This window comes from Leptotrichia sp. OH3620_COT-345, assembly GCF_003932895.1.
Classification (GTDB): domain Bacteria; phylum Fusobacteriota; class Fusobacteriia; order Fusobacteriales; family Leptotrichiaceae; genus Pseudoleptotrichia.
Map to the genome: position 1 here is coordinate 1 of NZ_RQYW01000012.1, position 57,671 is coordinate 57,671.

The following is a 57,671-nucleotide window of genomic DNA, read 5'->3' on the forward strand; positions in this document are numbered from 1 at the left end:
TTGTCCTCGTCAAACACTCTCGCAATTGACAAAATCTATATTATCAAATTTATTAACCTTTGTCAACTACTTTTTTCCCTTTTTTTTTCTTTTTTTTCTTCTCAACTATATATTTATTTTTTTTCTCCATTTTTGACTACATCTTGGGATTGTCCTTATGTTTTTCTTTTGTTGATTTGGCATCTAAATTATATTTATTTTCTTTTATATCATATTCTTTATTTTTGAGTTTATAATATGCTGCAGCGCCTATCATTGCACCATTGTCAGTACAATATTCCATTTTAGGGAAATTTATTTTGATATTTTCAGGAAGTTCTTTAAATTTCTCTCTTAACCTTTTATTTGCTGAAACTCCTCCTGCCACTAAGACTGTATTTACTTTTTTTTCATTAACTGCTTTTAATACTTTATCATATAAAATTTGAACTATAATTTCCTGAAATGATTTTGCCACATTTTCTTTACTTATTTTATTTCCCTTCATACTTTCATTATTTATATAATTTGTTATATATGTTTTAATTCCGCTAAAACTGAAGTTATATCCTTCAATATTCGGCTTCTTTATTTTCAATATTTTTTCTCCTCCAACTGAAAGTCTTTCTATTTCAGGCCCTCCAGGATAAGGTAAATTAAGTATTCTGGCAATTTTATCATAAACTTCTCCGACAGCATCATCTAGAGTCTCCCCCATTAATTCTATTTTTATTTTTCCATTTTCATTATTTATATAATATAAATCTGTATGACCGCCTGAAACAATTAATGAAACAGCCGGTAAATTAACATCATTTTCAATAAAGTTAGAAAATATATGTCCCTCTATATGATTTATCGGTATTAACGGAATCTCATTCGCATAACTTAAAGATTTTGCAAACATTAATCCTACAAGAAGAGAACCTATTAAACCGGGAGTATTGGTTACAGCAATATAATCAATATCTTTTAGTCTACACTCGGCTTTTTCCATAGCTTCTTCAAATACAGGCAATATATTTTCAATATGATGTCTTGATGCTATTTCAGGCACAACTCCTCCATATTCTTTATGTATATCTATCTGAGAAGATATTATGTTGCTTAATACATTTTTACCGTTTTCAACTACTGCTACGGAAGTTTCATCACATGATGTTTCAAATGCAAGTATTTTCATTTTTTAAATTCACTGTTATATTATACAAAATATTTATAACCGTGTATCTCCTTTCCTTTTTTATAATATTCACCAATTATTTTTTCATAAACTTCTTCCACAGAAATATCTGACATACATTTTTCATACTTTTTCGGAAATTTATCATCTCCATAAAGAGAATGAGGAATACATTTCGAATTTTTTATTAAAAAAGTTATATCTTCAAAACTGAATAAATCCGGATCCGTGGGACCGAAAAATACAAAAGTTTTTGTCTTTAACGCTCTTGAAATATGAAAAGGTCCTGAATCATTGACAACCGATATTTCAGCATATTTTATTATTACTCCGCTTTCCTTAAAAGATATTTTTCCACACAAATTTATAATTCTGTCATTTTTTTCAATCAAATCATAATCTTCTTTCCCACCTGTAATAAAAATTTTTATATCAGTTTCTCTTACTATTTTTTTAGCAAGTTCATTATAAAAAGGCCATTTTTTTGTAAATTTTGATGCCCCCGGAGAAAGTACAATATATTTTTCCGACAACAAGTTATATTTCTGTATTAATTTTTTTTCCTGATTTTTATCAATATAAAATTCTAAATCATCACCTTTTCCCAGTTTTCGAGCATTATCATCAAAATATATTCCCAACTTTTTCAGTGAAGTAAAATAACTTTCCACAATAGTACAATCAGCTTTATAATTTATAAGCTTAGCTTTTACCAATAATGTTTTCCACCACTTTCTTTTTTTATATCTATAATATTTCGTTTTTTTATTTTCAAGATTTTTTCCAATAATTCTTGATAAAAATTTTGAATGAAGATCTATTATGTAGTTATAATTTTCAGACTTCAATTTATTAATAATTTTCTTTATATACTTTCTGTCTTTACTTTTTTCCCTGTCAAATAATACAACTTTTTTAACATTTGGATTTAAGGAAATCGCCTCCGAAAATGTTGTATATACTAAAAAGTCTATCGTTGCTTCAGGATACTTCTCCTTTATCTTTTTTATAACCGGTGTTGTAAGCACTATATCTCCAAATGAACTGAACCTTATTATTAATATTTTCATTTATTTCCTCATTTTCATATTTTTTATTATTTTAAATTGCCCCCATAACTTTATGAGGCATATACGGTTCTTCTAAATATTTTATATCTTCTTCACTTAATTTAACATTTAATGATGAAATAGCCGTTTCAAGATGAGAAATTTTTGTTGCCCCGATAATAGGTATTACCGTCTGTTTTTTATGCAATAGCCAAGCTAAAGCTATTTCAGCCCTTTCTCTATTATATTTTTCAGCTATTTCCTTTACTCTTTCTATAATTACTTTATCATATTCCATTGTGGAATCGTATTTTCCTTTTTCCGTCTGATCCGTTTCTTGCCTTTTTGTCTTTTCTGAAGAAATATCGCGTGTAAGTCTACCTGAAGCAAGAGGACTGTAAGGAGTAACCGCTATTTTTTCTTCTTTACACAAAGGCATCATTTCTCTTTCTTCTTCTCTATACAGTAAATTCATATGATTCTGCATTGATACGAATTTTGTCCAACCATTTTTCTCAGCTACATATAATGCTTTCTGAAATTGCCACGCATACATGGCAGATGCACCTATATATCTTACTTTCCCCGATTTCACTATATCGTGTAATGCAGACATAGTCTCTTCTATGGGAGTTTTATAATCCCATCTATGAATTATATATAAATCAATATAATCAGTTCCAAGTCTTTTAAGACTGTTTTCCACTTCAGTCATAATTGATTTTCTTGATAGGCCTTGAGCATTAGCTCCGTTATACATTTCGAAAAAAACTTTTGTTGCAATTACTATTTCATGACGTTTAGCATAATTTTTCAAAACTTTTCCCAAAATCTCCTCACTTTTTCCGAATGAGTAAATATTTGCAGTGTCAAAAAAATTAATTCCCATATCCAATGCTTTTTTTATAATGGGACGACTTTCCTCTTCTTTAAGCAGCCATTTATGAATCCAGTTTTCAGGGTCTCCGAATCCCATACATCCAAGACAAATTTTTGATACATCCAGTCCTGTGTTTCCTAATTTAATGTATTCCATTCCAATCCCTCTTTTCTTAAATAAAACTATAAATTTTTGAATCTAATTTTCTTTTTTATTTTGAGTTTAGTAGTTTAAAATATTATACCTTATTTTGGAAAAGAATAACAGTCAATTTTATTGATTATTACAAATTAATCATTAAATAGAAAAAAGAAAGTTCAACACTTTCTTCTTCATAAATTATGAATAACTTTAATATACTCACTATTGAATCAACTGCAAGTATATCTACTGTTATTTAGAAATATAATGGTGCCTAGAAAAGGATTCGAACCTTCGACCCTGCGGGTATGAACCGCATGCTCTAGCCGACTGAGCTATCTAGGCAAAATTGGTGGCGGGAGCTGGATTCGAACCAACGACCTTCGGGTTATGAGCCCGACGAGCTACCAGACTGCTCTATCCCGCGATATTGACTTTCAATAAGTTTAAATGGTGCCTCGGGCCGGACTTGAACCGGCACGGTAATAATTACCACAGGATTTTAAGTCCTGTGCGTCTACCGATTTCGCCACCAAGGCATTTTATCAACTTAATTTCTTAAAGACAAAACAAATTATATATTAATAAATAATATTTGTCAAGGCTTTTTTAAATTATTTTCTGATATTATTTTTCGATTTGATTTTGTATCTTGTTAAATCTTACTTTCAGCTTCTTCAAGAGAAGTATATCCTTTTTCTTTTATAATATTTTCTATATTCAATTCTGCAAGATTTATATTTTTTTGGATACATTCTTTTATATACATTAAATACATCGTTACTGTTTCAAAAGAATAAGAAAACAGCTCCCCTTTAAGATAAGTTTCTATCGAAGTATGCTCAGGAGTATCGTCTTTTGAGTTAAGAACCCTTCCTTTACTTGTAAGTTTCGGGTACTTTTCCATGAGTTCCTTTTCCCAATTCAGATATATCTTGACAATCTGATTTACCGTTTCTCTTTTTTCAGGCAAAATTTCTGGGAAAAACCCTTTTATTTTTTCGTATTCTTCAGGTGCGCTATATTTCATCATTCTTGCATATTTTTCAACTACAAGATTGGATTTATTTTTTTCTGCTTCTTTCAAATCTTCCAAATAACTCTTGAGTACATTTAAAGGAAATGTTTTCCATTGACTTTTTCTCATAATAAGAAATTCTTCTTTATTATCCTGACATTCTGCTCTACCTCCTGTATTTTGAGCAGATTGAAAAAACTGCCATTCCCTTTCAAGAATCTCTTTTATAATTTTTATTTTCCCCTCACTATTTTCAAAATCCATTTTTCCTCCTAATCAAGCCACGGTGACCATTTTCTCAATTTTTCATCTTTTATTTTTTCCTGAATTTCAGGTCCATAATCTAAAAGAAAATCACTGACATTCGCATTATTTATAATTCCCTGATTTTCCAATTCAAAAATTATATTTTCACATATATTTTCTATTATATTAATTTTTTTATCAGTTTCATTTAAAGAAAGCTCACAAAATTCTTTCAGTAAATAATAAATTTTTTCACCTAAAACAGATAATTCTTTCATCTTTCTGTGCATCCATTTATAAAACAGTTTATACTCTCTATTCAGAAGATAAATCATATGAACAGTTTCATCTATAAATTCAGCTTCTGCTACTCTTGCAGCCACATATTCTCCTCTTTTCATACATCGTCCAAAATTATACTGCCCTGATTGTGCTATTTTCATACATCTTGTAGCTATTTTATTAAGTCTTATATCTTCAGGAAAATATTTTTTCAATTCATTTCGTATTTTAGAAAATTCTCCCAAGTTATCAATAAAAATTTCACCGTTTATAGCTGAAGCAAGAGCCGTTTCAGGAATAATACGCCAATCATACAACCTTGTAGGAGCTGTTTCCATTCCTAAAAATTTATAATACCATTCTCCCATATCCAATATTCCCCGTCTTCCGTTACCCCACTCACTTATATTTAATTTCTGAAATCCCATAAACTCTTTAGGAAGTTTGTTTAATCTATCACTAATCATTTTTCCGTACTCTCTATAATCTTCAGATGTCAGCCATATACAACATGATGGTCCGAAATCATGATCTCTGGAAATTTCATCATCATATCCGAAGCATTCCGATCCTTCTCCTGCAAGGCCTGCTGCCACTCTGTCCAACAATTGAGGAAATTCTTTTTTCAGCTCGGGTAAATATACATTTTCAAAATACAGTTTCGATAACTCAAGACCCTTTATTTTATTATCCATGATTATTACTTTCCTATTCTTTCTTTTACAATTTCAATATTTGATACAAGATTTCTGTAATTATTACTATTTTCTCCGAAAGATTTTTTACATATTTCAGCACTTTGTTCAAAAAGTTCAAGGGCTTTTTCAAAATTTTTCTCATTATAATAATGTATTGCAAGATTATTCAAAGAAGCTGAATAAAGGCTGTGATTTTTCCCCACTTCTTTTTCAATTAATTCAAGGGAAGTTTTTAAACAGTTTTCAGACAAATCATTTTTTCCGACTTTCATATACGGAATTACAAGATTGCTCAAAGTTGTTGCATATTGTAACCTATATTTTTCAGAATTTTCAAGTATTCTAAGACTTTTTTCATGAAGTTCCACAGCTTCTACATATCTGGAGTGCTCTTGATAAAAAAGCCCCAAGTTATTACATACTCCGGCATATAAATAATCATTCTGAAGATTATTCTTTTCATATATTCTCATCGCATCCAAATAAAATTTTTCAGCTTCATCAAATTTCTTCATAAATCTGTATACTTCAGCTAAATTTAAGTTACATGTTGCATATCCTGTATTTTCAACACCATAACATTTTTCTATTATTTTTTTTGCTTTTAAGAGAGCATTTTCAGCTTCATCAAAAGCACTTACATATTTTAAAGTCCCCCCAAGTTCGTTTAAAATTTTTATATTTTCATCACTTTCATTTCCATATACTTCTTCAGTTAATCTTGCGAGCTTTTTCAGAACTTCGACTTCTTCCAAAGTTTTCCCCTCATACATGTAACGATTTCTCAATTCAGTCAGCTCAACTATTTCAATTTTTTTTTCTTCAATTAAAGCCATAATTATTTTCTCCTGATTCTATATTTATCCTAACTTTTCATTTAAACATTCTAAAGCAGTAAGCAGGCAATTTTCTGTATGCCTGCTTATCTTTTTCTTAATTTGAATATACCATCTTTAAAATTCTTTGTCAATTAAAATAACTTTCTGACATATTTTAGACATCTTTACTATAAAAGAAACCTTTACTTATTTTTTACCTTTTTATATTCCTTTCCATAATAAGCTTTAAGATAAATTTCCTTCAATTCTGAGATTAACGGGTATCTCGGATTTGCCGGTGTACACTGATCATCAAATGCATCAAGTGCCATTTTATCCACTGAATCTAAAAAGTCTTTTTCAGGTATTCCATATTCTTTTATACTCATAGGAACTCCTATTTTTTCTTTCAACTCATCTATATGTTTAATTAAATTTTCCGTTTTCTCTTCTTTTGTTTTCCCTCCTAAATTGAAAAAATCAGCCATTGCAGCATATCTCTGCATTGCATCAGGATATCTATATTGAGGAAACAATCCCATTTTTGTAGGGGCTTCTACAGAATTATATTTTATAACTTCATTTAAAAGCATAGCGTTAGCAATGCCGTGAGGAACGTGGAATCTTCCTCCCAGTTTATGAGCCAACGAATGGCATATTCCTAAAAACGCATTTGCAAAGGCCATTCCTGCAAGACATGAAGCGTTTGCCATTTTTTCCTTTGCCTTTATGGCATCTTTCCCTTTTTCTACCGATTCAGGAAGATACTTAAATACAAGTCTCGTAGCTTCCAATGAATAAGGTTTTGTATATTCTGTTGCCAACACTGATACATATGACTCTATCGCATGAGTCAGAACGTCTATCCCCGACGCTACAGTAAGTCCTTTAGGCATTGTCAACATTAGTTCAGGATCATTTATCGCTACATTAGGAGTCAATTCATAATCTGCAAGAGGATATTTTATCCCTGTAGTATCATCAGTAATTACTGAAAAAGGCGTTACTTCAGAACCTGTCCCTGCTGATGTTGCCACCGCTACGAATTTTGCTTTCAATCCCATTTTAGGAAATTCAAATATTCTCTTTCTTATATCCATAAATCTCATTGCCAGATCTCTAAATCTTATTTCAGGATATTCATACAATACCCACATTATTTTAGCCGCATCCATTGCTGAACCTCCTCCTAAGGCTATAATAACATCCGGTCTGTATTCAAGCATAGCTTTAGCTCCTTCCTGTGTGGAACTTAATGTAGGATCTTCATTTACTTCAGAAAAAATTCTGTAGTCTATTCCTATTTCATCAAGAACTCTTGTTACGTGTGTTGTAAAACCTAATTCTGCCAAAGTTTTATCAGTTACTATAAAAGCTTTTTTATGTTCTCCCTTCAATTCTTCAAGGGCAATAGGTAACGAACCGTATTTAAAATATACCTTTTCAGGAATTCTGAACCACAACATATTTTCTCTTCTTTCCGCTATTGTTTTCACATTCAACAAATGTTTTACTCCGACATTTTCAGACACTGAATTTCCTCCCCATGAACCACATCCTAATGTTAGCGAAGGCTCCAGTTTAAAGTTAAAGACATCTCCTATCGCTCCTAATGAAGCAGGCATATTTATTAACGTTCTCCCTGTTTTCATGCTTACACCGAATTTGTCTATTTTTTCTTTTTCAGCTAAATTAATATATAAAAGGGATGTATGTCCCAATCCTCCCAATTCTATAAGTTTTTTGGCTTTATCCAAGGCATCATCAAAATTTTCAGCCTTGTACATCGCTAATACGGGAGAAAGTTTTTCATGAGCAAAAGGTTCTTCTTCACCTGTCGACTTTACTTCACCTATAAGTACTCTTGCTTCTTCAGGTACTTTTATTCCTGCAAGTTTTGCTATTTTATATGCACTTTGTCCTACAATATCTGCATTCAAATTTCCTTCAATAAACATTATTTTTCTAACTTTTTCAATTTCATCTTTATTAAGAATATAGGCTCCCCTCAGCTCAAATTCCTTTTTTACTTTCTCGTAAATAGACTTATCGACAATTACCGACTGTTCCGAAGCACATATTACCCCATTGTCAAAAGTTTTTGAAAGTAACGTATAGTTTACCGTCATTTTAATATCTGCACTTTCATCTATTATTACCGGTGTATTTCCTGCTCCTACTCCTATCGCAGGTCTTCCTGAAGAATATGCCGCTTTTACCATTCCCGGCCCTCCTGTCGCTAAAATCAGGTCCGAATTTGACATAAGTTCTTTTGACAGCTCTACACTCGGTTCATCTATCCAGCCTATTATATCTTTTGGAGCTCCATATTTTATAGCTGTTTCCAATGCAATCTTCGCAGTTTCTATTGTACTTTTTTTTGCTCTCGGATGAGGTGACAATATTATTGCATTTCTTGTCTTTAATGCAAGAAGCATTTTAAAAGCGGCAGTTGATGTAGGGTTTGTTGTAGGTATTACTCCCGCTATTATTCCTATTGGAGTGGCTATTTTTTTTATCCCGTATGATTTATCCTCTTCCAGTACTCCACATGTTTTTTCATCCTTATATCTGTTATAGATATATTCGGAAGCAAAATGATTTTTTATAACTTTATCTTCTAATATCCCCATTCTTGTTTCTTCCACAGCTAATTTAGCAAGAGTTATTCTTTCATCATTTATTCTCTGTGCTACTTTTCTAAAAATTTTATCCACTTTTTCCTGTTCAAACGTAGCAAACTCTTCCTGTGCTTTTTTTACTCTTTCCATAAGTTCTTTTAAACTTTTTAAGTCTTTCACCATTACTTTTCTCCTCCTGTGTTATTTTTTCTCCGAATTTTCAACATATTTATTTGTGAATTTTTTAACATAAATATTATTTAAAAAAACGGAATTTTTTTCCACATTAATGATAATACATTTTTTCAAGCTTAATGTCAAGATATTTTTTTCATTTAGTAAAAATTTTAATTGAAAATCATTGAAACACAATAGAAGTTTTCCTTGTTTTTTTAAACATTTCAAATATTTTTCCAACCTTTTTTAGAAAAAAGGGGAAGTCAAAAACTTTCCAACTCAAACTATTTCTTACTTAAAAACATTTCATTTATTGAAAAATCACAAACTCACTTCGCTCAAGCATTGATTTTTTTTACATTCATTTTCTTATTTTTTCATTAAATAATTTAAATGTTGAATTTCAGTTTTGACTTTATTTCTTCATATGTATAAAAATAACAGAACAAACGGAATTTTACTGCAACTGCCGTCTATTCTGCCATTCTATAAATTTATTTTTTGTATTGTTATTTTTAGCTTACAATTGCTTTTCCATACTCTTTACATGCTTCTACTTTTTCGTCGTCATCAGGGGATAAATTCACCATACACCCTTCTCCCACAACAGATATATCTTCTTTATCCAGATCCTGAATCCACATACTTAGCCAGTCTCCTTCACCCCAATCATAAGAACCGAAAACTCCTATTTTTTTGCCTTTCAACTTATCTTTTACACTTTCTACAAAATCTGCTATTTCAGGCGCAACTTCTTCAGACCCTGTTGCAGGTGATCCAAACGCTAAAAAATCAGCTTCTACAGAGTTTTCATCAGCTGAATCCACAGAAATCATTTCAACTTCAACTCCTGCACTTTTAGCTCCTTCTTCTATATAAGTTGCCATCTGTTCGGTATTTCCAGTGCCACTGAAATAAATAATATTCAACTTAGCCATAATTTTCCTCCCAAAAATTTAATTTATTTTTATATTTTCATATGCATTTAATTATATAATCAAATTACTTCAAAGTCAATATTTTATTATTTCCTTTATTATAATTTTTATTATGAAACTGTTCAAAATTTACCAGTTATTTTGTAAGTCTGTAAGTATCTCTTGCTATTACAAGCTCTTCCGCAGTTTCTATCTTATACACTTTTATTTTTGAATCAGGCATTGATAATTCGACATTCCCTGAAGTTCTTATTCCATTTTTTTCAAAATCGAATTTTACTCCCAGATAGCTTAAACCTTCACATATAGTTGCTCTCGGATCGGAACCGTTTTCTCCTATACCTCCTGTGAAAGCAATCGCATCGACTCCATCCATTGCAGCTGCATAAGCACCTATATAAAATTTTACTCTGTAACAGAACATGTCATAAGCCAACTTTGCCCTTTCATTTCCTGCTTTCATCGCATTTTCCAGATCTCTGAAATCTGAACTTTCTCCAAATATGCCTAAAATTCCTGATTTTTTATTCATTCTTGTATCTATTTCTTTAATAGACAAGCCTCTTTTTTCCATTACATATAAACTTGCGGCAGGATCAATATCTCCTGTTCTTGTTCCCATCATAATCCCTGCAAGAGGTGTCATTCCCATTGATGTATCCACTACTTTTCCGTCTTTTACTGCAGATATGCTTGCTCCGTTTCCTAAGTGACAAACTATTATTTTAGAATTTTCTTTTCCGAGAAGTTTTGCAGTCACTTCACTTACATATTTATGTGAAGTTCCATGGAACCCGTATTTTCTTACTTTCAGCTCTGTATAATCTTCATAAGGTAAAGGATACATATATGCCTCTGGTTTCATTGTTTGATGAAATGCCGTATCAAATACTGCAACATTTTTCTTTTCAGGTAATAATTTTTTCATTACTTTTATTCCCATTATATTTGCAGGATTGTGTAAAGGAGCAAGAGCTGACACCTCTTCAAGATTTTTTATAACTTCTTCATCTATGATAACCGAATCGTCATAATATTCTCCTCCATGAACAACCCTATGTCCGATAGCATCTATTTCATCAACATTAGATATTACACCTATTTCTTTATCCTGAAGTGTTTTCAGAACCAGATCAATCGCAGCAGAATGATCTTTCATAGGTGCTTCCTGCTTGTCTATTTTTATATCCTTTCCCAAATTTTTATATGTAAAGATAGGATTTGCTATTCCCACTCTTTCACATATTCCCTTAGAAATTGTCTTTTCGTTTGTCATGTCAATAAGTTCAAACTTTAAAGATGAACTTCCACTGTTTATTACCAGTATTTTCATTTTTCCTCCTTAGTTATATTATATATTTTTTATTTTTTATTCAGATTCTACTGCAGTAATTGCAACTACTTCAACTATATCATCCACACTGCATCCTCTGGACAGATCATGTACCGGACTTGCAAGCCCTTGAATCAAAGGCCCTAATGCCTTTGCTCCTGCCAGTCTCTGTGTCAATTTATACCCTATATTTCCTGAATTCAGGTCAGGGAAAATAAGAACATTTGCATGTCCTGCCACTTTTGAATCGGGAGCTTTGGATTTTGCCACTTCAGGTACTATTGCAGCATCCAGCTGAAGCTCTCCATCAAATTCAAAATCTACATTTCTTTCTTTCAATATACTTATTGCCTCTCTTACTTTTGTAACTGATTCTCCATCAGCACTTCCTTTTGTAGAAAATGAAAGAAATGCCACTTTAGGCTCTTTTATTCCTGCAGTAAGCTTAGCTTTTTCGGCACTTGAAACTGCTATATCAGCTAATTGGAGAGCTGTAGGGTTCGGTATAACTCCTCCATCGGCATATATAAATACTCCGTTATCTCCAAATTCAGGAGTTTTAGTTATCATAACAAAGGAACTTGATACTGTTTTAAGTCCTTCCTTAGGCCCTATAACCAAGATTGCCGCTCTTAATACTTGAGCTGTAGGAGAACTTGAACCTGCAACCATTCCGTCAACTCTTCCTTGATGAACAAGCATCGCTGCAAAAAATCTCGGATCGGACAGTAATGTCGCTTTCGCAGTTTCAAAAGTCATTCCTTTTTTTTCTCTTCTTTTTCTCAGCATTTCAGCCATATCATCTATTGTTGCACAGTTTTGAGGATCGTATATGATTGCTCCTTCTAAAGAAACCCCCAATTTTCGAGCTTCTTCTTTCAATTTTTCTTCATTTCCCACTAATGCCACTTTTGCTATTTTTTCAGCTATCACTTTTTCAGCCGCTCTAAGTACTCTTTCATCTTCTGTTTCAGGTAAAATTATAGTTTTACCGAGTTTTTTTGCTCTTTCTTTTAAACTTGTTACTAAATCTGCCACTAAAATTCACTCCATTTCTAAAATATATCTTTATCAAATTATTTATTCAAACATTGCTTTGACAAATTCTCCCGTATCAAACTTTCTCAAATCATTTATCCCTTCACCTACTCCTATAAATTTGATAGGTTTTTTAAGCTCTTCAGAAATCGGAAATATTATTCCTCCTTTAGCCGTTCCATCAAATTTTGTAAGTATTATTCCTGTTAAATTGACTATTTCATTAAATATTTTCGCCTGTTCCAGACCATTTTGTCCTGTTGTGCTGTCTATTACCAGTAAAGTTTCAAATTCTTCAAGACCTGACTGCTGTTTTATTATTTTATTTATTTTTTCAAGCTCTTTCATTAAATCAATTTTGTTATGAAGCCTTCCTGCAGTATCAATTATTGCAACATCAAAACCTCTGTTTTTTGCTGTACTTACAGTATCAAAAATAACCGCGGCAGGATCACTTCCATGTGTCTGTTTTACAACTTCTATACCTGTTCTTTTGCCCCATTCTTCTATCTGTTCAACAGCTGCGGCTCTGAATGTATCTCCTGCACCTATTATTACTTTCTTCCCTTCATTTTTAAGCTTATTTGCTATTTTTCCTATGGAAGTGGTTTTTCCTACCCCATTTACTCCGACAACAAGTATAATATTCAGTTCTCCATCTTTCAGATTTAACTCGGCACTATTTTCAACAGTATTGTTATATATAAGTTTTTCTTTAAGTATTTCCTTAAGTTCATCATAAACATTTTCCGATGTTTTCAATTTCTTTTTTTCTACATTTTTTTCAAGCTCTTCTACCAACTTCATAGTCATGTTCATTCCTATGTCCGACTGTATTAAAAGCTCCTCAAGCTCTTCATACAGCTCATCATCGATTGTTTTACCTAAGAGCATCTGTTTCAGTTTCCCGAAAAAACTTTTTTTCGGTGCTGCAAGTCTTTCTTTTAAAGGTTTCATCGTTTCAATATCAGAATTTTGATTATATTTTTCTCCATTACTTTGATTATTATCTTTAATTTCCGATGTAATTTCTTCTTTCAGATTTTCATTTTCTTCTGTTATTCGATTATTTTCGATTTCTTTATCTTTTTTTCCGAATTTAAATAAATTTTTTAAAGCCATTACTTTTCCTTTCCTTATTTTTTATCTCTTTCAGCTTGGGATTTTTCCAAATAATAAGGTTTCAGCCCAAAAATATCAGTCCGTTTCAATTTTCCTTTTAAAAACATTTCAGCAAAAGTCAAAGAACTTATTCCAATATTTCTGTCATTCAAAAATTTCACTTTTCCTTCTGATATTTCAACAATTTTCTCCTTATAATTAAAGGCTCCTCCTCCTGTTAAAAATACAGTATCTTTATTTCCTATATTTTCTATTATATTTTGCAGCTTATCCGCTTTATAGTCTTTTATTTTTTTCAAATTTCCTTTTTCTTCAATTTCATAGACTGAATAATATATTTTTTCTTTTCCCGAATCAATCATTGAATATATTTTTATTCCTGAATCCTCTTTTTCCGAAATATTATCAATAACCGAACAAGCCTGATGCGCCAGAGCATCCAACTCATTAACTTCATAAATTTCAACATCTTTGCCGTAAAAAAGTCCTTTCACTACCGATATAGCTATTCTCACTCCTGTAAACGAGCCGGGACCTGAAGAAACTGTTACTTTGTCCACTTCTTTTATTTTTTTTCCTGTCCATTCAAACAGTCTGTCTATCTGCTCAAGAATTGTCGTAGAATGAGTTTTTGCAACTTCCACTCTTATTTCTCCTAAAATCCTGTTTTCACTACATAAAGAAACAGAAGCTGTTTTAGTTGCTGTTGTTATTGAAAAAATCAACATAATATTTTTCTCCATTTTTTAATTTATAAACTGATACTTTTCTAGTCATTTCATTATTATGCTCTATTTCAATGTACAAAGTATCTTCCGGCATTTCATCTAAAATATTGTCAGCCCATTCCACAATTACAACGGCATTTTCTTCCCCTATATAATCTTCAAAACCTATTTCATATATTTCTTCAGGATTCATAATTCTATACACATCAAAATGATATATTTTTATATTTTCTGAAATATATTCCATAACATATGTAAATGTGGGACTTTTTATATTCTCTTTTATTCCATAACAGCTGCATATTTTTTTCGTAAAAGTCGTTTTCCCTACTCCCAAATCTCCTATTAATCCTAAACAGCCCCCATTTTGTAATATTTCCGCCGTTTTTTTCGCCAGTTTATTTATTTCCTCAAATGTCAATATTTCCGACTTCATGATTTATTTTTAAACTCCCGATTCTAATTTTAAAATACTCTATTTTTTTGATGAATACACCTTAATTATTTTATTTATAATCCCTGTTGTAGAGTTATTATCTACAAAGGAAAGTATTCTTACTTCTCCACCGTTTTTTTCCACAATTTCCGTTTCAGGCAAATCTTTTTTTTCATAATCTCCGCCTTTTACGTGAATATCAGGCTTTAACAATTCCAACAGTTTTTCCGGAGTTTTTTCATCAAAAATAACGGTATAATCTACAAATTTCAGACCAAGCAGCATTTCAGCTCTGTTTTTTTCATTATTTATAGGACGTTTATCACCTTTATTCACTTTTACAGAAGCATCACTATTCACACCTATTATTAAAACATCTCCCAACTCTTTCGCTTCTTCAAGATATGTCAAATGTCCTATATGAAGTATATCAAAAACTCCATTCGTGAAAACTGTTTTTTTCCCTTCTCTTTTCAGATCCAGAATTTTTTCTTTCATTTCTTTTTGAGTCAGTAAATTCTCTTTAAACTTACCTTTATTTTTAACCATTTTCATCTCCGTATTCTACCATTAAAATTTTTCTCTTTTTAAATTATAACATATTTTTTTGATAATGGTGTAATTTTTTAAATGTTTTTTTTAAAATGATATATTAAAATCAAGTATAATATGATTTACATTATTAAAAAGAACCCCTCAGAATTTTGTTCAATCCTTCAGGGAACTTAATATTCCACTATTTTAATCTTCTTTTGTCCTTATAATTCTTGCCGAATTTAAAATTGCTATTAATGCAACTCCCACATCTGCAAATATAGCTTCCCATATTGTAGCAAATCCGGCTATCCCCATTAAAAGCGTTATCAGTTTTACTCCTAATGCAAATGTTATATTTTGCCATACTACTTTTCTTGTTTTTTTAGCTATTTTTATAGCTGTCACTATTTTTGACGGCTCATCATTCATTATGACAACATCTGCCGCTTCAATGGCAGCATCACTTCCAGCTCCTCCCATTGCTACTCCTATATCAGCTCTCGCAAGTACAGGAGCATCATTCATTCCATCTCCTGCAAATAAAACTCTTCCACCATCTTTTTTTCTTTCAAATATGTATTCCAGCTTCTCAACTTTTTCATTTGGAAGAAGCTCTGTATAAACTTCATCAATATTCAACTGTCTTGCTATCTCTTCTCCTATAGATCTGTTATCTCCCGTAAGCATTACAATTTGTTTTACACCGTTACTTCTCATTTCTTCTATGGCTCTTTCGGAATCTTCTTTAATCTCATCAGCTATAAGTATATTCCCCGCATATTTTCCGTCAATAGCAACGTACACAGCTGTACCTGCTTCAAGTCCTTTTTCTATCGAAATATTTTCAAGGTTCATTAGCTTTATATTACCCGCTATCACTTTTTTCCCGTTTATATCCGCTTTTATTCCATATCCCGATATTTCTCTATAATTTTTAATTATATTTCTATCTATGCATGTATTATTTTCTTCGTATTTTCTCACAATCGACTCTGCAATAGGATGTGTTGAAAAACTTTCGGCATGTGCCGTATATTTCAATAATTCTTCTTTTGTAAATAGTCCACTATTTTCAACATTTATTTCAGTAACTTTAAACACACCTTTTGTAAGTGTGCCTGTTTTATCCATTATCACAGTATCAACATTATTCAAAGCTTCAAGATAATTCCCTCCTTTTACAAGAATACCATGTTTGGAAGCTCCCCCTATCCCTCCGAAAAATCCTAAAGGTATGGATATCACCAAAGCACACGGACATGAGAGCACAAGAAATATCAATGCTCTGTAAAACCATTCATAAAAAGTTGTACTTTCCAATATAAGAGTGGGAACTACAGCGACTATCAAAGCAACTCCCACAACTATCGGAGTATAATATTTTGCAAATTTTGTAATAAAATTTTCCGTTTTGGATTTTTTGCTGCTTGCATTCTGAATTAAATCCAATATTTTTGAAGCTGTAGATTCTGAAAATACTTTCATAACTTTTACTGTGACGAGTCCCGTCTTGTTTATATATCCACTTAAAATTTCATCTCCTTCATATTTTTCAGACGGTAAAGACTCTCCTGTAAGTGCGGAAGTGTCAAACACTGAATTGCCCTCGATTATTACCCCATCCAAAGGAACTTTTTCTCCGGGTTTTACAATTATTAAATCATTTACTTCCACTTTTTGAGAAAGAACTTTTTCTATTTTCTCACCTTTTTTCAAATTTGCATAATCAGCTCTTATATCCATTAAAGATGCTATAGAATTTCTTGATTTTTTCACTGCCATACCTTGAAATAATTCTCCTACCTGATAAAAAAACATAACAGCTACTGCTTCATGATATTCTCCAATTATAAATGCACCTATCGTTGCAATTGACATTAGAAAATTTTCGTCGAATATCTGACCTTTTCTTATATTTTTAAAAGCTTTTACAAGAACTTCTCCTCCTATTATAAGATAACTTATTAAAAATAGATGTGTTCTTATTGAAAGACGTATATCCAGATTAAAATTTTCAGGAGAAAGTCTCAAAAAACTTGCTAAAATATAGACTAATGACCCTAATGCAAGCATTATAATTAATTTTTTAGTTTCGTCTAAATGACTATGATTGTGAATGTGAGAATGCTCACTACCAATATGTTTTTCAGGTAAAAATATTTTAACTCCTTCTTCTACGGAGTCAGCTATTTTCTGTACTGAATTTACTAAAAATGTGCAATTTTTCTCATCTGTTTCAAGTAATATCTTTTCTCCCATAAAATCTACATGGGCTTCCTTTATCTGTTTTATTTCGTTTATTTTTCTTTCGATTTTAGCTGCACAATTTGCACAGTTTAAACCTTCCACTTTTAAAATTATCTGATTTTTTCGGTTCATTTTCGTATTCCTTTCAAAAACTGATTATCCTTTTTCAAGAATATGAGTTAACCCCTGCTCCACTATTTTCTTTATATGCTCATCATCTAATGAATAATATACTACTTTCCCGCTTTTTCTATATTTTACAAGCCTTCCCTGCTTAAGTACCCTCAATTGATGTGATATGGCGGACTGAGTCATTTCAAATAAAGATGCTATATCACATACACACATTTCCGAATGAAAAAGTGCACTTAATATTTTTATTCTTGTGCTGTCTCCAAGTAATTTAAAAAAATCTCCGAGATCGTATAAAACTTCTTCTTCAGGTATTTTTGTCTTTACATTTTCTATAATTTCTTTGTGAATTATAGTATTTTCACATACAGGTAACTTTTTTTCCATCTTATTTTTTATACGATATATACTATATATATCGTACACTCCTTTCCCTAATTTTTTAAATATATATATAATTGAATTTATTATAAATAACTGCAATCTTTTTATTTGAAGCTTTTCCCTTTGTTCATCATTATATATCCTTACAACTTTTTTTCTTAAAATTCTACAAAACATATGAATATATATTCATATGTTTTAATATACTACTTTTTAAGTTACTTGTCAATATGTATCTTTATATTTTATTATTCTCTTATTTTAAAAATATTTAGTTTTGGAGTTCTAATATCATTAAAACTTATTATATTTCTTATTTTAAAGTACTTTATATTATTTTTCTAACTTTCAACTTCAAATTTTCTAACATAAAAATACTTAAATTAGTATCATAAAAGCATCCTTTCTATATTTTTAAAGCAAACGGGCATTTTTGATTCACATAAAATTTAAGTCAAACAATTCTTTAGTTTAAAAGTTATCTTGTAAGATACCAAAATCAAATCATAAATTTTAAACACATTTAGTAAAAATAGCAATTTCTATTTTTTGAAATAATCCTTGAAAACTCGACAATAAAACCTCATAAAAAATAATTTCAGCTATAAAAAAAGAGCCTCAATAATATATATTTTATTTGAGTACCCCATTTTTATAATTTTTACAGATACTTCTGATTTTCCTCCATTAAATCAGTAAACTCCCTAATTTTTTTACCTGTCTCCAAAAGATATTCTTTGTTATCCGCAGTTTTTTCAATCTTACTGAATATATCTCCCCATGACTTATAAACTTCAGGCATAACTTTTAATCCTTCGCTGGTTATTTTTGTAAATGACTGTTTTCCTGATTTTATTCTTTCCACATAACCTTTTGAAACCAGTTTATCAACAAATCTTGTAACTGTTGAAGGAGCAATAGTTAGAGCTTCGGATATTCTATTTACCGATAGTCCTTCTTCTTCTTCTTCAAGCAGAACCATCAAAAATCCGTGGGTAGGACAGATATCCATTTTGCTGAAAGATTCTTCTGCTATTTTATTCACTACTCTGAACAATCTTGATATGGTAAAATAAAGACAGTCGTTTATCTGCATTTCTCCTTTGCTGCAATTTTTCATATTTACTCACTTCCTTCTTTCTCAACATTTTAAAATCAAATTTACTGATATTTATACTTTTTTAGTATAATAAATTTTTAAATTTCTTTTCTCAAAATCTTGTATGTACAATACTATCATATCCCTTTATTTTTGTCAATTTTTCCTCTCTTTTCCAATTTATCAAAATAAAAGATAACTGACAACTTCAAAACCACGTATACAGGAATTGCAATAAATGCACCTCCAATACCAAACAATGCACCTCCGATTAATACAACCAAAAGAGTCGTTATCGGATGGATATCTACTGATTTACTTGTAAGCCAAGGTTTTACTATGTTAGCTTCTATAGTCTGCAATATTGTTATAAGAACGATAACCGTTACAACAAGCTTAAACGATTTCGTGGCCGCATAAAGTATTATAGGAATAAGTCCTATAAAAGGTCCTATAAAGGGTATTACATTTCCTGCTCCTATTATTATTGAAAATAATGAACTATATTCCATTTTCAGAAATAAAAATATAACATAAGAGCATATCCCCACAATTATACTGTCTAACACCGTTACTTTTATGTATTTTCCTATAGCTTCATCTATTTGCCTTATTAACGGAATCAGTTCTTCTTTATTAAGTTTTTTCAGACCTTTTTTTACACCTTCACCTATTTTATCATAACTGAATATAAGCATTATAGTGAAAATCGGAGTCATAAACAGCAAACTGAATGTTCCTGTTAAAAGAGAAACACTGGAATTAAGTACTTTTAAAAAATTAGTAAAAATGATTTCTTTTGAATTTATTATAGAGTCTCTTATATTTAGATTGTTATGTTCCAAAAAAGAAAAAAGATTTCTTTGAAACTTTTCCTGATTTTTCAGAAAAAATTCTATAAAACTCGACAGTTGACTCCCAATTAACGGTATGAATGCCAGTATTACATATATAAAAAAAACAAAAAACACGGATAATACAAGAAATATCGAAATTTTCCTATCCATTTTAAAATTCTCACTTAACATATCAATAAACGGCATAAGTGAATATACTATTACAAAAGATAAAATAAAAGGAAATATCGTTCCTGTTATTATCTGAATAGATTTTTCAAAGTAGACATATACTTTAAAAAACAAAAGCACGGATAACAATGTCAGTACCATTAAAGTCAGTATATTTTTCCATTTTATAAACTTTTCTTCATTATAAAAATTCATTTTTAACCTCATTTTATTATATTTAATTTTTTAGTACATTTCATTTTTTTTATTAAATACTATTTCAATTGGACAACCTTCAAATCCAAAATACTCTCTTAATTTATTCTCAATATATCTCTGGTATGAAAAATGTATTAATTCCGGATTATTTGAAAAAAATACAAACTTAGGAGGAGCCTGCCCTATCTGTGTTCCGTAATTTATTTTTACCGCTCTCCCTTTTCGCGTAGGAACAGGATTTTGAGCTATCATTTCTGATAAAATCTGATTCAACAGACCTGTAGTAATTTTCTTATGATACTCTTCATTTATAAATTTAGCCTGTTCCAATACATTTACAGTCCTTTTTCCTGTCAGTGCCGACACGGTAATTATCGGAGCATAACTCAAGAATGCTAAATCCGCTTTTACAAGTTCAGTAAATTCTTTTACACTGTTATTGTCTTTTTCTATTAAATCCCATTTATTTATAACTATTATAATCGGCTTCTTCTCTTCATATATGAGACCTGCCACTCTTTTATCCTGTTCTGTAAGCATTTCCGTAGCATCAAGCATAAGTACACATACGTCAGCTCTTTTTATGGATTTCATAGCTCTTAGCACACTGTAATATTCAATAGAGTCCTCTATTTTAGATTTTCTTCTGATTCCTGCAGTATCTATTAATGTATATTTTTCTCCATTATATTTTAAAGTAGAATCCAGAGCATCTCTCGTTGTTCCTGCTACATCACTTACAATGGATCTCTCTTCATTCAATAATTTATTTACAAGGGATGACTTACCTGCATTAGGTCTTCCTAATATGGCTATTTTCAGTCCTTCTTCAGTTTCTCTTTCTTTTCTGTCATCAAACTTTCCTATAACTGCATCCAGTAAATCTCCCAAATTCACTTTATGCTCCCCTGAAATTCCTATTACTTCTTCAAATCCTAAAGTATAAAATTCAAATATATTTTCCTGTTCCTTCATATAATTATCTATTTTATTCACTGCTACTACAACTTTTTTATCTTTTTTTCTGAGTATGTTTGCTATGTCCTCATCAAGACCCGTTATTCCTGTTTTCCCATCAACAAGAAAAATCACTACATCTGCTTCATCGATAGCAACTTGTGCCTGATCCTTTATTTTTTTCATCATAAAGTCTTCCGTTTTCGGTTCAAGTCCCCCTGTATCGACTAGTATAAAATTCTTTCCCGCCCATTCTGTTTCACGATAAAGTCTATCTCTTGTAACTCCCGGTTCATCTTTTACTATTGAAAGCCTGTCTCCTACCAGTTTATTAAATAGTGTAGATTTCCCCACATTAGGTCTTCCCACTATTGCTACCACCTGTTTCATTTTACCTCCTTAGTTACACCTTATAATAACCTGATTATTGACATTTATTATAGCACACTTTTGAGTTATTTTGTTTATAATTTTATTACAATCACTTTATTCATTTCGTTCAGTTTTCCTTCTACACTACTGTCTGCCTTTATTTTCAAGGTTACTCTATTTGAATAATTTTTTTCAACAATTTCTATTCCAAACTTATTTTCATTTGAATTTAAAAAACTTTCTATTTCAGAAGTATATTCATAATCATAATCTATTATAAATACTGATTTTTCCTTATATTCAATTATTCCCGCTTCGTTTATGACAAGTTTTGCAGTCTTGGCATAATTTCTTATAAGTCCTCCTGCACCAAGTTTTACTCCTCCAAAATATCTTGTTGCCACTATCGCCACATTATATATATCTAGAATATTAAGTATTTCTGCCATAGGCTTTCCTGCTGTATTTGAAGGCTCACCGTCATCATTATACTTAAAATATTCCTGCCCATTTTCCATAACTCTGTAAAGGGGGACATTATGAGTAGCATTAGAATGCATTTCTCTTATAGATTTTATAAATTTCTCAGCTTCATCTACAGTAGCTACAGGCTTTATATAACCTATAAATTTTGATTTTTTTTCTTCAAATTCAATAATTGTTTCTTTTAAGACTGTTTTCAAGATTTTACCTCTCTACTATTATCATATTTCCAATTTTTCCATTAATCCTTCTTTTTCAAACTTCCTGAATTTTTCAGTTTTTTCAAGTTTTTCATATATTTTCTCTAAATTTTCCTCATTATTTACAGTTCCGTTATTTTCCGCATCATTAAAATACTGAAAAAAAAGTCCGAAAAAGGGTGACATCAATATAAATTTCATTGTTGAGATATCCTTTTCCTTATTATATTCCGAAACTTCCTTTGATATTTTTTTTTCAGCAATATTTTCAATATAGTAATTTATACCTTTTTCCAATTCACCTTTAAGAATATAAGCCAATGTTCCGGAACTTATTATATCCAGCTGTCTTGAGTATACTTCTTCATCAGTAATCCCGTACTCGGACATCAGTGCTTTATTCTCCAATATTTTATTTACTTCTTCAGATTTCGTTATCATTGACAAAAAGATTTTATCCATCGTATTTTTATTTTCTTTTTCACTCTTACTTTTCTTTTTTATTTCCTCTTTCTGTTCAGTTAATTCAAAAAATTCTATCATTTTTAAATAAAGTATATTTTTACTTTCATCTTTTACTTTTTTTAAGTATCTGTCACTTTTTTCCTTTTCATTTAAATTCAAAAAGTATTCTCCAAGAAAAAAATTTTTCTTATCTTCAGGAAGTTTTATTTTCAAGTAATCTTTTTCATACTCTTTTATTTTTTCGACATCTTCCTTTTCCTTATTCCTTCCTGCAATATTCATAAGTTTTTGAAGGATAATATAATTTCTTCCATCTTTTACAAAAACATTTTCCAGCTCCTTTATTTTTTCCTTTTCCACCTTTCCTACATTTTCTGAATCCCATAAAATTATATCTCCTATTTCCTTATCCAGTTTTACGGTTTCATCTATTACACTCTGTGTAACTCTAAGTTTTGACAGATTTTCCTGTATATATTCCTTTCTTATAAATGCATTCAATCCCACACTCATTAACAAAAATAGAACTATTGATAATATTCTTTTTTTCATCTCCATTCCTCCTAATTTAGACATCTTATTTTTTATTTTGTATATGTAACAAATTTTACATTAATTTCAATAAATATTCAATAAAAATAACTTATTTTCAATTTTTGTCTAAAAAATATATTTAAAAATTTTATATTTCCAATATTCATATATTGAGGACTGTTATAAATCTCAAAATATTTTATAAACAATTTCCTTATTTCAATTAAATCTATTGAATTTTTCTAATTAAAAAACCGGCTGAAATCAGCCGAGCTTCTTCCTCTTATTTATCCCGTAAACGGCAAAGTCAAATATTATAATCATCAACAAAACTATAAAACTTCCGGAAATAAAAAACAATATAGAAGAACGGAAATCTCTTTCACTTATATAGTCTTTTTTTCTGCCGTTGCTATTATAATTTTATAGTATAATATCCTACAATCCGTTTCTTTAAATTTATCCGCCATATTTTTTTCTGTCAGGTTGAATTTCATATTTTCTTTTTTTACTGAATTAATATAAAAATAACTGTTACATTCCTTTTCTTCCTTGTGACTTTCAAGGTAACCTGTATAATAAGTTCCTTTTCTATCTAATTTTGTTATGCTCTCACAAATTTTTATTTCATTTTTATACAAATTTAACTTATCTATCGTTTCATCATAATCCGCTTTCTATTTTAAATATAATATTTTTCATTTAATACTACTGAAAAATTTTCAGGTAAAAACTTTGTCCTGAACAGATCCAATGACATAAAAAAACAAGTGCATGAAGAAAAACAAGCATTAAAAATAATACTTTCACTGTTTTTTTCCATATGGAATTTTTCTCTTTACAGAATATAAACGGTAATTTAAAAAAGTTTTTTATTTTTCTTTTTATAATTTCCGCTTTGTTTAATATAATCATCGTTAGGGCTGCAAAATTTATATCAACAACATTACAAAAACTTTCATCAAATATTTGAAATCATCTTTATAGATAACCTATTTCCCCGTTTTTCTGATAGACATATCCTGCGGGATTATTGTATACCATTTCTACATTTCTCAATTCTTCTCCGACATCTTTTTTCAGTTTTTCCTCAGCCTCACTTTTTGTCAGTTCAAAATCCCTACTTCTACTTATATAAAAATAATGTTTATCCCCATCGATACTTCCGTTTTCTTCCAAGCATCCTATGTAATTACAGCTAACTTCTGTTATTTTTTACAACTCTGCCTATACTTAAACAGAGTAATCTTTATTTTTATTATTTAATACCAGTTTTACCGTTTCTTCCAAGACGTATTCACCTTCAAGGTAGTAATTGCCTGATAAATAATACGAATTTATCGGTGTATTCCGACTTTTTGTTATTTTTATGGATAGTAAGAGTATACATAAATATAGGCTATCGTTAAAGATGTAATAAATATTATAATCTGTTTTTAATTATCTTTCACCTCTCTGATTTTTCCGGTTTTTTCTGTTTTTTAATTTGCCTATTTTTTATTCTTTTTTCTACATCTTTCACCAATCGATTTATATTCAGTATTGCTTCTTTTCCGTTATTATAAATTTTTCTGAATACCGAAGAAGATAATTTATAACCACTAGACATATTATATGAATTTTCGGTTTCCTTCCCATATGACAATCCCGTATCACTTAAATCATAAGGTTTTTAAAATTTATCAAATATTTTATAATTTTTTTAATTACTACTTCTATTTTTTCATCTTTCAATCTTTTCATTTTTACTTTTGAATCAATTTTCTTCAAAAGGCACTTTACTTTTTTATTTTCACCTTTTTATTATTAAAAGATTTCAAAAGCTCTTCCATAGCTTTACTCATAATTTCCCCCTTTTTTCCATATCCCGCAAAACTTTTTTTACCCTATCTTTTCCTTAATTAACTATTGCAATCAAAAATTAAAATTTTTCTAAACAATATAACTAATAATATTATAACAGTTACAATTTTTTAATTTAATATTTATAACTTTTACTATGATTTTTATTTTTCATTTTATATTAATTTATATTTTAATATTAACTATATCATAATAATATCATATTATAATTCAAATTCTCACATAATTTCTACAGGTATTCCCATATTTGTCAGTTTTATAAAAAAAGTAAACATCCATATAAAAAATTGTCTGAATACCCCTGAATAAACAATTAGAAAAACTACTACCATTCCATACTTTTCTATCTGATTATAAAATCTTCTCACTTTTTCTCCGGCCATCGAATATACTATTCTCCCTCCGTCAAGGGGAGTAACAGGAATTAAATTGAAAAATGCCAAAGCCAGATTTATCATATACATATATAGAAATATTGTTATTATAATATCATTTTCTCCGAAAAAAGGTATTCCGTACCTTAAAACGGTTAAAGAAACAGCTGCAATTATAAGATTTACTACAATTCCCGCTATTGCTACACAGAAAAGACCCAATCTTTCAGGTTTCAGTTTATAAAAATTTACAGGAACAGGTTTTGCCCAACCAATTACAAAAGGAAATCCGGTTAATATAAGTAAAATTGGCAGCAGCATGCCTGCCAAATCTAAATGTTTTAAAGGATTTAATGTGATTCTTCCTTCTTCTTTTGCAGTATCGTCTCCAAATTTATACGCTATATATCCATGAGCCACTTCATGTAAAGTCATGGAAATTACAAATATACACAAGGAAATTACTATGTCCCATGAAAATCTGAAATCCGAAATTCCTCTGAATAACATAATCGACAACAATACAAAAACTATCAAAAACTTTAATTCAGTATTTTCAGGATTCATTATTTTAAACTTTTCATAATATTTTTTTATAATTTTCATTTTCCTACCTCTTTAATTATATTTACGTTTTATTATACCATAATTTATATTTTTCTGCTTGACTGTTTTTAATTAATTGTGTTAAATTAAGTATATAAAAATAAGGAGGGCAAAGCTGAATAATTTTATTTCAGTTAAATATTATGAGTATAAATTGGAATTTCCCCGAGAGTAACTACTCTCAAAGATTCGGAATAAGTGAAGCGGGTATTGAAACTTTCAGAGGTTCCCTATTCGGCTCACTGGCAAAAGAAATATGTCAAAATTCTCTTGATGCAAGACTGAATTTTTCGGAACCTGTCATCGTTGAATTTTCAAAATTTGAGATTAAAATCCAAAACATTCCGGGTTACTTAATATTAAACGACGCTTTAAACAAATGCTTAAATTCAAGTTCAGATAAAAAAGCAAAAAAATTTTTTAAAAATGCCTGTAAAAAAATGGAAACCCAGAAGATAGGAATATTAAGGGCAAGTGATTTCAATACTACAGGTTTAAAAGGAGCAAAGGAATCGAATATATCCATTAATCCTTGGCAAAGTCTTATAAAATCTTCAGGTATTTCAGATAAAACTTCCACTTCAGGAGGAAGCTACGGCATAGGAAAATCAGCACCTTTTGCCTGTTCGGAAATAAGAACTATATTTTATACTACTTTTGATACTGAAAATATTTTAGCAACTCAAGGAGTTTCAAGACTGATTTCTTTTCCGGCAAGTGATGATAAACTTACTCAAGGAATAGGATATTACGGAGAAACTAAAAAAAATACCCCTATTTTTAAAGAACTTAATCTGGATAATTCTTTCAAAAGAAAAGGTCAGACAGGAACAGATCTCTATATAATAGGGTTTCTTGAAAGGGAAAAATGGAAGGAAGAACTCATTTCAGCCGTACTGGAAAACTTTTTGATAGCCATTTATAATAAAAATCTTATTGTAAAAGTGAATGATACCTTAATTTCAAAAGAAACACTCAAAGAAACAATAGAAAATCTTAAAATAGGTGAAAAAAAGAAAAATCTTACTATAAACGATTACTACAAAGTATTGACAGCTACATCGGAAATTAATAGCGGAAAAAATGCCTTCTTCTTAGGAGATACTTTTAAAAATCTTGACGATTTTGAACTAAAAATTTTATATGAAGACCTCAATAGAAAAGTTTTAATTTCAAGAAGCAACGGAATGAAAATTTTTGATTTGGACAGATTTCCTTCCTCATTACAATTTTCAGCAATTTTTACATTGACAGGGGAAAAACTCAATGGTTATTTTAGAGAAATGGAAAGCCCTCAACATGACAGCTGGCAACCTGACAGACATTCAGATGAAAATGCTAAAGTTATGTTAAAGGAATTAAAGCAGTTAATAAGGAGTAAAATTGTTGAATTAGGAAAAAATACAGTTGCAGATCAGATGGATGCTGACGGTATAGGAGATTTTCTGCCTGATGATCTCGTATTTCTTGAAAAGAAAAAAGAAGATGAGAAAATTGATAAAGTAAGCGATAAAACTAAAAAAATTGAATTACAGTCTGTGGATGCACCTCCTAAAAAAAGAAATGACAAAGTTCCTCCTAAAAGTCGAGAAGAATTTAACGATGCTTCATCAACGGGAAATTTCCCTGACGGAACGCCTGAAACAGGAGATATTCCTTTCGGAATCAATAAAACTGAAGAAAATAATCTTGAAAAGGAATTTTCTATAATTAAAGATGAAAACGGATTTTTAAAGGTCAAAAAGATTTCCATTGTTTCAGATGCAAATATACGTCTGATTTTAATGAATAAAAAACTTAGAAAATACAAACTTGTTATTCTTCCAAAAAAAAATATTCCTGATGCCTGTGTAAGAATCAGTCTTTCAGGAGAACAAACCAATTTAAAGGCAAAAATCAGAAATGCCTATGAAAATGATAATGTATTAAATCCTTTAAGAATTAATCAGGATAAAATTTACATGAACAATCTTGAAGAAAATCAAAAATTTTCATTATCATTTATTCTAAATTATTCTGATGATTGTTCAATGGAGGTAGAACTGTATGAATATAGAGTATAAATTGTATCCTTACCCTGTGCTGAATTATTTTTCCGACGACTATATAAATTCAATTTTTACTTCAAATTTAAGTGTAAGTAAACAGGGAAACAGTATTATTCTGGATTTAACGGCAAATACTGATGATGAAGGATTAATGGAACTTATAGGAAAAGGATTGGCTGACTATGTCTTCCATATTGAATGTTCTTCCACGTCTTACAGAAACATTGTAAAATCCCACTCAGGGAAAGAAACGATAACAATCCCTGAATCTAAACTGGATAACAAAGTAAATATATGTTTCTTTATTGTTGCAAAAAAAGATTTGGAAAATTACTCCAACAAAAATTTTAATCAGGATTATGAAGGAATCTCTTTCAACATAGATAAAGCCAATATTTTAGCTATTGCACGACAGTTCAACATAGATATTGAAAAGGAAAAGGATAATCTTGCTCAAGTTCCGTCAATCTTTCTCATAATAAAAAAAGAATCCGATAAAAAAGACGGTATTGAGATAGATATGCTTCAGGATAAGCTGCAAATTTTCCTCAGTAAAAGAGATTATGAACGATATGCCCTCCTTTCCAAAGGCAGTTATCAGCCCCTACTTCATTCTTCAATTATTTTTCCGGCATTAATTTATGTTTTCGAAAATCTAAGAAAATCGGATTTGGAAACTTTTGAAGATTTCAATTGGTTTAAAACCGTAAAAAAAGTTCTATACAACATAGATATTGATTTAAATCAGGAAACTTTGGAAAGAGAATATTCATATGATTTGGCTCAAAAAATAATAAACTACCCCGTAAGCAGAAGTCTTGAAGCTATGCTTACATTTGAAACCGAAGAGGAGGAAATTGAATGAAACTCGAATTTTTAAGAGAAATACCTCTTGAAACATTAAGAAAAAATGTAGAAAATAATTTTTCAAATTATTCCATGCCCACAAATGAATGGATTTTCAGCTTTTTTGAAAATCAAGCTTCCCCTTTCCTTGAATTTAAAAAAGAGGTTCCTGATTTTGAGTTGAATATGTCTTATGAAAAACCTGAAAAAAGTGACATTGAAAATATTAAAATTTTGTATAATGCCTTAAAGGATTTATCCGTAGTTGAAGCTACAAATGAAAATTTATGGTCAGGAATGGCACACAGCAAATTTTGGAACTACATGCAATATCGTTTATCTCTTGATAAAAATAAATCTTATGTAAATAATATAAAAAATTCATTTTTCTTTTCACATGGTAAAAAACGTTCCCTTATAGAACATGCTTTATCAAGATTATGGTGGGCAGGAAAAATGACTTATGATGAAAACAGGACAGATCCTTTTGAACTGCTTCAGGTATTTAATGTTGATTTCAGAACTAAACTGCTTTATCTGTTTTCAAGTAATTTCAGTAACAACCTTAAAATTACAAGGGCATTTTTATCTGCAATACTTGACTTTGAAAAAAACGGAGTTAAGATAAAAAGAGAAATTTTCAATGAAACTGTAATGTACCTCAATATTTTAGGAGGAACATATATTCTTGACTATTTTGAAGAAAATGAACTGAAAGATAAAATTACGAAAAAAATTGACAGTTTACTCCTTACTGTTGATTAATTTTAAAAAATATAGTCATAACATAAAATTTAACTTTTAATAAAATTCAATATATAATCAATGAAAAATTCGACAATATATTTTAACAAATTTAAAAAAGGAGAAATACCTGAAGAAAAAAGTGCCCTTGAAATTTTAGAACAAATTTTATCAGATAGAAATAAAAGAAATATAAAAAAGCTTTCATCTGAGAACGGAAATACTACTAAAATACCTATCAAAAAGTCAAAAGAGAAGAATAAAGAAAACACATTTACTTCATATATAACAATAAGAACTAAAGAGTCTAAAGCTCCCCGTCCGTTTATCCCCAGTCCAAGTGTCGGAGGAGCAATAGCTCTTTTTAATAAACAGCAGGAAAATATTTTAAAAATGATAGAAAATAATGCCCCTAAAAAAGATATTTTAAAAGAATTGGCTATGTTAAGTCATATAGGCGGTTTTTCATCTGAAAGTCCCTATGAAGGTCTGTATGTGGCTACTAATAAAGAATTAAGAAAAAAATTTATTGATGAAAGAAATAATCTGTATCTTGATAAATTTGATCCTGAAGGTTGGAAAAATATAGAAAATCATGAAGTATATAAAAAAGCTGTTAATGATATTGTTAAAAAAGCAGAAGAAAACTTCTGGAAATATGGAAGAGAAGAAAGAGTGAAAAAAGGAATAGAATTTGCAAAAGAATATAATGTCGATAAAATTAAAAAATTGGAATATGCTTTGGGAAGATCAGTTATAATAGGAAAAATAAAAACTTCCGTAACTGAAAATAAAAACGGAAAATATAATCTCCGCATTTATGTAAGATATAATCTGTCTGATAAATTTCAAAGAATAATAGGAGATAAAATTCCTATTGAATGGGGAAAACCTTATGATATGGTAGGTCCGTCACAGGAAAAAACTATATACGAAAAAACTTTTAATAATAAACGGGACGCCCTTTCTCATCTCAATAGAATGAGAAAAGAATTAGTAAGATAATTTCACCTTTGGAGGATAATATATGAAAATATTTATACAGTTTATTTTTATTCCTTTAGCACTAATTATAGGTATATCAACTATATTTTATATACCTTTTAAAGCTCGAAAAGAACCTATAGACTTAATATTACCAAAAGGATACGAATTATTGCTATATAAAAACGGTATTATAAAATTAAAAATTTATGATTCATATTTAAGCTCAGAAGAATTTTTAAATTCACAGAATTATAAAACCTTTCCTGCTGACAGAAATTCCGACATAAGATATAAAAGAAGCATATTTACAGTAAGTAAGCTGGCAAGATATATAAAAAAATATGAAGAAAACGGGGAAACTTTTTATTATGATTATGTAGGATATATTACTGATGAAAAAGTTGAAATAAAAAACAGAGGGGGAAACATCCGAATGGAAAAAAGTAATAAAAACTTGGGATATTTTTACTCTGATGACAAAAATGACATAATAAAATTTGGAGTATCGGAAAAGGAACTTAAGGAAAAATACGGAAAAGATGTTATTAAAAAAATGAAAAACTCTAAAAAGATAATGAAAAAATATGGAGATGACGGAGTAGGAAACAGGGACATTCAAAATGGTGTTTACATCAGAAGTATTTGGATTTGGATAATTATAAACTGTTTATATTATTTAACTTCATATTTTAAAAAGAAAAAACTATCAGAAAAATAAAATTTAAATATAATTATGTTATATTCCGCCTATTGCGGATTTTCCCAAGTTTTTTTATAAAATTAAACTATATATTACAGCAAAGTATATCAAAAAATTTCAAAATAACACTATTTATACTTATATGACTTTTATTTTGTTTCCCTCTCCTAATATTAATTCTAAAAATTACAATTATAATATTTTTTATTCACCTTCCCATCTTCCGGCTCTTTCAACTGCTTTTTTCCATTCCCTGAAATATTTATCCCGAAGTTCTTCCTTTAAATCAGGTGTAAATTTTCTGTCCATTTTCCAATTTTTCCTTATATCCTCTTTATCTTTCCAGAAACCTACTGCCATCCCTGCCAAATAAGCTACCCCCAATGCCGTTGTTTCAGAAATTTCAGGTCTTAAAACATTTACATTCAATATATCTGCCTGAAACTGCATTAAAAAATTATTTGCAACTGCTCCTCCGTCCACTTTTAAAGAAGACAGTAGTAATCCTGAATCTTCTTCCATAGCTTCAATAAGGCTTTTTGATTGGTAAGCAATAGACTCAAGTGCCGCTCTTATTATATGATTTCTGTTTGAACCTCTTGTAAGACCGACTATAGTTCCTCTTGCATACATATCCCAGTAAGGCGAACCCAGTCCTACAAATGCCGGCACAAAATATACTCCCCCGTTATCTTCTATTTTCGTTGCAAAATATTCAGTATCTGCAGCATCACTAAAAAACTTCATTTCATCTCTAAGCCACTGTATTGCCGCTCCTGCTATAAATATACTTCCTTCAAGGGCATATTCGATTTTTCCGTTTATTCCCACTGCAATAGTAGTAATAAGCCCATTACGAGATTTTATACACTTATTCCCTGTATTCATTAGCATAAAACAACCCGTACCATATGTGTTTTTAGTATCTCCTGTATCAAAACAGTTTTGCCCGAATAATGCCGCCTGCTGATCTCCTGCTATTCCACATATAGGTATAATTGTTCCATTTTCTTCTCCCATTGTAATTCCCATTTTTGTATACCCGTATATTTCACTTGAATTTCTTACTTCAGGAAGCATATTTTCAGGTATATTAAGTTCTTTCAGGATTTTTTTATCCCATTCCAATTTTTTAATATTATAGAGCATTGTACGTGATGCATTTGTATAATCAGTAATATAAACTTTTCCTGCAGTCAGTTTCCAAACAAGCCATGTATCTACGGTTCCGAAGAGAAGCTCTCCTCTTTCAGCTTTTTCCCTTACACCTTCTACATTATCCAGTATCCATTTTAACTTTGTTCCTGAAAAGTAGGCATCTATTCTAAGTCCCGTATTTTCCTTCACATACTCTTCCAGTCCCTTTTCCTTCAACTTTTCACATATGTCCGCAGTTCTTCTACATTGCCACACTATTGCATTATACACGGGTTCTCCCGTATTTTTGTCCCAAACTATCGTTGTCTCCCTCTGATTTGTTATTCCTATCCCTGCCACATCTTTCAGTGAAATCCCCGCTCTTGCTATTACTTCGGTCAGTACGGATCTTTGAGTAGCCCATATTTCCATAGGATTATGTTCTACCCACCCCGGTTCAGGATATATCTGGGTAACCTCCCTCTGTGCTAATGAAACTATATCTGTACTTTTATTAAAAATTATTGCTCTGGAACTTGTTGTCCCCTGATCCAGTGCTATTATATATTTTCTTGTCCCGTATATTTCCTTTATTTTTTCATTATTCATTTTCATTCCACCCTTTCTTAACTTTTCCTTTAACTAAATTATATCTTTTGAAATAAAAATGTCAACTGTAAATTTTAAAAATTCAGGTTGTTTAACTTTCATATGAAAATATAAACTCTGAAAATTGATATGATGATTTCCAATTTTTATTTGATTGAAATTAAAAATAAAATTTTACTTCAAAATTTATTATTTTTTTATTATATATAAAAATTAAATTCAAAAAAGTATAAAATAGAAATTTTATTAAAATTTAGAATAAAAGATGATTTTTTATTGACATATTCAAATAATTAAGGTATATATTATTGGGTATTAAATTTTATTTATAACTTACATAATCTAAATTAAAATGAATAATTTTTTAAAATATATTAAAATTTTAGGAGGAAAAAATGAAAAAGATACTTTTATCTGTTTTACTAATAATTTTTGCATTGTCATGCGGTTCAAGTGACAATGGAGATTCTGGAGGTAAAGACGGAAAAGGAAAATTACTGTTTTATGCAGGATTGCAGGAAGATCATGCAGCACTTATCGCTCAGGAATTTGAAAAAGAAACCGGGATTAAAACAGAGTTTGTAAGATTAAGCAGTGGAGAAACATTGGCAAGATTAAAAGCTGAAAAAGATAATATGACTGCTTCAGTATGGTATGGAGGTCCTGTAGACGGTATGGTTGCAGCCATTGATGAAGGACTTATTGAAAAATACATTTCATCTGAAGCTGCAAATATTAAACCTGAATATAAAAATGCTGAAGGTTACTGGACAGGGATATATGTAGGATATTTGGGATTTGTAGGAAATAAGAAAATGCTTGATGAAAAGAAAATCCCTATGCCCACATCATGGGAAGATTTACTTAAACCTGAATACAAAGGAGAAATAGTTGTAGCTCATCCGGGATCTTCAGGAACTGCTTACACAATGCTTGCGACTCTTGTGCAATTAATGGGAGAAGATAAAGCAATGGAATACTTGAAAAAATTTAATGGACAGGTAAGACAATATACAAAATCAGGAACTGCTCCGGGAAGAATGGTCGGAACAGGAGAAGCCACTGTAGGGATTACATTCTTACATGACGGTATCAAATATCAGAAAGAAGGATACAGCGACATTATTTTAGCTTCACCAAGTGAAGGTACAGGATTTGAAATAGGAGGAGTTGCTCTTCTTAAAAACGGACCTGATCAGGAAAACGCTAAAAAATTCATCGACTGGGTACTTTCTAAAAAAATACAAGAATTAGGGAAAACTGTGGGTTCATTCCAATTCCTTACAAACAAGGATGCTGTAAATCCTGAAGAAGCAAAAACGGTAGAAAATGCTAAACTTATAAAATACGATTTTGATTGGTCAGGAAAAAATAAGAAGAGATTAGTTGAAAGATTTACAAAAGAAACAAATACAGCTGTTCCTAAAGAATAACTGAATTTTTAAAACAATTTGATACTAAATTACAAAATACTGGAGCTGTTTCAAATAGAAAAATATTTCTTCCCTTTTATTTAAAGTTTACTTTATAAATCTAAGACGGAAAACGGGCTTTAAATATGGAAATGAAATAATCTTTCACTTTGGACTTCTCCAGTAAATTTTCTTAACGGAGGAAAAAATGAGTAATGATTTTAAACTGAAACTAAATCACGAATTAAAAAATATAAGAAAACTTATAAATGATCCTACATTATTACTGACAATTATTTTTTCTTTGGCTGTTGTTACATTTTTCGTATTAGTTCCTTTATGGAACATATTTCTGGAAAGTTTGAAAGTAGATAAAGGAAAATTCGGTTTTGGAAATTATGTAGAATCCCTCACTTCAACAGGAAACTTTCAAGTAATAGTAAACACAATTTTGCTGGGCTTTGTGACATCCGCTATTTCTTTAATAATAGGATTCTTCTTTGCCTACGTATCTGTATATATTAAAGTTAAAGGAAAAAAGATCTTTGATTTTATTGCAATGTTACCTATAATCTCACCTCCTTTCGTCATTGCACTGTCGGCAATAATGTTATTCGGAAGACAGGGAATTATTACAAATAAACTACTGGGTCTTAAAGGATTTGAAATATATGGATTTCACGGTCTTGTACTCGTACAGGTTTTGAGTTTTTTCCCTATTGCATATATGATGCTTGTAGGGCTGCTTCAAATGATCGATCCGTCAGTGGAAGAAGCTGCAAGATCACTGGGAGCCTCAAGATTCAAAGTGTTTTCCACCGTTACATTCCCTCTAATGGTACCCGGACTTGCAAATGCTTTTCTGCTCGTTTTTATACAATCCATTGCGGATTATGCAAATCCTTTTGTAATAGGAGGAAAATTTACTACAATTGCTGTAAAAATATTTCAGGAAGGAGTCGGAAATTATGAGTTGGGCATAGCAACTGCACTTTCCATAATACTCCTTTCTCTATCAATTACAATGTTTACAATACAAAGATATTACATTAACAAAAAATCTTATGTTACGGTAACAGGAAAAGTTTCAAGAGAAAGAGAGCTTATTAACAGTAAAAAAATAGTAACTCCCGTATTTATAGCACTGTTGATTTTGACATCATTCGTAATAGCCATGTATATATTAATACCTTTAAGTTCATTCGTAGAAATATTCGGTATAAAAAATAACTTTACTCTTAAACATTACAGAGAAATTTTCAGATTCAAAAACAGGATTGCTCCTATAATCGCTACAACAAATTTATCATTCTGGGCAACATTGATAGCAAGTATTTTTTCAATGATTATCGCATTCCTGATTGTCAGAAAAAACTTTATAGGAAAAACTTTTATAGAGTTTACGACTATTATGGCACTCGCCATACCGGGAACAATAATAGGTATAGGTTATGCTATAAGCTATAACAGAGTATACAAAATTCCTTTCACAAATATAACTGTAATTCCTACACTTACAGGAACTGCATTTATTATTGTAATGGCATTTATTATAAGAAGCCTGCCTGTAGGAGTACGTTCAGGAATGAGTGCATTAAATCAGATCGATCCGTCTATTGAAGAAGCTTCTACAATACTCGGAGCATCAAGTAGACAGACATTTTTTAAAGTTACTATCCCAATGATAAGGGAAGCTTTCCTCAGCGGTCTTATATACTCTTTTGCAAGAAGCATGACTCTTGTAAGTACTGTAGTATTCCTTATTTCGGCAAAATGGAAACTGTTGACTCCTGAAATAATGAATCATATTGATCAGGGAAGAATAGGAATCGCTTCAGCTTACTGTACAATTTTAATAATAATCGTATCAGCATTTATGATAACTGTAAAAATACTTATGTCGTTTACAAATGCAAAAAAATAACTGAAAATAACCAAAGGAGAGCGAAATGAACGAATCAAAAAACTTAATAATAAAAAATCTGTCAAAAACGTTTATAACAAAATCAAGAAGAGTGGATGCCGTAAAAAATGTAAATTTGTCAATTAATTCAGGAGAATTTGTCTGTCTTCTCGGACCGTCAGGATGTGGGAAAACAACGGTTCTCAGAATGATTGCAGGATTTGAAATACCTACTGAGGGAAGTATCGAAATAGGAGGAAAAGACATTGCTTATCTAACTCCTGATAAAAGAGGAATTTCAATGGTTTTTCAAAACTACGCTTTATTCCCTCATATGAATGTCTATGACAATATCGCTTACGGTCTTAAACTTCAGAAAAAAAGTAAAAGTGAAATAGATGAGCGTGTGCATAAAATACTGGATTTAATGAAAATGGAAGATTTTGCCGAACGTGTTCCGTCACAAATGTCGGGAGGTCAACAACAAAGAGTTTCTCTTGCAAGGGCATTAATAATGAATTCAGCTGTATTACTGTTTGATGAACCTTTGTCAAATCTTGATGCAAAATTAAGACTCCATATGAGAGATGAAATAAGAAAACTTCAACAGGAAGTTGGAATTACTTCAATTTACGTGACTCATGATCAGGCTGAAGCAATGGCTCTTTCAGATAAAATCATTTTAATGAAAGACGGTGAAATTGTTCAAATCGGAAGTCCTCAGGAAATATATCAAAAACCTAACTGTGAGTTTGCTGCTAAATTTATCGGAAGAGCAAACATACTGGATGCAAAAATTGTTCAAAAAGGAAATGATTTTACAAAAATAAAATTACTCGGTTCGGAATACAATGTTCCTGAAGTAACTGAACATAACACAGATGATGATGTAAAAGTTGTTGTAAGACCTGAATCTATTGATTTTTCCAAAAATATGAATACACTGAAAGTCACAAAAAGCGTATTCATGGGAGAAAATCACGAATATGAAGTTCAATATGAAAATGATATAATAGAGATTATACTCAGTAATCCTCATGGAAAAGAAGTAAAAAAAGTAGGAGAAATGCTGACTTTCGGAATTGATGAAGAAGCAATACATATATTATAAATAACTATGAGGGCAATAGTAATATTGCCCTCATAATCTTTTTTACTTTTTGATATCTCTTTCATAAAATCTTGTAATTATAATCACATCTCAGTAAAATTTTTTCTCAATCTTTTTTGTAAAAAATATCAAAGTAAAAAATTACTCGACACAAATTATTTTATACTCAACTTTCTTCTGTAAACCATTATTACTCCTTGAACTCCAAGTTTGACTATAAAACTTTTAATTTTCAAAAAATTCATTTTATTTGGAAAGTAACTTACTTCATTTAGATAACTTTATTTCTCTAATCAGTATAACTCATATTTTCAAAAAAATTCGAATGTAAGAAAATCCGAAATATAAGCTGAAAATAAGGGGCTCTAACATGGAAAAATTCTCCAATAAGTCCTTTATTATTTTATTATTGTTATGTTCACTTATAAATTCCATTCTTTAAAATGCCCAGTTTCCTTTTCTGAACACAGGTTCCCTCGTACCGTCTTCATTTATTCCGTCAATATCCATTTCAGAATCTCCTATCATAAAATCCACATGAGTTATCGACTGATTCAAATGAGCTTTTTCAAGCTCCTCCTCATTCATATTTTTTCCTCCCTCAACATTAGTAGGGTATGCCGCCCCCAATGCCAAATGATTTGATGCATTTTCATCAAATAATGTCTGATAATATAAAAGTCCTGAATTTGAAATAGGGGAATCATGAGGAACAAGGGCTACTTCTCCTATACTCTTTGCTCCCTCATCCGTTTCCAAGAGCTGTTTCAAAATATCGTACCCTACTTCAGCTTCAAAATCAATAACTTTTCCGTCTTTAAAAGTCAGTTTAAAATTATCAATAATATTTCCTTGATAAGATAACGGCTTTTTATTTGAAACATATCCATTTATTCTATATTTATCCGCTGCGGTAAATACTTCTTCAGTAGGCATATTCGGCATAAAATCTATCCCTTTAAGATTTTTACTTCCGGCTGCAATCCATATATGATTTTCAGGTAATCCTACTGTCAAATCAGTTCCTGATGTCTTATAATGTAAAGCCCTGAACTTTTTCTTATTAAGATAATCAGCTTTTTCAGATAAAGTTTTATGATGTTCTTCCCACGCTTTTAGAGGATCTTCTTTATCAATTCTCACTGTTTTTAATATAGCATCCAGCAGCTTTTCCTGTGCCTTTTCAACATCAATTTCTTCAGGAAATACAAGTCTTGCCCAATCGGGAGAAGGATAACTCGCTATTGTCCATGAATTTGCATCTGTCATTATACGAGAACGATAATATTTAAAGGCTTCTCCCATATTTTTAGCATAAACTCCCAGCTTTTTCGCTTCTATTCCTGAAAAAAGATTTGGAGAACTACTCAAAATATGTATAAATACTACATTATCATCCAAATAGTCGTTTCTTTCATCTATAGCCCATTGAGGTACATAAGAATACACTTCTGTGGACTGATATTCAGCATGCATACGTGAAAGCCTGTCATCGGAAAGCTTTATATGAACGTCACTCGCTCCTGATTTATATGCAAATTCAGTTACTTTATAAACTAAAGGAAGTGAATCTGTAGTACAATTTATCCACACTTTCTGATCTTGTTGAATATTTGCACCTACTTTTACTATCACCTCTGCATATTTTTCCAATTTTAAATCCAAATTTTCCATAAATAATTCGTATGATTAATTCTAAATAATAACCATACTTCTCCTCCTTATTACTAAATATTTACGTTTATTAAGGACAACGTATAATCCTCAGATGTTTTATAATGCCTTAATTATAATAGACAATTTTTTCTGAGAACAGTATAACATAAAATCGGAAATTTCCAAAACTTTGATTATTTCAGAACAAAATAAAAAATGTAAAATTAATAAGAAATTTTTTTAAATTTCAGATCAATTAATTAAATAAATTTCGTATTTAATTTTTTCCTAAAATGAAAAATATTCAAATCAACTATTATTTATCACTTTGGATTTTATCTTTAAAAAGTTCGGGATAATAAGAACTATAGTAATTATAATCATAATTAAATATATTCCCGAATGACCAGAAAAACTATTCACCATTCCAAGTAAAATTCCTATAAGAGTAAAATCCACATCTCCAAATGTAGTATTTACAAAGCCAAGTTTACCAAGTACAGGCAACAATGCCGCAGGTAAAAATGAAAGCAGAAGTCCGTTTACAAATGAACCTATTACAGCTCCTCTTTTACCTCCTGTGGAATTCCCATAAATACCTGCTGTAGCACCACAGAAAAAATGTGGAACCAATCCCGGAATAATTAAGATTCCTCCTGAAATTCCAAGTATTAGCATTCCTACTATTCCTCCTATAAAACTGAAAATAAAACCTATTATTACAGCTGTCTGTGCAAATGTGAAAAATACTGCACAGTCAACTGCCGGAATACTGTCAGGAATTATTTTTGTGGCAATTCCTTGAAATGCAGGTATAAGATCAGCCAGTATCATTCTAACTCCATTGTATACAATAGCTACTCCCACTGAAAATTTTAATCCCAACATTATCAAGTACAAATACGGTGAAATTCCATTTGACAAAGTTTCAACATATGTATTCCCTGCGACTATTCCTGCTATCAAATAAAACATTGTCATTGTAATAGCTGTGGCTATAGTTGTATTTCTCAAAAATCCCCATTTTTCAGGAATTTTCATATTTTCAGTAGTATTTTCAACATCACCTACTTTTTTTCCTATCCATGCGGAAATATAATAGCCTAAACTTCCAAAATGTCCCATAGCAATTTCTTCACCATCAGTGACTTTTAATGTATATTTCTGTCCTATTGCAGGAGATATGGCACTCCATGTTCCCAAGAAGAACCCTCCAATAAATATTAAAAGAATATTTGAAAATCCCATGGCACCTAATACTGCTGATAACAGACATGCCATATAGAAACTATGATGCCCTGTTAAAAATATATATTTATATTTTGTAAATTTGGCTACCATTAAATTTATAAACAATCCTACAACAAGGATAAGCATTGTTTCCTTTCCAAGCAAATTTTGAGCTGCAGCTACTACAGCTTCATTATTCGGAACAACCCCCTTAATATTAAAACCTTTTTCAATCATTTTTCCTAAAGGCTCTAAATTCATCACTATAAATTCAGCTCCTACCCCTAACATTATATATCCCAATATAGGTCCTAAAGTTCCAATCAAAATTTTATGTCTCGGTTTTCGGAGAGCAGTTAATCCGACAAAAGAAACTATCCCGAGTAATATAGCAGGCTGACTTAAAATATCTCTCAAAAATATTAATATCTCTTTCATATTTTTCTCCTTTATCCTTTATAATATTTTTTCATACTTTCTAATATATCTTCTTTTATTTTCTTTTTATTAGTATAACTTCTTGTGACAATTATTTTCTTATTTTTAGGAAATTGTTCCGCTATTTCCTTTACCGTAATTATTACATCTGCTTCCTTAGACAATGCTCCGTTAAGGTCTGATGATTCGACTGAGACATTATTTATTCCCTCCTCCCTGCACAATTCTTCTATTTTCATTGCAAGCATCAGACTGCTCCCTATACCGTTTCCACAAACAGTTAAAATTCTCAACATATTATTACCTCCCATTTTTTATGATTTCTTCTATTTCAGTAGTTGTTCCTGCATTTAAAATTTTTTCTATTTTGTCATCTCTGTCAAGAAATAGCGATAAGTCTTTCAATATTCCAATATGTTCTTCTTTATCCCGTGCAGCAAGAATGAAAATAAGATATATCTCCTGTTCTCCATATTTAACAGGATTATCCAACTTCAGCAGTGACATTGAAGTTTCTTCTACTCCATTTTCAGGTCTTGAATGAGGCATAGCAATTTTATCTGTTATCACAATATAAAATCCCATTTTTTTTATATCGTTTATCATTGCTCTTATATAGCTTTCTCTTATTTTATTTTTTTTCAATAATGGAAAAGCAGCTATTTTTATACTTTCTTCCCATGTTTCTATTTTTTCCATTATAGTTATATTATCCTTTAAAACCCTGTCTAACATCATATTTCCTCCAAATATCGATATACTTCCTTTGTATTTTTACATTTCATTAAGTTTTTCATTAAGTTTTTCCGTGTTATCAAATCAAATAAAAACTTTATTATTTCCTGTCGATTTTCTTTTTCTTTTATAGCAAAACCTATAAATATGTTTACTTTTTTTTCATTAGGAAGAAAAACCGGCTGTTTACATATAAGTAGCAAAATTCCGTTTTTTAACACATTTTTTGAAATGTTTCCATGAGGAATCGCAATACCCTCTTCAACCACAATATATGAACCAAATTTTTCTACAATATCGAGCATTTCACAAATATATTCTTTTGTTACATATCCTTGCATACACATATATTTTCCTACAGCTTCTATCCCTTCTCTCCAATTCATTTTCCTATCTGAAATTATTATGTCCGAATAATTTATAAAGTGACTGATTTTGTTACTTAAAGGATCTATATCATCAAATATACTTTCTCTAAATCTCCTGTTCAGTATTATCCGCAGATTTTCTTTATTATTATTATTATTTTCCTCTATAATTTTCAGCAATTCCGACATCAAAATCTTATTTTTTCTTTTGGAAATACCATATTTCATCATTTTATTGATATCCTTTTCTTCTAACAGAGGATTTATCTTTAAAATCGGGATTTTATAAATATTTTTCAATTTCGGAGTTGTTAAAATTAAATCTGCTTTAATATCCGAATTTAAAGTTTCTTCCAATTTATAATAAGGAATTACAGCTGAAATCTCCACATTAAAATCTTTTTTTAATTTCTGCTCCAATAACCTTGAAGTTCCTTCTCCCAGACCGCAGACTAATATTATTTTTTTCTTTGCATTTTCACTATTTCTTTCAACAGATGCTTTAAAATGATAACCAAGCAATGCTATTTCATCTTCAGGAAAAGAAATTCCGATTTCTTTTTCTATAACTTTCATTACTTTTTCACTAATTTTCAAAATAGGATCTCCATTTTCAATTAATTCTCTGAATACGGGATTGGATATGTGTATTCCTCTTTTTATCCTGTATATTGTCGGCTTTAAATGATAAATCAAACATTCATATAAAACTTCGTCTTCGTTTACGGACAAATTTGCATATTGGAAAAATTTTTTCATAATTTTTCTTATTAAAATTTCTTGATTCAACCAATTTTCAAGATTAAGACTACTAATTGTAACTCCCATTAAAAAATCAACAAATTTTATTATTGAATTTTTATATAAAACTGCAATTCCATTTTTTATTAAACTATTTTCTATTATTTTAAATTCTTCTGTTTTTTCAATAAACAGAAGGGACTGTTTTTCTTTTTCTATTTTTTCATCTTTTATTACAAGCAGATATGAGTACAAAATTTTATAAGCTTCATCTCCGATATTTAATTTCAATTTTTCATTTATATCATACAGAAAATCTGATATTTTTTTTTCTTCTGCTTTTTCATTATTAAAAATATACATTTTCTTTATAAATTCCGAATACATCTTTTTTTCTTCTTCGTATTGGAATAGAATTTTTTCAAGTTTTTTTATTTTCATCCATTCCATGTTTTCGTGATCCTTATATTCAAGATAATATCCAAAATTATTTTTATAAAGAATTTTTATTTTTTTTCTATTTAAAATATTTTTCAAAATTCTAAAATCTTTTTTCAACGTAGTTTTAGAAACTTCCAATTCCTGAGATATTTTTTTTAAATTTATATTTTCTTTAAAAAACAATATAAATTCTAAAATTCCTATTCTTTCCTCTCTGTCAAATTTTCTCATACTTTTAATTACGGAATGTACATTTTCAAAGTTCTGGTTATTATCAAAACATATTGTTTTTCCTTCCTTTTTTACTTTTTTTAATTTCATATTTTGAAGAAAAACATTTATATTCTGTAAGTTGTATGAAAAAACTCTTTTATTTATTTTATTTTTTTCAAGAATATCATTTTCACATATATTTCCATTTTTTATTAATTCTTCCAAAATTTTGATTTCCCTATTGTTCAGCATTTTTACCTCCCATTACATTTATACCCCTTTTCATACTATTTTCAAGATAAAGTTTTTTTACCGTTATTTTACAAAAAGTTTCCCCTCAAAACTGTAGAGTTTTTTATAAAAACAGTCGACTTTCTTTCCATGAATATCTGTCGCATCTTCCACTCCTGCTACCTATCACTTCAAAACATTAATGTCGAAGAATATTTGAAATATTAAACTAAAAGCCAACATTTAAATTATTTCAATAAAAAAACATGAATGAGCATCCAGAAAAATAACTATTTGAGCAAAATAAATTTATTATTTTTAATAAATGGAGTTTTTTTAAGTACGAAATAATCTTATATAAAAATAGAGGACTCTTTTACAGAAAATTTCTGTTAATTATGTCCTCTTCATTAATATAATTATTCTGTAACAAGCTTTGATTCTACCGGAACTTCTTTCGGAACTGTATCTGGAGATATTTCGGGTTTATTTTTTATAGCTTCTAACAAAATCTTGAAACTTTCCGCTCCAATACTTGAAGAATCCTGTGCAACTGTTGCACTTAACCCTTTTTGCTTTATTGATTCCAATGCTTCAGGTGCACCGTCAGTTCCTACTACTATTATCTGATTTTGTTTATTCGCATTTATGACAGCCTGTAAAGCACCAAGTGCCATTGTATCATTTGCTGCATATATTGCTTTCAGATTAGGATATTTCTGGATCAGATTTGCAGCAAGATCAAGAGCTTTCGATCTGTCCCAGTCTGCCGGCTGACTTGCGACAAGTTTTATTTTTGAATCAGCTTTAAATATTTCAGTAGCTCCCTGTTTTCTATATTCTCCTGAAGCATTTCCCGCTTTCCCTTCAATAATTGCCACTTCTCCTCCTTCAGGCAATTTACTTACAATATATTCAGCTCCTTTTGCTCCCACTTTCACATTATCTGTTGTAACAAATGCCAGTACACTTCCTCCTGATGCTTTTAATTGGTTCATATCTATTTTTTCATCGATATTTACTACATAAATACCTTTTTTATTTGCCTCGACAATTCCCTGTATTAAATTTACGGGCGATAACGGTGCCACTCCTATTGCTTTATATCCTTTTCTCATTAAATTTTCCAGAAGTTTCAATTGCTCCTGTACATCCTCTTCAGAGTTCACAGCAAAAATATCAACCTTTACTCCTTGAACCGCAGCTTCTTTTTCAATTCCTTCTTTCATGCTTACCCAGAAAGGATTGGATAAAGTTTTCAGAATAATTGCAACTTCAGCTTTTCCTGTTCCTGTATTAGACTTTCCGCTTTCAGACTCTTTAGCTTCTTTTTCTCCTCCACCGCATGACGCTAACAAAAGCACTCCTAGAAGCACTAAAATACTTTTAAAAAATTTACTCATACTAATTCCTCCTATAAAATTATATTTTTAATTTTCATGTATTATTCATAAATTTTGTTCCACATAATTCCTTATGTAGTATGCAGCGCCTAAAATACCGCTTTTCTGATCATGTTTTGATATAATTATATTCATATCTTCTGCCGGATAGGGCTTTCTCACTTTTCTATAAATTGCCTTTTTTAATTCTTCAATGGGAAAATCTTTCATAATAGGAACTCCCCCTGCAATAATAATATAATCAGGATCAAGAATATTAATTTCCGTAGCAATCGGTACTGCCAAAGAGTCAATAAAATTTTTTATAATTTCAGTATTTCCATAATTTGTAAAAATATTATCTATATTTAAACCCGAAAAATTTTCTTCTACAATTTTTTTTAAAACTTTTCCTGAAGCATGTGCTTCAATACATCCGATATTCCCGCAAGCACATTCTTTCTTTGAATTCAGGACAGGAATATGCCCGAGTTCTCCTGCAACGCCATGTTTCCCTTCAATAATCTGACCGTTTATATAAATGGCATTTCCAAATCCTGTACCTATATAAAGACCAATTGCTATTTTATCTTTTCCTATATTATTTTCTTTTATGTCTTTTAATATGAGAAAATTTACATCTTTATTTATATACACGGGAATATCCAGTTTTTTTTCAAGAGTATCCGTTATATTAATATTATCAAGATTTTTTATATTCGGCGTAGAATATACATATTTCTTATCTTTACTGACAATTGACGGAAAGCCTATTCCTATACCTTCTATTTCATTTTTATAAACATCTGTATAATATTTTATATTCTCAAGTAGATTAGTTATAAAATCACCTTTTTGCAACTCGGTAATTGATTTTATTTGAAAGTCTCTGATTTCACGATTTCGAGAAACAAGTCCTATTCTGAAATTTGTTCCTCCTATATCTATTCCCAAAATATACTCTTTATGTTCTCTCATTGTAAGCTCCTTTGTCTATTCAGAAGTTTCTCTGTTAAATATTTCAATCATTTTATCCCATGCATCTGTAAGACTGTTATCCAGATTAAATAATCCGGAACTTCCTACTATGAAAACTTCTCCTCCTGCTTTGACCAGTTTTCTGAATGTCTTTTCATTACATGAACCGTCAATTTCAATTATATATGAATAACCGTTTTCCTCTTTCAAAGTTTTCAATTCCTTAATTTTTTCCAGCATTTCAGGTATAAATGGCTGGCCGGCAAATCCAGGATCTACTGTCATAACTGTTATTTTGTCTACTAAATGTATGTAATATTTTATCCATTCCACGGGAGTGGCAGGATTTAGGACTACTCCTACCTTACAACCGACATTTTTTATTTTATTTATAATTCTGAATGCATCTTTATTGATAGTTTCCGCATGGGGAGATATATATGCCGCTCCTACTTTTCCAAGCACATCTATATAATCTCCGGGAAATTCCGTCATTAAATGAACATCAATAGGTAACTTTGATATTTTATTCAACTGTTCCACAAAAAAAGGTGACAATGTTATATTTTTTACAAAATGACCATCCATTATATCTACATGATAAAAATCTGCTCTTTCATTTAATATATCAACCTGCTCTTTAAATCTTGTCAAATCCATACACATAAGTGATGGTGAAAATCTTACTTTTTCCATATTACTCTCCTTTCTTTTTCCCTCCGAATATTTTATCTATTGTAACTGCAAGGATAATAAGTCCTCCCATTACAATCTGCTGATAATAAGTAGGTACAGTAAGCAGATTAAGACCGTTACTTATAACTCCGATAATAAGTCCTCCCATTACTACACCGAATATTTTACCCTTTCCTCCGAAAAAGCTCGTTCCTCCAATAATAGCGGCAGCTATTGCAAATGTTTCAAAACCTGCTCCTGCTCCCGGTTCTGCTGCTCCTACTCTTGCAGTTGAAACTACTCCGGCAATTCCTGCACATGCCCCTGAAATAATAAAAACAATAAGAGTATGCAATTTTACATCTATTCCTGAATACCATGCAGCCTGTTTATTTCCTCCGAGGGCATATATATTACGTCCCAGTTTGGTTTTTGAAGTTATAAAACCGAGAATAAATGCCACTGTTACTGCTATAATTGCAGGTATAGGTATTCCTATTATTCTTCCTGCTACCATTTTTGTGAATACAGGAGGAAATCCGAATATAGAATTTGCATTGGATATTATCAGCGTTATTCCCTTTAAAATCGCCTGAGTTCCCAAAGTAATTATAAAAGGATGAAGTTCAGTCACATTTACAAGAAATCCATTTAACATCCCTATTAATGCTCCTGCCAGAACTCCCCCTATAAGTATTGCAAAAACAGGATTCATACCTGCTATAAGAAACTTTCCTGTCAACATTCCTGTAAGGGCAATTACCGAACCTACGGACAAATCTATCCCTGCTATTAATATAGCAAAAAATTCTCCACATGCAATTAGAATATTTACCGAACTCTGTAATATAATTTGAGTTATATTGTCAAAAGAGAAAAACAGTGCAGGCTGGCCTATTCCAAATACAACCATTACTATAATTAAAATTCCGAAAGTTCCATATTTTTGCCATAATATATTAAAGCCCGATTTCATTATTTCACTCCTTCACTTGTTAATATTTGCATTATAGCTTCTTCTGAAGCTTTTTCTATAGGTAAAATTTCTACTATTCTTCCTTCCCTAAAAACTGCTATTTTATCGCAAACAGCAAATAATTCAGGCATTTCAGACGAGATCATCATTACGATTTTTCCTTCATCTGATAACTTCCTTATAATAGTGTAAATTTCACTTTTACTTCCTATATCTATGCCTTTAGTAGGTTCGTCGAATATCATTAAAGATGAATCTGCCATTATCCATTTACTTAAAATAACTTTCTGTTGATTTCCCCCTGACAACTCCGTTATATTTTGATTTATTGAGGTACATTTTATATTCATCTGATTTTTACCTTTCAGAGCATATTTTTTTTCTTTTTCATTATCAATAAGTCCCCAAATCCCCTTTAATCGTGATTTTTTTATAAAAGGAAGTATCGATATGTTCTGTTTAATATCAAAATTATGGAAAAACCCCATTTCCCTACGATTTTCAGTAACAAATCCCATTCCTTTTTTTATTGAATCATATTCATTTTTAGGTACCGAATTTTCTCCGAACATAGTTATACTTCCTTTTTTTATCGGTTTTACTCCAAAAATCGCTTCCATTAATTCACTTCTTCCCGAACCTACGAGACCTGCAAATCCTAAAATCTCTCCTTTATGAATTTTAAATGAAACGTCTTTTACTTTTCCATCAACACGGGTCAGATCATTTACTTCAAAAATTACTTCTTTTTTATCCTGTTCCGTGTTGTTTGAATCATATCTTGATTTTATTTCCCTTCCTACCATCATTGTTACAAGGTCGTTTATATCTACATTTTTTACATCTCTGTTTCCTACATCTTTACCGTCTTTTAAGACAGTAACCGTATCTCCTATTTCTTTCAATTCTTTAAGTTTATGGGAAATGTATACAATTCCTTTTCCCTCCAGTTTTAATTGTCTTATAATTTTAAAAAGATGATTTGTTTCAGTTTCAGTCAAAGATGTGGTAGGTTCGTCCATTATTATTATATCTGCATCGGAAGCAAGGGCTTTGGCTATTTCCACTTGCTGTTTTTCACTTATTGTCAGTTCTTCTACAAGAGTATAGGGATTTTTATCCAACCCTATTTTTGCCAGAATTTTTTTCGTCACATTTTCCATATATTTATAATCAACCGTTTCTATTCTGAGTACTTTTTTTACCGGTAATTTTCCTACAAATAAATTCTCCTGAATGGATAATTCATTTATTACACTTAATTCTTGATAAATTATACTGATTTTGTTTTCAAAAGAAAGTTTCGGAGTAAGAAATTCATAATCTTTTCCATTTATAACTATTTTTCCCGAAGTCGGCTGATAAACTCCGCTTAAAATCTTCATAAGAGTTGATTTCCCCGCCCCGTTTTCTCCTAATAGTATATGAACTTCTCCTCTATTTATTTTAAAAGAAATTTCATCTAAAGCCGTTACTATCCCGAATTTCTTCGTAATATTTTTCATTTCCACTAACGGACTTCCCTTCATACCATCCCTCCTTTTTAAATTTCCGTACTTTTTCGTCTAATAAGATTAACAGGTATTTTTATATTTTTTACATTACTTTTTCTTAACAGTATTTTATCCATAAGAAGTTCTACTGCCAGTTCTCCCATTTTCCATTTATTCTGATTTATAGTTGTAAGAGGTATTCCTGATATTTCACATGCTGATATGTTGTCAAAACCGACTAATTTCACTTCACTAGGTATTTTTATTCTTCTTTCATTCAATGCCATCATTGCTCCTAATGCCATAGTATCATTTGTTGCAAAAATTCCGTCAAAAATTTCTCCTGAATCAAGAAGTTCCAGAGTTTTTTCCTTAGCTTCTTTGTAGCTTATCACAGTCATGTCACAAAGCAGCTGCTCATCAAACTCTATTCCGTAATCTTTTAATGCTTTTAGAAATCCTAAATACCTTCTATGAGCTGAAGATATTTTTCTTATATCCTTCATTATAGCTATTTTCCTACAACCTGCCTGTATCAGTTCCTGTGCTGCCAGATATCCTCCATGGAAATTATCAGATTCGACATACATTTCTTTATTATCAATATATCTGTCTATATAAACTACAGGAATTTTTAGCGAACGGATTCCACTTATAAGTTGTACTCCTCCTCCGATGTATATTATCCCGTCTACAAACTGTCCTATGAGATTGTTCAACTGTCTTTTTTCCGTTTCAAGATTTTCGTCCGTATTACATACAAAAACTGAATAATCGTATTTTATTGCCTGTTTTTCCACTGCTTGTATAATTTTTGCAAAAAACTCATTACTTATGTCCGGTACAATAACTCCTATTGTCTGAGATTTTTTCGTTCTCAGACTTCTTGCATTTACATTCTGCTTATAAGAATTACTTTCTATCAGCTTTAAAATTCTCTTTTCGGTCTCTTCAGAGTATCCTCCTTTTTTGTTTATTACTCTGGAAATTGTCGCTATCGATACTCCTGATAATTTTGCAAGTTCTTTAATAGATATTTTTTTTTCTTTTTTCATACTATCCCCTATTTTTTAGTAAACGTTTACGTTATTCTTTTATAAATTATACCTCATCTTTTCAACTTGTCAATACAAAAAAATAATTAAAAATAAATTTATTTAATAATACAAATAAAATAAAAAACTGTAGTATAAGTTTGAAAAAATATTCATTTACATACTTTATCGTTTTCTTTAAAATTAATAAAACAAAATTTTATAATTTCAGAAAATATATGTCTATATACACTTAAATATTATTTTCAACTTATAAGACAGTTTTTCTTTACATTTATTTTTCTTTAATTGCAATTATATATTATCTAACATATCCACTCTTTTCTGATGTCGTCCCCCTTCAAATTCTACTGACAACCATTCTCTGACAATCATTTTTGCCAGTTCCGACCCCACTACTCTTGAACCAAAAGCTAATATATTAGTATCATTATGCTCTTTTGACAGTTTTGCCGAATAAGGCTCGCTACATACAACTGCCCTTATTCCTTTCACCTTATTTGCCGCTATTGAAATTCCGACACCCGTTCCACACATAATTATTCCGCAGTCAAAATTCCCCTTTACAACTTCTTCTGCAACTTTTACTCCATAAACAGGATAATCCGTCCTTTCGCTTGAATAGGCTCCAAAATCTTGTACGTCATATCCTAACTCTTTTAAATAATCAATTATGGTAAGCTTCAGTTCCAAGCCCACATGATCACTTCCAATGGCTATTCTCATATTTTTATTTCCTTTCATTATTTTTTCAATTAAGAAATCGTTTACGTATTATTATACAACATATAAAAATAAAATTTCAATCTTTTTTCCTTATTTCTTATATTTTGAATTTTTAAATTGCATTATTTATAATATAAAATTACTCTGATTTTATAGAATAAAATCTTTATAAAATATATTCTATACATTTGAAATCTCATTTTTTAAAAATTATTTGATTTTTTGATATAATATATTTATAAAAATATTATTCAAAATAAATTTAAAAACTTTTCATTATTTTAGATACTTTAACTTATAAAAATCCGCTTTAAATATTTTATTCCACCATATATCTTAAAAAGAAAAACTGATAAAAATTCGCTCTTAAACCACCTCTTTATAACCATACAGGATAGAAAAAAATGTTTGGGAAATCCTTATGAACAAGCTATAAAAATAGGATTAGAAAAAAAGCTAAAAATGGAAAATACTATAATTTTAAAAATAACAAGGAAAGAAAGTACTTAAGCAATATAAAGCCTTATTTTCAAAATAATATTTTTACTTATGATAAATTTGAAATTATAAAAGGAGTCCCGGATGATGACATTATGTCAGAACATTACACTCCCTTTATTATATACTAAATATAAAAACAGACAGTTATTTAATGACTATTTTTCCAAAGTTAAGACAGATATAAAGTTTAAAAATACAAACTCTACCGTTTTTGCTAAATATAATGATAGTGAAAAACCTAAATTCTTTGAAATAAGTCTTAGAAGAACATATAAAAATTTGGGAAAGACTGTCTTTTAAAATAAGCTCACTTTTAAATTTCATCTATTTTATAAGCAGTAAAATTAACTTTTCTGTTAAAGTAATCTTATAAACCAAAATTAATTCTCCAATTGTAAGCAGTGTATTTTTATTATTATCTTTACTAAATTCCATAATTTGATATATTTCTATATTTTATGAAAAATTCCTAATATAAAACAATAAAATTATGAAGGCAGTAATAAACCCTCATAATTTTATTATAATAGAAAAACTTCCATTTCAAAATAATTTTGCTATTTTTCATTCTTTTTCATTCTTTTTTATCTCTTTTTTCTTTCTATAATTTTTAGAAAACACATCACATTTTTCCTAAAATTTTTTATAGAGAAATTATAATATATGCAGTACACAAAATAAAAATGTATAGAGTTCGTATTTTGAATTTTTTCTATCTTTTAAAACATCTTTTTTCTTTAAAACAATTCTTTCCTTTAAAATGTCTCTATTATTTCAACTATACTTTTTCCTGATAAACCATACTTTTCTTTTACGACTTCCGTCTTTCCCGACTCGGTAAATTTATCCTGTACCCCTATTCTTCTTAATGGAATCCTCACTACACTTTCTCCGACTATTTCCGAAATCAATCCCCCTAATCCTCCATTAATCGTATGATTTTCAATTGTTAAAATACCTTTCATTCCTTCCGCTTCCTTCAGTACCACTTTCTTATCCACCGGTTTTATACTCCTTATATTTAAAAGTTTATTTTTATACCCTTTTTCTTTTAAAAGTTCAAATCCTTCTATTGCCTGTTTTGCCGCAGTTCCTTCAAAAATAAGTAAATAATCATTTCCTTCATTAAATAACATTTCTGAATTTCCCTCGTTAAAGTCTATTTCCTTTTCGTGTATTACAGGAACAACATCTCTGGCTACTCTTATATATATAGGTCCTTTTATTTCCACAGCCCTTTTTATTGCACCTTTTAAATCTTCCAAATCAAGAGGATTAAATACTTTCAGATTAGGCAAAACCCTTGTCAATGCAATATCTTCAAGAGCGTGATGAGAAGCTCCGTCAGATCCGTTATCCATTCCCGAATGTGTTCCTATTATTTTTATATTCAGATTTGCATAACAGGACTGACGTAACTGTGTCCATACAGTTCCTGTTCCGAAAATTGCGAAATTTACATAAAAAGGTACAAAACCTTCTGTCGCAAGTCCGGCAGTTACTCCCAATGAATTCTGTTCCGCTATACCCATTTCGAAGAATCTTTCCGGAAATTTTTTCTGAAATTTGTGTGTAGTTACCGATGAAGCCAAATCACTGTCTATTACAACTATTTTATTATTTTTTTCAGCCTCTTTTATGAGTATGTCTCCTATATAATCTCTCGGTGAAATATATTCATACTTTTTCATTATTTATATCCCCCTTTCAATATCCTGTATCGCAATACTGTATTCTTCATCGGATATAGCACTGCTATGCCATTTCGGATTATTTTCCATAAAGCTGACACCTTTTCCTTTTACAGTATGGGCAATAATAAAAACAGGAGTTTTCTTTGATTTTTCAGAATATTCCAATGCCTTTCCTATTTCTTCAAAATTATGCCCATCTATTTCAAGAACTTCCCATCCGAAAGCTTCAACTTTTGATTTTACAGGCTCCAAATTCATTATTTCATTCACATTGCTTTTTGAAGATAGTTTATTATAATCCAGAAAAACAGTCAGATTATCCAATTTATAATGCGAACCGCTCATTAGAGCCTCCCAAATTTGTCCCTCCTGCATTTCTCCATCCCCTATGACAACATAAACTCTACTGTCATCTTTCTTCAATTTTTTTCCCAAAGCCATGCCCACTCCTATTGATAATCCCTGACCTAAAAGACCTGTATTGGCATCAATTTCAGGAATCTTATTTCTATCGGGATGTCCCTGAAGTCTCGAATTTAAAGTTCTGAAAGTACCTGTTTCTTCCTGAAATATAAATCCCAAATCAAGAAAAACCGCATATAATGCAGGTGTTACGTGACCTTTGGATAAAATCAGTCTACTCCTGTTTTCCTTGTTGAAATCTATTTTATAATTATATAAATAATTCAATATATCTATACAGGATAAAGAACCTCCCGGATGTCCCGCTTTAGCTTTGTAAACCATTTCTATTATGATTTTTCTATACTTTTCGGATTTCTTTTTTAAAAATTCCAAATCATATTTCATAATTCTTTTTCATCTCCTTTATTATCTTCCCAACATTTTTCCTAAATAATAAATTACGAGCCCTAATACTACAAAATCCGTTTCAGGAAAAGTCGTTCCTTTCAGTCCTATAATTTCCATAATAGGATACAACATTGCAGGTCCGACAGCTATTAAAATCCCTGTTACAAATCCTCCTGCAACTGCACCTTTCCAACCGCCGGTAGCATTTCCAAATACTCCCGCTGTGGCTCCTATAAAAAAATATGGAATTGCCACAGGAATAATTACCGTCATTCCTGCCATTGCCAATAAAACCATACATAACAGTCCGCCTACATAAGCTGAAAGAAATCCTACTACTGTCGCAGTCGGTGCATAAGGGAAAACTACAGGACAATCCAATGCAGGCTTAGCATTAGGTATAAGTTTTTCTGAAATTCCTACAAATGCCGGAACTATTTCCCCTAAAAGCATTCTTACTCCTGTAATAATAATGTAAAGAGAAGCGGTAAAAGTTAAGGATTGGAACAGAGGATAAACAAACCAACTTACTCCTCCTGACAATGATTCAACAGCTTCCTTTCCTGCTGCAAATGAAGCTATATAGAAAAATACAATTATTGAAATGCTGACTGAAACGATATAATCTTTAAATATGGAAAGCCAGCCCGGTAATTTCAGTTTTTCAGTGCTTTCTTCAGCATTTCCGACTTTTTCACCTAACCATCCTGACAATGCATAAGCAATAGTTACATAATGTCCCATTGCTATATCGTCATTTCCCGTCACTTTACGCATATAAGGCTGTGCCAGTGCAGGATATAATGCTGCAGCTATACCGAGTATAACTCCCCCCAATATAACAGTAACAGTATCATTCAGATTCAATGCTTTCAACACAACCGTCAGCAGCGCTGCCAGATATAAGTTATGCTGCCCTGTAAGAAAAATATACTTGAATTTTGTAAATCTGGCTACTAATAGATTACATAAAAATCCTAAAACCATTATTAAAGAAACGACTGTTGCAAATTTTGTCTGTGCCAGTGCCGTTACAGCTTCAGCCAAAGGCAGAACCCCTTTCAACCCGAAACCCTTACTGAACAGCTTCTGAAAATTATCCAGTGCCGTCACTGCAATTCCTGCTCCTCCTGCAAATATTAGAAATCCTACTATCGCTTTTAATGTTCCCGTTATAATCTTTTCAGGAGATTTTTTCTGTAAAGTCAATCCTAACAGTGCCATTAGTCCCACTAATATAGGTGCCGATCCTAACAAGTCAAATACTATGATTTTCATTAGTTCCATAATATCCACTCCTTATTTTATATTTTTTACAAATTATCATTTTCATTAAAAAATTTTTCTATTTTTTCTTTCATCTCATTTTTATTCATAAGATCATTTATTCCTATTACATATTTCCCTTCATCTTCCAACTGTTTCACTAAGTCCGCCATTGTTATAATACAGTCCACATTATAATTACTCACTGCACTTAGCACATCGTGTTCCAACTCCAATGGAAAATTATTTTCCCCTATAACCTGCTCGAGTTTTATCCTAAGCATCATGCTGCTTCCCATTCCTGTCCTACAAACAACCAGTCCTCTTTTCATCAGAATCATCTCCTATATTTTCAAAATTAATTAAATATCTGTGTATAATATTTATATTTTTTCCGGTGTTACCTTTACACTTTTCAGCCAGTTCAAAAATTTTACCGTCTTCCACTACTTTTGTAATAAATCTTATAAGGCTAATGTGTTTTTCAGAGTCTAATGCCATTAAAAATATCATATATTTTACAGGATCATTTTCTTTATTACCGAAATTTAAAGGTTTCCTCAATCTTACAAAACTGAATCCATTTTTTCTAACTCCTTCATCAGGACGCACATGTGGAAGAGCTATTCCCTTTGTAATAATATAATACGGACCCTCTCTTTTGGATATTTTCAAGAGACTCTCTATATATTTTTTATCTATATAGCCTTCTTTTATTAATATTTCACCTCCTTTTTCAATTGCCTCCTCCCAATTTTCAGCCTCCAAATCAAGATTTATCAATTTTTTATTTATTTCTTCCATTATCTTTTTTCACCTCATTTCTTATATTGTCTATTAATCTGATTAATGATTTTTCATCCCTTATTTTTTCCGTTTTCTGCCTGAAATCATATTTATCTATCAAATTTATTATATCTTCTATTATTTTTATATTATCTTTCTTTTCCAGTGATGAAAGAAAAAACAAAATTTTAACTTTTTTATTTTCAGGAAAAATTATCGGATATTTCAATACTATAAGTGCCGTTCCCTTGCAATACACGTTTTTATTTATTTCTGCATGAGGTATTGCAACATTTTCAGTAACAACCATATAAGAACCGAAATTCTTTATTAATGATTTTATATCTTCCGAATAATTCATACTAACTTTTCCGTTATTTTTTAAAATTTCAACTCCCTTGTCTATTATTTCTTCCCAACTTTCAATTTTATTTTCTATATATCTTATATTGTGCAAATTCAGATAATCATACAGACTTTCTTTTCTTTTTCCTTCATTATCATTTTTACTGTTATCCGTTTTTACAAGTTGGTTTTTATCAAATAACAAATTTTCAAGAGATTCTGTCAAAGCTTTTTCATTTTTTATTTCTACAAATCCTCTAATACTTTTTAATATTTCAGACACTCCTATTTCCTTTATCTTTTTTTTATTAAAGTAACTGTCAAGTTTTTTTATATCTTCTTCAATCAAAAATGGAGAAACTTTTATAATTTCTATCTTCAGCTTTTCCTGTATACTTTTTTTCAAATTTATAGTCGTTATCATCGCATCATATTCTTTCAGATTTATTTCCGAAAGACCTAAGTATGAAATAAGCTTCAGTTCTTTCAAATCATATTTTTCTTTAAGTTTATACATTAAAATCGTTGTTGTTCCATATCCTCCTGTACACATTAACAAAACTTTTCTGTTCCCCCTATAGTGCTTTTCGGAGATCCGCTCTAGAGATGCTTGAAAATGAACGGCAAATAAGATTATTTCCTCCATTTTAAATTTGATGTCCAATAATTTTTCTATTTTCTTCACTTCTTCCTCTACTACTTTCAATAAATTTTTGTCCAGATGCTCAGATTCATTAAAATATATTTCGGATTCTTCGAGATATATTTTATTTTTAGCTCTGTATATAGCGGGCTTTATATGATTTAAAAGACTTTCCAATAATATTTCATCTTCTGAAAATTTTACTTTTATTTCTTTTTCCAGTTTACAAATCATACTTTTTATTATCAAATTTATTTCTATCCATTTTTCAAACATTTCAGTATTATATGAATAAGAAAAAAATCCCGTCAGATAATCTGCAAGTTGTAGTTTTTCATTTTCATTAAATACTATTTTACTGCTATTTTCTATTAAACTTATATTTTTAAGTATAATTTCATATTCTTTAGTAGACTTTATAAAATCTCTATTTAACATTTTCATATTAATACTTTTTCCGGAAATTATTCTAAAAATACTTATAAGTATGTACGAATAGAAAAAACTGTAAAATTCACTTTTAGGCAGTTTCCCTTCTGAGATTTTTTCTAAAAAAATTTTTACATATTTTTTATTTCCGGAAAAAATATTTTTCCCCATAAATTCCGTCACAATATTGTTA

General features: G+C 30.2%; 53 protein-coding genes and 3 tRNA genes (1 of these 56 running past the window's edge). 9 read left to right on the top strand and 47 right to left on the bottom strand.

Translation table 11 applies throughout. The features are described from left to right. Positions 1 to 136 precede the first annotated feature (136 nt). The 28 genes from tsaD to EII29_RS08055 all read right to left on the bottom strand — a co-directional run bounded on the left by tsaD (position 137) and on the right by EII29_RS08055 (position 26,166). Positions 137 to 1,162: a tRNA (adenosine(37)-N6)-threonylcarbamoyltransferase complex transferase subunit TsaD gene (gene tsaD, locus EII29_RS07925; protein ID WP_125236995.1), complete on the bottom strand. Its 1,026-nt coding sequence runs from the start codon at positions 1,160 to 1,162 to the stop codon at positions 137 to 139. 20 nt (positions 1,163 to 1,182) lie between these two features. After that, complete coding sequence (locus EII29_RS07930; protein ID WP_125236996.1) at positions 1,183 to 2,232, bottom strand: glycosyltransferase family 9 protein; 1,050 nt, start codon at positions 2,230 to 2,232, stop codon at positions 1,183 to 1,185. Positions 2,233 to 2,263: 31 nt separating this feature from the next. Then, positions 2,264 to 3,247: an aldo/keto reductase gene (locus EII29_RS07935; protein WP_125236997.1), complete on the bottom strand. Its 984-nt coding sequence runs from the start codon at positions 3,245 to 3,247 to the stop codon at positions 2,264 to 2,266. A 253-nt stretch (positions 3,248 to 3,500) separates the two neighbouring features. Next, positions 3,501 to 3,577: transfer RNA gene (locus EII29_RS07940), tRNA-Met, on the bottom strand. Between the two features lie 5 nt (positions 3,578 to 3,582). Next, positions 3,583 to 3,659 (bottom strand) — tRNA-Met (locus tag EII29_RS07945). Between the two features lie 24 nt (positions 3,660 to 3,683). Further along, positions 3,684 to 3,771 (bottom strand) — tRNA-Leu (locus EII29_RS07950). A 116-nt stretch (positions 3,772 to 3,887) separates the two neighbouring features. Next, positions 3,888 to 4,514 carry a DUF4125 family protein gene (locus EII29_RS07955; RefSeq protein ID WP_125236998.1) on the bottom strand — a complete coding sequence of 209 codons (627 nt, stop codon included), beginning with the start codon at positions 4,512 to 4,514 and terminating at the stop codon, positions 3,888 to 3,890. Positions 4,515 to 4,522: 8 nt separating this feature from the next. After that, positions 4,523 to 5,473, bottom strand: coding sequence for a DUF4037 domain-containing protein (locus tag EII29_RS07960; protein WP_125236999.1), 951 nt, complete (start codon positions 5,471 to 5,473; stop codon positions 4,523 to 4,525). A gap of 5 nt (positions 5,474 to 5,478) precedes the next feature. Next, positions 5,479 to 6,312: a tetratricopeptide repeat protein gene (locus EII29_RS07965; protein ID WP_125237000.1), complete on the bottom strand. Its 834-nt coding sequence runs from the start codon at positions 6,310 to 6,312 to the stop codon at positions 5,479 to 5,481. A gap of 185 nt (positions 6,313 to 6,497) precedes the next feature. Then, on the bottom strand, positions 6,498 to 9,098 hold the full coding sequence (gene adhE / locus EII29_RS07970; protein ID WP_125237001.1) for a bifunctional acetaldehyde-CoA/alcohol dehydrogenase: 2,601 nt from the start codon (positions 9,096 to 9,098) through the stop codon (positions 6,498 to 6,500). Between the two features lie 509 nt (positions 9,099 to 9,607). Beyond that, positions 9,608 to 10,030, bottom strand: a complete 423-nt coding sequence (locus EII29_RS07975) for a flavodoxin domain-containing protein (protein WP_125237002.1) — start codon at positions 10,028 to 10,030, stop codon at positions 9,608 to 9,610. A gap of 136 nt (positions 10,031 to 10,166) precedes the next feature. Next, positions 10,167 to 11,363, bottom strand: a complete 1,197-nt coding sequence (locus tag EII29_RS07980; RefSeq protein ID WP_125237003.1) for an acetate/propionate family kinase — start codon at positions 11,361 to 11,363, stop codon at positions 10,167 to 10,169. 36 nt (positions 11,364 to 11,399) lie between these two features. Next, positions 11,400 to 12,401, bottom strand: coding sequence for a phosphate acetyltransferase (pta, locus tag EII29_RS07985; protein WP_125237004.1), 1,002 nt, complete (start codon positions 12,399 to 12,401; stop codon positions 11,400 to 11,402). 42 nt (positions 12,402 to 12,443) lie between these two features. After that, positions 12,444 to 13,523, bottom strand: coding sequence for a signal recognition particle-docking protein FtsY (gene ftsY, locus EII29_RS07990; protein ID WP_125237005.1), 1,080 nt, complete (start codon positions 13,521 to 13,523; stop codon positions 12,444 to 12,446). Between the two features lie 14 nt (positions 13,524 to 13,537). Beyond that, positions 13,538 to 14,251, bottom strand: coding sequence for a tRNA (adenosine(37)-N6)-threonylcarbamoyltransferase complex dimerization subunit type 1 TsaB (gene tsaB / locus EII29_RS07995; RefSeq protein WP_125237006.1), 714 nt, complete (start codon positions 14,249 to 14,251; stop codon positions 13,538 to 13,540). Beyond that, the gene (gene tsaE / locus EII29_RS08000; protein ID WP_125237007.1) at positions 14,220 to 14,687 is read right to left on the bottom strand and encodes a tRNA (adenosine(37)-N6)-threonylcarbamoyltransferase complex ATPase subunit type 1 TsaE; all 468 of its coding nucleotides are present in this window, start codon (positions 14,685 to 14,687) and stop codon (positions 14,220 to 14,222) included. The genes tsaB and tsaE overlap by 32 nt, the downstream gene beginning before the upstream one ends. A 39-nt stretch (positions 14,688 to 14,726) precedes the next feature. Then, positions 14,727 to 15,236: a D-glycero-beta-D-manno-heptose 1-phosphate adenylyltransferase gene (gene rfaE2, locus EII29_RS08005; protein WP_125237008.1), complete on the bottom strand. Its 510-nt coding sequence runs from the start codon at positions 15,234 to 15,236 to the stop codon at positions 14,727 to 14,729. A gap of 192 nt (positions 15,237 to 15,428) precedes the next feature. Further along, positions 15,429 to 17,603, bottom strand: coding sequence for a heavy metal translocating P-type ATPase (locus EII29_RS08010; protein WP_125237009.1), 2,175 nt, complete (start codon positions 17,601 to 17,603; stop codon positions 15,429 to 15,431). A 24-nt stretch (positions 17,604 to 17,627) separates the two neighbouring features. Continuing rightward, the gene (locus EII29_RS08015; RefSeq protein WP_125237052.1) at positions 17,628 to 17,990 is read right to left on the bottom strand and encodes a metalloregulator ArsR/SmtB family transcription factor; all 363 of its coding nucleotides are present in this window, start codon (positions 17,988 to 17,990) and stop codon (positions 17,628 to 17,630) included. Between the two features lie 658 nt (positions 17,991 to 18,648). Continuing rightward, positions 18,649 to 19,107: a MarR family winged helix-turn-helix transcriptional regulator gene (locus tag EII29_RS08020; RefSeq protein ID WP_125237010.1), complete on the bottom strand. Its 459-nt coding sequence runs from the start codon at positions 19,105 to 19,107 to the stop codon at positions 18,649 to 18,651. A gap of 116 nt (positions 19,108 to 19,223) precedes the next feature. Further along, a complete protein-coding gene (locus tag EII29_RS08025; RefSeq protein ID WP_125237011.1) occupies positions 19,224 to 20,309 on the bottom strand; it encodes an AI-2E family transporter in 1,086 nt (361 codons plus the stop codon). A gap of 30 nt (positions 20,310 to 20,339) precedes the next feature. Continuing rightward, positions 20,340 to 21,659: a ribosome biogenesis GTPase Der gene (gene der / locus EII29_RS08030; RefSeq protein ID WP_125237012.1), complete on the bottom strand. Its 1,320-nt coding sequence runs from the start codon at positions 21,657 to 21,659 to the stop codon at positions 20,340 to 20,342. 74 nt (positions 21,660 to 21,733) lie between these two features. Further along, the gene (locus EII29_RS08035; protein WP_125237013.1) at positions 21,734 to 22,324 is read right to left on the bottom strand and encodes a YigZ family protein; all 591 of its coding nucleotides are present in this window, start codon (positions 22,322 to 22,324) and stop codon (positions 21,734 to 21,736) included. A 21-nt stretch (positions 22,325 to 22,345) separates the two neighbouring features. Continuing rightward, positions 22,346 to 23,341 carry a hypothetical protein gene (locus EII29_RS08040; protein ID WP_125237014.1) on the bottom strand — a complete coding sequence of 332 codons (996 nt, stop codon included), beginning with the start codon at positions 23,339 to 23,341 and terminating at the stop codon, positions 22,346 to 22,348. 368 nt (positions 23,342 to 23,709) lie between these two features. Further along, a complete protein-coding gene (locus EII29_RS11940) occupies positions 23,710 to 23,964 on the bottom strand; it encodes a hypothetical protein (protein ID WP_148096411.1) in 255 nt (84 codons plus the stop codon). Positions 23,965 to 24,304: 340 nt separating this feature from the next. Next, a complete protein-coding gene (locus EII29_RS08045) occupies positions 24,305 to 24,502 on the bottom strand; it encodes a hypothetical protein (RefSeq protein WP_125237015.1) in 198 nt (65 codons plus the stop codon). A gap of 268 nt (positions 24,503 to 24,770) precedes the next feature. Further along, positions 24,771 to 24,932, bottom strand: coding sequence for a hypothetical protein (locus EII29_RS12095; protein WP_158612494.1), 162 nt, complete (start codon positions 24,930 to 24,932; stop codon positions 24,771 to 24,773). A gap of 472 nt (positions 24,933 to 25,404) precedes the next feature. Then, positions 25,405 to 26,166, bottom strand: a complete 762-nt coding sequence (locus tag EII29_RS08055) for a site-2 protease family protein (protein WP_125237017.1) — start codon at positions 26,164 to 26,166, stop codon at positions 25,405 to 25,407. A 143-nt stretch (positions 26,167 to 26,309) separates the two neighbouring features. Here EII29_RS08055 and EII29_RS08060 point away from each other — a divergent pair, with 143 nt between their 5' ends. The 5 genes from EII29_RS08060 to EII29_RS08080 are packed head-to-tail and all read left to right on the top strand — an operon-like array spanning position 26,310 to position 31,509. After that, on the top strand, positions 26,310 to 28,229 hold the full coding sequence (locus tag EII29_RS08060; protein WP_125237018.1) for a hypothetical protein: 1,920 nt from the start codon (positions 26,310 to 26,312) through the stop codon (positions 28,227 to 28,229). Further along, on the top strand, positions 28,213 to 29,079 hold the full coding sequence (locus EII29_RS08065) for a hypothetical protein (protein ID WP_125237019.1): 867 nt from the start codon (positions 28,213 to 28,215) through the stop codon (positions 29,077 to 29,079). The genes EII29_RS08060 and EII29_RS08065 overlap by 17 nt, the downstream gene beginning before the upstream one ends. After that, entirely contained in the window at positions 29,076 to 29,825 is a 750-nt protein-coding gene (locus tag EII29_RS08070; protein ID WP_125237020.1) for a DUF6339 family protein, read from the top strand. The genes EII29_RS08065 and EII29_RS08070 overlap by 4 nt, the downstream gene beginning before the upstream one ends. Positions 29,826 to 29,885: 60 nt before the next feature. Next, positions 29,886 to 30,809 (top strand): hypothetical protein, encoded by a 924-nt coding sequence (locus EII29_RS08075; protein ID WP_125237021.1) that lies wholly within the window; start codon positions 29,886 to 29,888, stop codon positions 30,807 to 30,809. 22 nt (positions 30,810 to 30,831) lie between these two features. Continuing rightward, positions 30,832 to 31,509, top strand: coding sequence for a hypothetical protein (locus tag EII29_RS08080; protein WP_125237022.1), 678 nt, complete (start codon positions 30,832 to 30,834; stop codon positions 31,507 to 31,509). A 186-nt stretch (positions 31,510 to 31,695) separates the two neighbouring features. Here the strand turns inward: EII29_RS08080 and glpK are convergent, their stop codons facing one another. After that, positions 31,696 to 33,237, bottom strand: coding sequence for a glycerol kinase GlpK (gene glpK / locus EII29_RS08085; protein ID WP_125237023.1), 1,542 nt, complete (start codon positions 33,235 to 33,237; stop codon positions 31,696 to 31,698). Between the two features lie 395 nt (positions 33,238 to 33,632). Between glpK and EII29_RS08090 the strand changes: the two genes are divergently transcribed. From EII29_RS08090 to EII29_RS08100, 3 genes are all read left to right on the top strand, one after another. Continuing rightward, positions 33,633 to 34,670: an ABC transporter substrate-binding protein gene (locus EII29_RS08090; protein WP_125237024.1), complete on the top strand. Its 1,038-nt coding sequence runs from the start codon at positions 33,633 to 33,635 to the stop codon at positions 34,668 to 34,670. Positions 34,671 to 34,857: 187 nt separating this feature from the next. Beyond that, a complete protein-coding gene (locus tag EII29_RS08095; RefSeq protein WP_125237025.1) occupies positions 34,858 to 36,573 on the top strand; it encodes an iron ABC transporter permease in 1,716 nt (571 codons plus the stop codon). 25 nt (positions 36,574 to 36,598) lie between these two features. Next, positions 36,599 to 37,663, top strand: a complete 1,065-nt coding sequence (locus EII29_RS08100) for an ABC transporter ATP-binding protein (RefSeq protein WP_125237026.1) — start codon at positions 36,599 to 36,601, stop codon at positions 37,661 to 37,663. A 438-nt stretch (positions 37,664 to 38,101) separates the two neighbouring features. Here EII29_RS08100 and EII29_RS08105 read toward each other — a convergent pair whose 3' ends face one another. The 12 genes from EII29_RS08105 to rpiB form a co-directional block, all read right to left on the bottom strand. Further along, the gene (locus tag EII29_RS08105; protein ID WP_125237027.1) at positions 38,102 to 39,337 is read right to left on the bottom strand and encodes an aminopeptidase; all 1,236 of its coding nucleotides are present in this window, start codon (positions 39,335 to 39,337) and stop codon (positions 38,102 to 38,104) included. A gap of 291 nt (positions 39,338 to 39,628) precedes the next feature. Then, positions 39,629 to 40,987 (bottom strand): PTS ascorbate transporter subunit IIC, encoded by a 1,359-nt coding sequence (locus EII29_RS08110; RefSeq protein ID WP_125237028.1) that lies wholly within the window; start codon positions 40,985 to 40,987, stop codon positions 39,629 to 39,631. 11 nt (positions 40,988 to 40,998) lie between these two features. After that, the gene (locus EII29_RS08115) at positions 40,999 to 41,283 is read right to left on the bottom strand and encodes a PTS sugar transporter subunit IIB (protein ID WP_125237029.1); all 285 of its coding nucleotides are present in this window, start codon (positions 41,281 to 41,283) and stop codon (positions 40,999 to 41,001) included. A 4-nt stretch (positions 41,284 to 41,287) separates the two neighbouring features. Beyond that, complete coding sequence (locus tag EII29_RS08120) at positions 41,288 to 41,725, bottom strand: PTS sugar transporter subunit IIA (RefSeq protein ID WP_233573292.1); 438 nt, start codon at positions 41,723 to 41,725, stop codon at positions 41,288 to 41,290. Then, on the bottom strand, positions 41,722 to 43,737 hold the full coding sequence (locus tag EII29_RS08125; protein WP_125237030.1) for a BglG family transcription antiterminator: 2,016 nt from the start codon (positions 43,735 to 43,737) through the stop codon (positions 41,722 to 41,724). Before EII29_RS08125 ends, EII29_RS08120 begins: the two co-directional genes overlap by 4 nt. 398 nt (positions 43,738 to 44,135) lie before the next feature. Then, positions 44,136 to 45,119 (bottom strand): D-allose transporter substrate-binding protein, encoded by a 984-nt coding sequence (gene alsB, locus EII29_RS08130; RefSeq protein ID WP_125237031.1) that lies wholly within the window; start codon positions 45,117 to 45,119, stop codon positions 44,136 to 44,138. 45 nt (positions 45,120 to 45,164) lie between these two features. Beyond that, positions 45,165 to 46,076 (bottom strand): allose kinase, encoded by a 912-nt coding sequence (gene alsK, locus EII29_RS08135; protein ID WP_125237032.1) that lies wholly within the window; start codon positions 46,074 to 46,076, stop codon positions 45,165 to 45,167. 15 nt (positions 46,077 to 46,091) lie between these two features. After that, positions 46,092 to 46,772, bottom strand: coding sequence for a D-allulose 6-phosphate 3-epimerase (alsE, locus tag EII29_RS08140; protein WP_125237033.1), 681 nt, complete (start codon positions 46,770 to 46,772; stop codon positions 46,092 to 46,094). Between the two features lies 1 nt (position 46,773). Beyond that, positions 46,774 to 47,727, bottom strand: coding sequence for a D-allose ABC transporter permease (gene alsC, locus EII29_RS08145; protein WP_125237034.1), 954 nt, complete (start codon positions 47,725 to 47,727; stop codon positions 46,774 to 46,776). Next, complete coding sequence (locus EII29_RS08150; RefSeq protein WP_125237035.1) at positions 47,727 to 49,256, bottom strand: ATP-binding cassette domain-containing protein; 1,530 nt, start codon at positions 49,254 to 49,256, stop codon at positions 47,727 to 47,729. The genes alsC and EII29_RS08150 overlap by 1 nt, the downstream gene beginning before the upstream one ends. Positions 49,257 to 49,270: 14 nt before the next feature. Then, the gene (locus tag EII29_RS08155) at positions 49,271 to 50,275 is read right to left on the bottom strand and encodes a LacI family DNA-binding transcriptional regulator (protein ID WP_125237036.1); all 1,005 of its coding nucleotides are present in this window, start codon (positions 50,273 to 50,275) and stop codon (positions 49,271 to 49,273) included. Positions 50,276 to 50,569: 294 nt separating this feature from the next. Next, positions 50,570 to 51,001 (bottom strand): ribose 5-phosphate isomerase B, encoded by a 432-nt coding sequence (gene rpiB / locus EII29_RS08160; RefSeq protein WP_125237037.1) that lies wholly within the window; start codon positions 50,999 to 51,001, stop codon positions 50,570 to 50,572. A gap of 582 nt (positions 51,002 to 51,583) precedes the next feature. Here rpiB and EII29_RS08165 point away from each other — a divergent pair. Beyond that, entirely contained in the window at positions 51,584 to 51,802 is a 219-nt protein-coding gene (locus EII29_RS08165; RefSeq protein ID WP_125237038.1) for a hypothetical protein, read from the top strand. 455 nt (positions 51,803 to 52,257) lie between these two features. Here EII29_RS08165 and EII29_RS08170 read toward each other — a convergent pair whose 3' ends face one another. The 6 genes in view from EII29_RS08170 to EII29_RS08195 are tightly spaced (at most 26 nt apart) and all read right to left on the bottom strand, a layout consistent with a single transcriptional unit that may run on beyond the window. Beyond that, a complete protein-coding gene (locus EII29_RS08170) occupies positions 52,258 to 53,193 on the bottom strand; it encodes a transketolase family protein (protein ID WP_125237039.1) in 936 nt (311 codons plus the stop codon). Positions 53,194 to 53,196: 3 nt separating this feature from the next. Then, positions 53,197 to 54,006, bottom strand: coding sequence for a transketolase (locus EII29_RS08175; RefSeq protein WP_125237040.1), 810 nt, complete (start codon positions 54,004 to 54,006; stop codon positions 53,197 to 53,199). A 21-nt stretch (positions 54,007 to 54,027) separates the two neighbouring features. Next, positions 54,028 to 55,296, bottom strand: coding sequence for a PTS ascorbate transporter subunit IIC (locus EII29_RS08180; RefSeq protein WP_125237041.1), 1,269 nt, complete (start codon positions 55,294 to 55,296; stop codon positions 54,028 to 54,030). Between the two features lie 26 nt (positions 55,297 to 55,322). Continuing rightward, positions 55,323 to 55,607 (bottom strand): PTS sugar transporter subunit IIB, encoded by a 285-nt coding sequence (locus tag EII29_RS08185; protein WP_125237042.1) that lies wholly within the window; start codon positions 55,605 to 55,607, stop codon positions 55,323 to 55,325. Beyond that, positions 55,582 to 56,079: a PTS sugar transporter subunit IIA gene (locus EII29_RS08190; protein WP_233573293.1), complete on the bottom strand. Its 498-nt coding sequence runs from the start codon at positions 56,077 to 56,079 to the stop codon at positions 55,582 to 55,584. Before EII29_RS08190 ends, EII29_RS08185 begins: the two co-directional genes overlap by 26 nt. Further along, positions 56,063 to 57,671 carry the 3' portion of a BglG family transcription antiterminator gene (locus tag EII29_RS08195; RefSeq protein ID WP_125237044.1) on the bottom strand. It continues 488 nt past the right edge of the window, so 1,609 of the gene's 2,097 nt are visible here — the last part of the coding sequence; the start codon falls outside the window, past its right edge; it ends in the stop codon at positions 56,063 to 56,065. Before EII29_RS08195 ends, EII29_RS08190 begins: the two co-directional genes overlap by 17 nt.

Coding starts and splice junctions, on each gene's coding strand:
- tsaD (WP_125236995.1), bottom strand. CDS start 1,162: ATGAAAATACTTGCATTTGAAACATCATGTGATGAAACTTCCGTAGCA.
- EII29_RS07930 (WP_125236996.1), bottom strand. CDS start 2,232: ATGAAAATATTAATAATAAGGTTCAGTTCATTTGGAGATATAGTGCTT.
- EII29_RS07935 (WP_125236997.1), bottom strand. CDS start 3,247: ATGGAATACATTAAATTAGGAAACACAGGACTGGATGTATCAAAAATT.
- EII29_RS07955 (WP_125236998.1), bottom strand. CDS start 4,514: ATGGATTTTGAAAATAGTGAGGGGAAAATAAAAATTATAAAAGAGATT.
- EII29_RS07960 (WP_125236999.1), bottom strand. CDS start 5,473: ATGGATAATAAAATAAAGGGTCTTGAGTTATCGAAACTGTATTTTGAA.
- EII29_RS07965 (WP_125237000.1), bottom strand. CDS start 6,312: ATGGCTTTAATTGAAGAAAAAAAAATTGAAATAGTTGAGCTGACTGAA.
- adhE (WP_125237001.1), bottom strand. CDS start 9,098: ATGGTGAAAGACTTAAAAAGTTTAAAAGAACTTATGGAAAGAGTAAAA.
- EII29_RS07975 (WP_125237002.1), bottom strand. CDS start 10,030: ATGGCTAAGTTGAATATTATTTATTTCAGTGGCACTGGAAATACCGAA.
- EII29_RS07980 (WP_125237003.1), bottom strand. CDS start 11,363: ATGAAAATACTGGTAATAAACAGTGGAAGTTCATCTTTAAAGTTTGAA.
- ftsY (WP_125237005.1), bottom strand. CDS start 13,523: ATGGCTTTAAAAAATTTATTTAAATTCGGAAAAAAAGATAAAGAAATC.
- tsaB (WP_125237006.1), bottom strand. CDS start 14,251: ATGTTGATTTTTTCAATAACAACAGCAACTAAAACAGCTTCTGTTTCT.
- tsaE (WP_125237007.1), bottom strand. CDS start 14,687: ATGAAGTCGGAAATATTGACATTTGAGGAAATAAATAAACTGGCGAAA.
- rfaE2 (WP_125237008.1), bottom strand. CDS start 15,236: ATGGTTAAAAATAAAGGTAAGTTTAAAGAGAATTTACTGACTCAAAAA.
- EII29_RS08010 (WP_125237009.1), bottom strand. CDS start 17,603: ATGAACCGAAAAAATCAGATAATTTTAAAAGTGGAAGGTTTAAACTGT.
- EII29_RS08015 (WP_125237052.1), bottom strand. CDS start 17,990: ATGGAAAAAAAGTTACCTGTATGTGAAAATACTATAATTCACAAAGAA.
- EII29_RS08020 (WP_125237010.1), bottom strand. CDS start 19,107: ATGAAAAATTGCAGCAAAGGAGAAATGCAGATAAACGACTGTCTTTAT.
- EII29_RS08025 (WP_125237011.1), bottom strand. CDS start 20,309: ATGAATTTTTATAATGAAGAAAAGTTTATAAAATGGAAAAATATACTG.
- der (WP_125237012.1), bottom strand. CDS start 21,659: ATGAAACAGGTGGTAGCAATAGTGGGAAGACCTAATGTGGGGAAATCT.
- EII29_RS08040 (WP_125237014.1), bottom strand. CDS start 23,341: ATGAAAAAAAGAATATTATCAATAGTTCTATTTTTGTTAATGAGTGTG.
- EII29_RS12095 (WP_158612494.1), bottom strand. CDS start 24,932: ATGTCTAGTGGTTATAAATTATCTTCTTCGGTATTCAGAAAAATTTAT.
- EII29_RS08055 (WP_125237017.1), bottom strand. CDS start 26,166: ATGAAAATTATAAAAAAATATTATGAAAAGTTTAAAATAATGAATCCT.
- EII29_RS08060 (WP_125237018.1), top strand. CDS start 26,310: ATGAGTATAAATTGGAATTTCCCCGAGAGTAACTACTCTCAAAGATTC.
- EII29_RS08065 (WP_125237019.1), top strand. CDS start 28,213: ATGAATATAGAGTATAAATTGTATCCTTACCCTGTGCTGAATTATTTT.
- EII29_RS08070 (WP_125237020.1), top strand. CDS start 29,076: ATGAAACTCGAATTTTTAAGAGAAATACCTCTTGAAACATTAAGAAAA.
- EII29_RS08075 (WP_125237021.1), top strand. CDS start 29,886: ATGAAAAATTCGACAATATATTTTAACAAATTTAAAAAAGGAGAAATA.
- EII29_RS08080 (WP_125237022.1), top strand. CDS start 30,832: ATGAAAATATTTATACAGTTTATTTTTATTCCTTTAGCACTAATTATA.
- glpK (WP_125237023.1), bottom strand. CDS start 33,237: ATGAATAATGAAAAAATAAAGGAAATATACGGGACAAGAAAATATATA.
- EII29_RS08090 (WP_125237024.1), top strand. CDS start 33,633: ATGAAAAAGATACTTTTATCTGTTTTACTAATAATTTTTGCATTGTCA.
- EII29_RS08095 (WP_125237025.1), top strand. CDS start 34,858: ATGAGTAATGATTTTAAACTGAAACTAAATCACGAATTAAAAAATATA.
- EII29_RS08100 (WP_125237026.1), top strand. CDS start 36,599: ATGAACGAATCAAAAAACTTAATAATAAAAAATCTGTCAAAAACGTTT.
- EII29_RS08105 (WP_125237027.1), bottom strand. CDS start 39,337: ATGGAAAATTTGGATTTAAAATTGGAAAAATATGCAGAGGTGATAGTA.
- EII29_RS08110 (WP_125237028.1), bottom strand. CDS start 40,987: ATGAAAGAGATATTAATATTTTTGAGAGATATTTTAAGTCAGCCTGCT.
- EII29_RS08115 (WP_125237029.1), bottom strand. CDS start 41,283: ATGTTGAGAATTTTAACTGTTTGTGGAAACGGTATAGGGAGCAGTCTG.
- EII29_RS08120 (WP_233573292.1), bottom strand. CDS start 41,725: ATGATGTTAGACAGGGTTTTAAAGGATAATATAACTATAATGGAAAAA.
- EII29_RS08125 (WP_125237030.1), bottom strand. CDS start 43,737: ATGCTGAACAATAGGGAAATCAAAATTTTGGAAGAATTAATAAAAAAT.
- alsB (WP_125237031.1), bottom strand. CDS start 45,119: ATGAGTAAATTTTTTAAAAGTATTTTAGTGCTTCTAGGAGTGCTTTTG.
- alsK (WP_125237032.1), bottom strand. CDS start 46,076: ATGAGAGAACATAAAGAGTATATTTTGGGAATAGATATAGGAGGAACA.
- alsE (WP_125237033.1), bottom strand. CDS start 46,772: ATGGAAAAAGTAAGATTTTCACCATCACTTATGTGTATGGATTTGACA.
- alsC (WP_125237034.1), bottom strand. CDS start 47,727: ATGAAATCGGGCTTTAATATATTATGGCAAAAATATGGAACTTTCGGA.
- EII29_RS08150 (WP_125237035.1), bottom strand. CDS start 49,256: ATGAAGGGAAGTCCGTTAGTGGAAATGAAAAATATTACGAAGAAATTC.
- EII29_RS08155 (WP_125237036.1), bottom strand. CDS start 50,275: ATGAAAAAAGAAAAAAAAATATCTATTAAAGAACTTGCAAAATTATCA.
- rpiB (WP_125237037.1), bottom strand. CDS start 51,001: ATGAGAATAGCCATTGGAAGTGATCATGTGGGCTTGGAACTGAAGCTT.
- EII29_RS08165 (WP_125237038.1), top strand. CDS start 51,584: ATGATGACATTATGTCAGAACATTACACTCCCTTTATTATATACTAAA.
- EII29_RS08170 (WP_125237039.1), bottom strand. CDS start 53,193: ATGAAAAAGTATGAATATATTTCACCGAGAGATTATATAGGAGACATA.
- EII29_RS08175 (WP_125237040.1), bottom strand. CDS start 54,006: ATGAAATATGATTTGGAATTTTTAAAAAAGAAATCCGAAAAGTATAGA.
- EII29_RS08180 (WP_125237041.1), bottom strand. CDS start 55,296: ATGGAACTAATGAAAATCATAGTATTTGACTTGTTAGGATCGGCACCT.
- EII29_RS08185 (WP_125237042.1), bottom strand. CDS start 55,607: ATGAAAAGAGGACTGGTTGTTTGTAGGACAGGAATGGGAAGCAGCATG.
- EII29_RS08190 (WP_233573293.1), bottom strand. CDS start 56,079: ATGGAAGAAATAAATAAAAAATTGATAAATCTTGATTTGGAGGCTGAA.